This window comes from Ideonella oryzae (genome assembly GCF_024055665.1).
Taxonomy (GTDB): domain Bacteria; phylum Pseudomonadota; class Gammaproteobacteria; order Burkholderiales; family Burkholderiaceae_C; genus Ideonella; species Ideonella oryzae.
Map to the genome: position 1 here is coordinate 501,327 of NZ_JAMXMC010000001.1, position 45,010 is coordinate 546,336.

Genomic DNA, 45,010 nt, shown 5'->3' on the forward strand with positions numbered 1-45,010 from the left:
CGAACACGATCAGCACCCCGCCGTAGTTGCGGTCGATGTAGCGCGGATTGCAGGCGTGGTGCACCCGGTGATGCGATGGCGTGTTGAGCACCCACTCCAGCGGGCCCAGGCGGGGCAGCCACTCGGCGTGCAGCCAGAACTGGTAGAGCAGGTTCAAGGACAGCACGCCCAGCACGGCCGCCGGCGCAAAGCCCAGCCACACCAGCGGCACGAAGAACACCGTGCTGCCGGTGAGCTTGCCCAGCCAGCCCAGCCGCAGGGCGGCGGCCAGCGTCAGCTGGGGCGAGGAGTGGTGCACCGCGTGGCTGGCCCAGAACCAGCGCACGCGGTGGGCGGCGCGGTGAAAGCCGTAGTACGCCAGCTCGCTGAGCAGAAACAGGCCCGCCCACTGCCCGCCGGTGGACAGGTCCAGGGTGTGCACACGGTGGGCCCAGGCCCAGGAGAACAAGGGCCCGGCCAGCGACAGGCCGGTGAGGCCCACCGCGCGGCGCAGCGCCATGTCCCCCAGCGTGGTGACCAGAGCCCGCCAGTCATAGCGGCCCCGGTACGACAGCACCAGAGCCTCGACCAGGACCGCCGCCAGCACCACCCCCAGCAGCCCGCCCAGCACGCGGGGCAGAGGCAGACCACTCGGTGGGGCCAGGAGGGTCACGGCCGTCTCCAGGGTTGCCTGTCCGCTGGATCAGGGCTGGTGGGTGGTGGTGACCGTGCCGCTCTGGCCGTTCGGGCCGGTCACGGTGGTGCTGCCGCTGCCATCGGCGCGGGTGGTGGTGCGGCTGACGGTCTGGCCGTTCGCCCCGGTCACGGTGGCGGTGGCGCCGCTGGCGTCGCGCGTCACGTCGCGGCTGGCACTCCCGCCGTTGGGACCGGTCACCGTGCTGTTGACCTGACCGTCCCCGCGGCTGACGCTGCGGCTGGCCGTCTTGCCGTTGGCACCGGTCACGGTCGCGCTGCTGCCGTTGGCACTGCGGTCCACCTGGCGGCTGAAGCTGCGGCCACCAAAACCGGTGGTGGTGGTGCTGACATCACCGCCGCCGCGCTGCACCGAGCGGGAGGCCGTGTTGCCCTGCGGTCCGGTGACGGTGGTGCCATGGTGTCGCGGCGCGGCCTGCGCCACGGTGACCACCGGCAGGGCGGCCAGCGCCACCAGGGCGGTGCCCAGCAGACGCATCAGGGGACGGGGGGCGGTGGTACGAAAGGCGTTCATCTCGGTCGCTCCTGGCAGCCAGCGCTGCATTCGGTTGAGTGAAGGACCGACAGACCGTCGATCCATGCCTTCATTGAACGCCGTGGCCGGCACCGGCATGACCACGCCAAACGACGAAATATTTCAAAACTGTCACAGGCTCGCCGACCCGGGGCGCACTGCCTACACTGCCCACCATCCCCCACCCGACGCCCGGGAGCGCCCGCGCATGAACACCCAAGCCCTGATCCTGATCGTGGACGACGACGCCGAGCTGGGCGGCATGCTGGTGGAGCTGCTGAGCCGCGAGGGCTGGCGCACCCACCAGGTGCTCACCGGGGCCGATGGCGCCCGGGCCCTGACGGAACAGCAACCCGAGGTCGTGCTGCTGGACGTGATGCTGCCCGATGCCAGCGGCATGGACCTGTGCCGCCGCTGGCGCGCCGACCACCCCACCCTGGGCCTCGTGATGCTGACCGCCCGCGGCGACCCGATGGACCGCGTGCTGGGGCTGGAGATCGGTGCCGACGACTACCTGGCCAAGCCCTTTGAACCCCGCGAGCTGGTGGCCCGGGTGCGGGCCCTGCTGCGCCGTGGCGGCATGCCGGTGCGCAGCACGCCGGTGCTGCGCTTTCAGGGGCTGGACATCGACCTGCTGCGTCGCGAGGTGGTGGCCGACACCCGGCTGGTGACCCTCACCGGCGTCGAGTTCAAGCTGTTGGTGGCGTTGGCCGAGCGGGCCGGCCAGGCACTGAGCCGCGAGCAGTTGAGCGCCGCGGTGCAGGCCGGTCCCTACCGGCCGCAGGACCGCACGGTGGACGTGCAAGTGGCCCGGCTGCGGCGCAAGCTGCGCGAGGCCAGCCCCGGCACCGAATGGGTGGACACGGTGCGCGGCGAGGGCTACGTCTTCGTGCCCCGCGGCTGACATCGGGCGCACACCATGCCTCTGCTGTCTGGCAGCCGCCTGTTCACCCGCTTCTTCCTGGCCCTGCTGGTCATGGCCCTGAGCCTGACCACCGCGCTGGGCGTGGTCTTCTACATGGAACGCAGCCGGGCCATGGCCGAGCTGGTGGTGGACCGCTGGGCCCCGGCCCTGCGAGCCGCAGCCGGGCTGTGGACCCTGGACGACCCGCCGCCCGCACGCGAGACCGTGGTGCTGCAGAGCGAACAACGCCCGCCTGGCGCCAGCCACGTGCCGGTCTATGCCGCGCGCTTGACCTCGCTGAAGGACGTGTTGGCCGCACGGGGCCTGTCGCCCCTGGCCCTGGCCATCGACACCCGCCAGCGTCCGGCCACACTGTGGATCGAACTGGCCACCGGCCCCGCCGGCCGGCCACGCTGGTACGGCATCCGCGAACCGCTGGTGGAGCCGTCGCCGCCCCAGCGTATCCTGGGCGTCACCGGCCTCGTCGTTCTGCTGGCCGCGCTGCTGGCCTGGTGGCTGGCGCGCTGGCTGACCCGGCCTCTGGACGTGTTGCGCCAGCGCATGGCCCGCTTTCGGCCGGGCCAGACCCTGGACGATTCGGCCGCCCCGCTGCCCGGGGCCAGCGAAGAGGTGCTGGCCATCGACGAAGCCTGGCAGGCCCTGGCCAGGCGCCTGACCCGCTTCGAACAGGAGCGGGCCCTGATGCTGGCCGGCGTGTCGCACGACCTGCGCAGCCCGCTGGGCCGCATCCAGCTGGCCGCCAGCCTGCTGCCCGACACGCCGGAGGTGGCGCAGCGACGCGCCAGCATCGAACGCAATGTGCAGGTGGCCGACCAGCTGATCCAGAGCTTTCTGGACCATGCCCGCATCGGCGCCCTGGTGCTGGACCAGGTGGTGGACGTGACCCAGATCGCCCGCCAGGTGGTGCTGCAGCGGCACGACGCCGCCGAGGCTGCCGGCTTTGCGCTGCGGGCCGAGCTGCCGCCGGCCCTGGTGCTGCCGCGCAGCCACCCGCAGCTGGTGGAACGGCTGCTGGCCAACCTGGTGGACAACGCCCTGCAGTACGGGGGCAGCCCGGTGGTGGTGCGCGCGGGCGTGTCGGGTGAGCGCTTCTGGCTGGAGGTGCACGATGGTGGCCCCGGCATCCCGGCCGATCAGCACGAGCAGGTGCTGCAGGCCTTCTACCGTGGGGATCCTGGCCGGGCGCGCCCCGGCACCGGCCTGGGGCTGGCCATCGTGCGCGAGGCCGCGCTGCGCCTGGGCGCGCAGCTGACGCTGCACAACGACACGCCCGGCTTCACCGTGCGCCTGGAGGGGCCGCTGGACCCCTGAGGCACTGCGGCCGCTTCAGCGCGATTCAACCAGCTGCAGCCCGGCAATGCCCAGCACGATCAGGCCAATGCACGCCAGACGCAGCGGCGAGGCGGTTTCGCCAAAGGCCAGCAGCCCCACCAGCACCGTGCCGACGGCACCGATGCCGCCCCACACCGCGTAGGCGGTGCCGATGGGAATGACCGACAGGCTCAGGCTCATCAGGTAGACACTCAGGCCCCCGAACAGCAGGGCCGAGACGGCGGGCAGCAGGCGGGTGAAGCCCTGCGAGAGCTGGACCGAGGTGGAGAAGGCGACCTCGAGGGCGCCAGACACCAGGATCAGGGTCCAGGCGATCTTGGGTTGGGTGACGTCAAACATGGCAGACACTCGGCTGGGAGCCGGCCAGTCTGCCAGAAGCTCGAAAGAATCAGCCGTGCGCCGCTGCGCCCCGCTTCCAGTAGGCGGCCGAGCGGATCAGCTTGGGGTTGTGGCCCTTCTCATCCACCATCACATCGCGCAGCGCGGCGGCCACCGCGCCTTCGGCGCCACACCAGACATAGCCCTCGCCCGGCGGCAGGGTGATGGCGCGGGCCGCGTCCACCAGGGCCTCGGCCGTGTCGACCCAGCCCAGGTCCAGCGTGGCGGCGGTGGGCGGCAGCAGCGCGCGGTCCACGGCATCGGCCAGGGCCAGGCGCACGATGGCACGGCAGCCCGCGGGCAGCTCTTCCAGGCGCCGGGCGATGGCCGGCAGCGCGGTCTCGTCGCCGATCAGTACATACCAGTCGAAATCGTTGGCCACCACGAAGGAGCCCCGCGGGCCGGCCACCGTCAGCGTCTGGCCCACGGCCGCCTGGGCCGCCCAGCTGGCCGCCGGCCCCTCGCCATGCAGGGCAAAGTCCAGCACCAGGGTGCGGGCGATGGTGTCGAACTCGCGCGGGGTGTACTCGCGCATCACGGTCTCGCCCGCGGCGTCGGGCAGGATGATCTTCACATGGTCGTCGTGCGCCGCGGAGACGAAATCGGCCAGCGACTCGCCCGTCAGCGTGACGCGCTGGAACAACGGGCTCAGCCGCTCCACCCGCTGCACCTGCAGCTCGCGCTTCTTCAGTTCATGCCGCACCCGCTGCACCCGCGGCGTGTCGGTCTCGTTCGTGCTCATGACGTGCTGCTTCGTTGATAATGTCAACCATGATCCCCAAAAAGGTTGACACTGTCAACAGAAAGGGCAAGACGGAGCCCACCCCCGAGGCCTCGGTGCTGGACCTGATCCACACCGTGATGCATGGCGTGCGCAGCCTGCAATACCACGGGGTGGAGGACCCTGCGCTGGCCGGGCTGACCCCCATGGAAGGCAAGGTGCTGGGCTTCTTCGCCCGCCACCCCGGGGCCACCCAGCGCGACCTGGCCCAGCACAGCGGCCGCGACAAGGCCCAGCTGGCGCGGCTGATCAAGTCCCTGCGTGAACGCGGCCTGCTGCTGGCCGAGGAAGACGGCAGCGACCGACGTCAGGTCTGCCTGCGGCTGAGCGATGCGGGGCAGGCGGTGCGGGACACGCTGCAGCAGCGTGAACGCCTGCTGGAGCAGCAGGCCCTGGCGGGGCTGAACTCTGCACAGCGGCGTGCCCTGATCGAGGCGCTGCAGCGCGTCCAGACCAACCTGGGCGAGCCGGTGTTCCCGACGCCCCCACGGCAGGCCAAGGGCTGAGCCGTCAACCCCCGGGGTTTCAGAGCCCCAGCGCCAGGCCTTCGCTGCGGGGGTCGTGGGCCCCTTCCAGCCAGCCGTCCGGCGCCAGGTGGATCACGCCCGGCTGGCCGGCCAGGGCGCTCTGGGCCTCGATCGGCTGCACCTCGTGGCCCAGGCGTCGCAGCGTGTCCATCACGGCCGCCCCCACGTCACTTTCGAGCTTCAGGCTGTCGCGGCTGTCGGAAAAGGTCCGGCCCAGCAGGAAGCGCGGGCGACGCAGCGCTTCCAGCGGGTCCAGGCCATGGTCGATCAGGCGGGTCAGCAGCATCGCCAGGGTCTGCGGCTGGCCATCGGCCCCCTGGGTGCCATAGAGCAGACGGGGCCGGCCGCCTTCCAGGTAGATGCCGGGGTTGAGCGTGTGGAAGGGCCGCTTGCCTGGCTGCAGGCCGTTGCGGTGCGCCGGGTCGGGATGGAAGGCGGCGCCGCGGTTGTGCCATAGCACCCCGGTGTCGCCCGCCACCACGCCGCTGCCCCAGTCGTAGTAGATGGTCTGCAACAGGCTCACGCAGCGGCCCTGGCCATCGGCCACCGCGATGTAGACGGTGTCGCCGGTCTGGAAGCGGTGCGGCCACGGCAGGGCCATGTCCGGCGAGATGCCCTGGGCCAGGCGCTGCAGGTGGTCCGGCGCCAGCAGCTCGGCCACCGGCACGTCGGCGAATTCCGGGTCGGCCAGCCAGCGGTCCCGGTCGATGAAGGCGCGCTTGATCGCCTCGACCACCCGGTGGTAGTGCTGGGCACTCCCCTCCCCCAGCGAGGCCAGGTCCCCATGGGACAGGATCCCCATGGCCTGCAGGGTGGTGATGCCCTGGGTGGGCGGGGCGATCGTCAGCAGCTCGCCCTGGCGGTAGGGCAGGCGCAGGGGCGCCTCGCAGCGCGCCCGTGTCGCCTGCAGGTCGGCCAGGCGCAGCGGGCTGCCCGCGGCCTCCAGGCCCGCCGCCAGACGCTCGGCCAGTTCGCCTTCGTAGAACTCGCGCGGCCCCTGCTGCGCCAGGCGCGCCAGGGTCCGGGCCAGAGCCGGCAGGCGGACCGGCTGACCTGGAGCCGGGTGACGGCCCTGCGCACAGAACTGGGCCACGAAACCCGGCCAGGTGCCCAGCTCCGTCCCCCGCCGCTGCGCCCAGAGCGCCTGCGAGGCCGAGACGGGAAAGCCCTCCGAGGCCAGGACCACGGCCGGATCGAGCAGGCGGGACCAGCCCAGCCGGCCCTGCCAGTGGGCGGCGCTGAAGGCATGGGCCTGGGCCCAGCTGTCCACCGCGGCCGCGCTGGTCAGGGCCGAACGGGGCCCGCGCACCGGGATGCCCGCGCCGTAGCCGCCCACGTCCTGCGCGGCCTGGCCGATGCCCGAGATGGCCTGCACCGCCCCCTGGCCATCCGCCAACAGCCAGAAGGCATCGCCTCCCAGGCCCGTGAAGTGGGGGTAGACCACGCACAGCGCCGCGGCGATGGCGATCGCGGCCTCGACCGCATTGCCCCCCTCGGCCAGCACGGCCAGGCCGGCCTGGCTGGCCAGGGGATGCGGGCTGGTGACCAGGCCCCGGCGCGAACGCGCGGCCTGCGCGGGCGTCTGGCGAAGAATGGGATCGGCGCTCATCGGTGGTACGGGACGGAGAGTGCGGCCGGCGCGCGCTGGCGCCCGGCCAGGCCGGCCACGGCCAGCATGGCCAGCAGGTAGGGCAGCATGATCAGCAGCGCGCTGGGCACATCCACCCCCAGGGCCGGCAGCTGGAACTGCAGGGCGGTGGCCGCGCCGAACAGCAGGCAGGCGGCCAGCGTGCGCCCCAGCTTCCAGTTGCCGAAGATCACCGCGGCAATGGCGAGGTAGCCCACGCCCTTGGTCATGCCCTCGGTGAAGGTGTGGATGTCGCCGATGGAAAGAAAGCAGCCGGCCAGGGCCGACATCACGCCGGTGACCATCACCGCCCCATAGCGCAGGCGCCGAACCGGCAGGCCGGACTGGTCCGCCGCCCGCGGCGCGGTGCCCGCGGCATGCAGGGCCAGGCCCCAGGCGGTGTGGCGCAAGGCCCAGGCAATCAGGCCGACCAGCACCAGGCCCAGGTACAACAGCCAGGTCTGGCGGAACACCTGTTCGCCCAGCAGCGGCAGCTGCGCCAGGCCGGGCGGTGCCCAGGGACCCAGCCCGGGGATCTCGACGCGGGAGCGGCCGCCGAACAGCAGGCGGTAGGCCAGCGTGGTGGCCCCCAGCACCAGGATGTTCAGGCCGATGCCGGTGACGATCTGGTTGGCCCGCAGCGTGATGCTGAGGTAGGCCTGCAAGGCCGCCAGCGGCAGCACCGCCAGCACGCCGATGGCCAGCCCCAGCAGGGGCGAGCCGGTGGCCCAGGCGCCGGCCGCGCCGGCAAAGGCGCCGAGCAGCATCATGCCCTCCACGCTCATGTTCAACACCCCGGCCCGTTCGCTCACCAGCTCGCCGCTGGCGGCCAGCAGCAGCGGGGCCGCCAGGCGAATGGAGGAACCGGCGAACACCGCCACCATCTCTTCGGTCATCGCGCCACCTCCTGGCGGTCCATGGCCTGGGCTGCCCCGGCCAGGGTGATGATGATCAGGCCCTGGATGACCACGACCAGCGCAGTGGGCACCGAGGCCACCATCTCCAGATTGATGCCCCCGGAGCGCAGGAAGCCGAACAGCAGCGCCCCGAACAGCACCCCCCACACCGAGTTGCGCGCCAGCAGCCCCACCACCAGGCCGTCGAAGCCGTAGCCGGACGAGAAGCCCGCCTTGAGCGAGTACTGTTCGCCCTGCAGCATGCAGGCACCGGCCAGGCCACCCAGGGCACCTGCGGCCACCAGGGCGCCGACGACCAGGCGCCGCACAGGCAGGCCCGCGCGCCGCGCCGCCCGGGGGTTGAGCCCGACGGCATGCAACTGCACCCCCAGCACCGTGTGGCGCAGCACCACGCCCACCACCGCCATCAGCAGCAGCCCCAGCAGCAGGCCCGCATGCAGGGGCATGCCGTAGTCGCCGGTCAGCAGGGGAATCTGCGTGCTCTCGGGGATCGGCAGGGACTCCGGCAGCGTCGCAGCCGAGGTCATGGGCTGGCGCAGCAGGGCTTCGGACTGCACCGCGCCGTACACCATCCAGGTGGCGATGAACGACAGCAGCAGCGTGGCGATCACCTCGTTGGTGCCCCGCCAGGCTTTCAGGTAGCCCGCCAGCCCGCCCCACAGTGCCCCGGCCAGCGCGGCTGCCAGCAGAGGCAAGCCAAAGCTGAGCCCCCAGGGCAGCGTGGCCACATGGCCGTACAGCGCCACCGCGGTGGCCGCCATGCCGCCGACGGCGATCTGGCCTTCACCGCCCACATTGGTCAGCTGGGCCCGCTGCGCGGTGATGAAGCCCAGCCCCACCAACGCCAGCACCAGGCTGCGGTTGAGCGACGAGGCCACGGCATAGGGCGAGCCCCAGGCCCCATCGGCGAAGGCGGCCAGGGCATCTGACACCGGGACCCCCATCGCGGCCACCAGCACCAGCCCCACCGCGCCGGCGCCCAGCACCGCGGCCAGCGAGATCCAGATGGCCGGGCGCCGCATCCCGGCCCGCCAGATGTTCAGCGCATGCCTCATGCGTGTGCTCCTTCGGTGATTCGGCCGGCCATCCACTGACCGACCCGTTGGCGCAAAGCCGCCAGGCCCTCTTCGTCGGCCACGGGAATGCGCGCCGTGCCCATCACCCGGCCGCGGTACAGCACCAGCACCCGGTCGGCCACGGCCAGCAGTTCGTCAAGCTCGGACGAGATCAGCAGCACCCCCACCCGCTGCGGCCCGTGCGCCGCGGCGCGGATGTGGCCATAGACCGCCTGCACCGCGCCCACGTCCAGGCCCCGGGTCGGGTTGGCGGCCAGCAGAAAGCGCAGGCCCGGTCGCGTCATCTCGCGGGCCATCACCGCCTTCTGCTGGTTGCCACCGGACAGGCCGCCAAACGCCACCTGTGCACCGGCGGCCCGGACATCGAAGCGCTGCATCAGCAGCTCGGCGGCGCGCGCCAGCGCCCGCCGGTCCAGCAAGCCGAAGCGCCGGAATTCCGGCAGCCGGTCGATGAAAAGGTTCTCCGCCACGCTCAGCGCGGGCACGCAGGCCTCGGCATGGCGGTCCTCCGGCACCACGCCCACGCCGGCGCCCGTCAGCGCACGGGGGCCGGCGTGGGTCATTTCCTGGTCCGCCAGGAAGAAGCGGCCCGAGGTGGCGGGCCGCATGCCCGACAGCACGGCGGCCAGTTCGCTCTGGCCATTGCCCTCGACCCCCGCGACCGCGACGATCTCGCCCGGTTCGACCAGCAGGGTGAAGTTGTCCAGCCGGACCACGCCTTCCGCGTCCTTCACCCCCAGGCCGTCCACCGTCAACACCGGCGGGCGCCGCGTGGCCACCGCGACGCGCGGCTGGCGCTCGGGCTGTGCCGGCCCGGCCGCGCTGTCCAGGTCGCGGGCGATCATGGCCCGCACCAGCTGATCCAGCTCGGCCGCCGGCTGCTCGGAACGCGCCGCCAGGCGGCCGCCGCGCAGCACGGTGGCCCGCTGGGCCACGCGCTGGATCTCGGCCAGCTTGTGCGTCACCAGCAGCACGCCGCAGCCGGCTGCGGCCACCCGCTCGCAGACGTCCAGCAGCGAGGCGATCTCGGCGGGCAGCAGCACCGCGGTGGGCTCATCGAGCACCAGCAGGCGCGGCTCGCGCATCAGGCACTTGACGATCTCGACCCGCTGCCTCTCCCCCACCGACAGATCCTCGATGCGGGCCCAGGGGTCGAGCGCCAGGCCATAGCGCGCCGACAGCTCGCTGATGCGCTGCGCACAGCCCTGCCGGTCCAGGATGCCCCGGGCCTGGCCCAGCAGCAGGTTGTCCACAACGCTGAGGTCAGGCACCAGGCTGAAATGCTGGTGCACCATCGCCACCCCCAGCGCCAGGGCCTGCGCCGGCCCTTGCGGCCGGTAGGGCTGGCCGTCCAGCGCCATGTCACCCTGGTCCGGCCTGTAGACGCCGAAGATCAGGTTGCACAGGGTGGACTTGCCCGCGCCGTTCTCGCCCAGCAGGCAATGGATCTCGCCGGCCGCCAGGGTCAGCGAGACATCGTCCAGGGCCTGCAGCGCGCCGAAGCGCTTGCCCATGCCCTGCAGGCTCAGCAGCGGCGGGTGCGCCAGGGGCGGCGCGGCGGCGGAAGACGCGGACATGGCGGATCAGCCTTCCAGGACCTGGATCTTCCCGCTCTGGATGTCCTTCTTGATCTGCTCGATCCGGGTCTTCATGGCCGGGGTCGCGCCGCAGATCGTCATGTCGGACGCCTTGGGTCCCATGGCCAGGCCGAAGGCTTTGTAGCCCGGCTTCCAGCTGCCCTTGACGGCCTCGCCGATGGCGTACTCGACCTGGTAGCCCACCCCGGTGATGCTGTAGGCGATGTAGAGCGGATCCGTGCCGCAGCGGTCGGTGTAGCTGCCGATGATGTGGGTGCCCTTCTCCTTGGCCGCCTGCTCCATGCCGCGCAGGCCGAGGTTCAGGATGTGGTAGTGCACATCGGCCCCCTGGGCGATGGCGGCCAGCGTGGCCTCCTTGGCCTTGGCCACGTCGTCGAAATCGCCGGTGTAGTTCTCGAAGTACTTGATCTTCGGGTTGATGTAGGCCGCGCCCTTGCCGAACTCCTTGCCGGCATTGACGATCGAGGGAATCTCCATCCCGCCCACATAGCTCACCGCGCCGTTCTTGCTCAGCATGGCGGCGGCGGCGCCGGCCACGAAGGCGATCTCGGCCTGCTTCACGTCATAGCCGGCCACGTTGGGCAGGTCCTCGCCCTTGTTGCCGCCGACGATGGAGAAGCGGGTCTTGGGAAAGCGCTTGGCGATCTTCAGCACCGCGGCCTGCGTCTGCCCGCCCACGCCGATCACCAGTTGGTTCTTGCTGGCCAGGTTGGTCAGGGCCTGTTCCATGTCGGCGTAGTTGATGTTCTCGATCATCTGCACCTTCACCTTGTCCCCCTGGGCCTTCTGCGCGGCCACCAGGCCGTCATAGCCCGACTCCATCCAGCCCTTGTCCGACTTGGAACCGGGGATCAGGATGCCCACGCGCAGCGGATCGGCCGCGTACGACGACAGCGGCGACAGGGCACCGGCGAACGCGACGGCCCCCAGGGCCCAGGTGAGGCGGCGACGAGACAAAGCAGAAAACGACATGACAGTCCTTTTGCACCTGCACGGTGACGATGGTTGGGGAAGGCAACTGGTAAGTGTTCATTTACCAAGCCGACGATTCGAAGCAACATCGGTGCCAGAGAAAGCCCGCCGACATGGCACCAATCTCGCTAAGACTTCCTGCCCTCCAAGTAATTGTTCATTTACCTATTGGATGACGGAAGGCCGCAGCGCTGACGCGCGCCGGAGGGCGCCCTCCATGAGGGCATCGCGGCACGCTTTCTGTGCATCCACGCCCCAGGAGCACCCCCATGACATCCTTCAAGCAAGCCGGTCCGCTGGGCGTGGCCGCGAACTACCACTGGCTGGCCACCGAGCAGACGGTGGACATGGCGCTGCCCGCCCGCCCCCCCGCGCGCCTGGCCCTGCCGGCCACGCCGCAGAACCTGGTGATCGACCTGCACCGCACGGCCATCGTGGTGATCGACCTGCAGAACGACTTCTGCACCGAAGGCGGCTGGGTCGACCACATCGGCGGCAACTACCAGGCCGACCGTGCACCCATCGGCCCCCTGCAGGCCCTGTTGCCCGCGCTGCGCCAGGCGGGCGTGCCGGTGGTGTGGGTGAACTGGGGCAACCGGCCGGACCTGGCCAACATGCCCCCCAACCAGATCCACCTCTACAAGCCCCACGGGCACGGCACCGGCCTGGGCGACCCGCTGCCCCACGGGCGCGGCAACGTGCTGGAAAAGGGCTCCTGGGCCGCTGCGATCGTCGACGAGCTGCCCGTGGAGCCGCAGGACATCCAGGTCGACAAGTACCGCATCAGCGGCTTCTGGGACACGCCGCTGGACAGCATCCTGCGCAACCTGGGGGTGAAGACGGTGCTCTTTGCCGGCTGCAACACCGACCAGTGCGTGCTGCATTCGCTGACCGACGCCAACTTCCTGGGCTATGGCTGCGTGTTGCTGGAGGACTGCTGCGCCACCAGCTCGCCGGCCTTCTGCACCGAGGCCACGCTGTGGAATGTGCGCAAGTGCTTCGGCTTCGTCAGCGACTCGACGGCCCTGCTCGGCGCCCTGGCCGCGCAGACGAACAACCACCATGGCTGATCCCCGCCCGGGCCGCGGCCCCGACCCGTGTGGCGCCTTCGTGCCCGGCGGCCTGCTGGCCCGGCCATCGACGGGCCAGGGGCCGCTGCACGGGCTGGACTTCGCGGTCAAGGACCTGATCGACGTGGCCGGCACGGTCACCGGCGGCGGCAACCCGGACTGGGCGGCCGCGCACGCCCCGGCCGCGCAGGACGCCCCCGCCGTGGCCGCCCTGTGCCGGGCCGGCGCGCGGCTGGTGGGCAAGACCATCACCGACGAGCTGGCCTTCAGCCTGGAGGGTGAGAACGCCCACCACGGCACTCCCCTCAACCCCAGGGCGCCCGATTGCCTGCCCGGCGGCTCCTCCAGCGGCTCGGCCGTGGCCGTCGCCTGCGGGCAAGTGGACTTCGCGCTGGGCACCGACACCGGGGGCTCCGTGCGGGTGCCGGCCGCCTTCTGCGGGCTCTACGGCATGCGGCCCAGCCATGGCCTGGTGTCACTGCAGGGCGTCATCCCCTTCGCCCCCAGCCTGGACACCGTGGGCTGGATGGCCCGCAGTGGCGACGTGCTGCAGCGGGTCGGCGACGTGCTGCTGCCCGCCGGCCCGGCGGCCGCCCTGCCCCCACCGCGTCTGGAGGCCCCCATGGACCTCTGGCAGGCGGTGGCCCCGGCCTGCGCCCAGGCCCTGTGGCCGCTGGCCGAGCGCCTGGGCGTGCGGCCCTGCGCCAGCACGGCCCTGAACGCCCCGCTGGAGGACTGGCTGCAGGCCTACACCTGCCTGCAGGGCGACGAGATCCGCCAAAGCCTGGGGCCGTGGATCACCGAACACCGGCCGCGTTTCGGCCCGGCCATGGCGCCGCGCTTTGCCAGCGTGTTCGACATCCCGGCTGAACAGGTCCGGCACTGGGGCGCCTGGCGAGCCCGGCAGACCCGGCGCCTGTCGGCCCTGCTGGCGGACGACACCGTCTGGGTGCTGCCCACCACCCCCACGCCGCCCCTGAGCCGCCAGGCCACGGACGACGAGCGCGGGCGCTTCTACAGCGTGGCCCTGCCCCTGAACGCGGTGGCCGGCCTGGCCGGCCTGCCGCAGGTGACGCTGCCGCTGGGGCAATGGCAGGGGCGCCCCCTGGGGCTGTCGCTGATCGCCGGCCACGGCCGGGACCGCGAGCTGCTGCGTCTGGCTGCCACAATCACCCCGGCCTGAGGCCGATCTCCTGTCCGGCCTCCTCCTGCCCATGTCGACCCCTTCGTCCACCGCCACCGCCCGCCCGACCGCGAAACGGGCCGCCGCCACAGCCATCAAGCGTGATCCGGCCAAGACCCGCGCCAACATCCTAAAGGCCGCCACCGCCGAGTTCGCCGCCAAGGGCTACAGCGGCGCCCGCACGGAAAAGATCGCCCAGCGCGCCAAGTCCAACGTGCGCATGATCTACCACTACTTCGGGGGCAAGGAGGCGCTGTACCTGTGCGTGCTGGAAGAGGTGCTGTCCCAGCTGCGCGCGCAGGAGCTGCAACTGAACCTGGGCGACGTGGCCCCGCTGCAGGGCGTGCTGCTGATGTTCGACTTCATCAACAGACACTTCGAGCGCCACCCCGAGCTGCGCAACCTGCTGGCCTACGAGAACCTGAACAAGGCGGCCTGCCTGAAGCGGTCCCGGCAGATTCCGCAGATGGCCTCGCCGGTGCTGCAGCAGCTGGAGCAGCTGCTGCGCCGCGGCGAAGCCGAGGGCTGCTTCCGCGCCGGCATCGACGCCATGCAGCTCTATGTGGCGATGGTGGGCGCCATCTATTACGGCAAGTCACACGCCTACACCCTGTCGCGCATCTTCCAGCGCGACATGCTGACCGCCGACTGGCAGGCCAGCTATCGCCAACAGACCCACCAGATGCTGGTCGGCTTTCTGACGTCCACCACGCCGGTCCCGTCCGTCGCCTGAGCCGCAGCGGCGGGTCACGGGGGCAGCGGCTCCCAGCGTCCCTGAAGATAGCGCTGACAGGTTGACGGGCCAAAGCGCCACAGGTGCAGCCAGCCGTTGTCCACCAGCTGGCGCACCACCTCCTGCGTGGCCAGCACCCGCTCGATGGCGGCGGCCGGGGCGTCGACGACCACCGTCAGGCGCAGCGGCTCGTGCACCCAGCGCTGGCCGTCATGCACCGACTGGCGCGACAGGCCGGTGCGCAGGTCGCCGCCATTGCCCTCGAACACGCCGATGCGCCCGCCCACCACGTTGTGCAGCAGCTTGTTGCCGCTGCCCAGGCGCTCGGGCTCGCACACCGCCGCGTGGTACTGCCAGTTGATCCAGTGGGCCACCAGCATCGGGGCGGTCATCAGCTGGGCGAGCAGCTGGCCCTCGGGGTCGGCCGCAGGCGTGTAGTCGTGCAGGAAGACCCGGCCGTCCAGCATCAGCCCGCGGGTGCGGGCGCGGGGGGCGATGACCAGGGCCGCGTTGCCGCTCAGACCCCACTCCGGCCGGGTCTGGGCACCGTCGTTGGCACGCCGGCGCAAGGCCATGAACAGGCGATCGGGCGGCAGGGCCGGGTCCAGCCCCAGCGAAGGGGCCCGCTCGCGGCGCACCTGCACCCTGGCCTGGTCGAAGGCCCGGCGGGCACGCGCCACCTGCGCCTGGCTGGCCGGCGGCAACAGGTCTTCGTCGAACCACTCCAGCGCGTCGGTGGTGGTGTTGTGCAGGGCCGCGGCGAAGGTGGTCTGCGCGGGCAGCACCAGGCCCGCACCGGCCAGGCCAGCCCGCACGGCGGGGTCGTTCAGCAGGCGCACCAGGGCGCGCACATTGGCCTCGCCGGTCTGGCCACCGCAGGCCCCGCAGTCCAGGCCGGCGGCATGGGCGTTGTTGGCCGACTGGCTGCCATGGCCCACCAGCAGCACCAGCGGCGCCAGGCCGTCGGTCAGGCCCATGCCACGCAGCACGCGGGCGGCCAGCGCCACCTGGTCGCCCAGCGGCAGGCCCTGCAGCGCGGGCCGGCACAGCGGCCGGTAGCGGGCCGACAGCCCCCTCAGATCGGCCCGGGGCCGCGGGGCCGCCGAAGGCTTCAGCCAGCCCAGCAGCCCACCCAGATAGCCCCAGCCGGCAGCCTCGACATAGGAGAAAGCGGTGCCGGGCCAGCGGCCGGTCGCAGCCAGTTGCTGGCTGCGCTGGGCCTGGCGCTGGCGGGCCTGGCGGGCCCGCTCGGTCAACTGCGCCGACAGTAGCTCACCCTCTGAGCCCACCAGCACATCGCCCATCGCCACGGTGGGCGCCAACAGGCCCGGCAGCTGGGGGCGCTGCAAGGCGGTGCCCAGCGGGGTGTAGGTGGCCGGCACGCCGAAGAAGCCGGCAAAGCCCAGGGTCTGGACCGCCGGATCGGCCGCCTCCACGGCCCGGCGCAGGCGCTCGCTGCGCACGTCGATGCAGAACACGGCCTGCACGTCTGGCGCGGTCTGTAGTGGCTGGGGCACCTGGTGCAGGGTCCGCGCCAGCGCACGCTGGTAGCCCTGTTCCAGCGCGCTTTGCCAGATCTCGTCGGCCCACAGCGTGGCTTCGGCCTGGGCCAGGCGCGCGGGCGCCTGCTGCCAGGCCTGCTGCAGTGCGGCCACGGCCTGGCGGGCGGCATGGTCCGTCTTGCATTCCACCAGCAGGGCGCCCCAGGCCAGGCGGACGGCCAGCAGGTCGCGCAGGGTGTCGTCCTGGCAGCCCCGCTGCCGAGCCTGCCAGCCCTGATGGGCACACCAGGCGGCCCAGCCCTGCACCGTCCACAGCACAGCCTCCAGGTAGTCGGCCCAGATGGCCGGATGCAGGCCCAGGCGTTCCAGCGCCCAGCGCTCGGCCTGCCCACGGGTTTCGGGCAGGGCATGCAGGCCGTCACGCAGCCCGGGCAGGCCCATCAGCCAGCCCATGCCGTGGTCGTGCACCAAGCTGTCGCGCCAGAAGGCGAACAACCCGCCGGAACGTTGCGGCTGCCAGTCGGCCTGGTCGCGGTCGAAGTAGGCCGCGCAGGTCTGGCTGACCTGGTGGGTGATGGCCTGGCGCCAGCTCAGTCGCTCCTGGCGCCGCGGGTCGTCGTCAAGGGTGTCGATCAGCAGGGGCAACGGCGTGATGCCCAGAGGGGCCCGCAGGGCCTGCAGGCACTCGGCCTCGCGGCTGACCGGCTGGCCGGCCAGGGTCAGCGCGGCGCGCAAGTCCTCGGGCTGGATGCGACCCTCCCGCCGGGCCTGGGCCAGCAGCGCGCGTGGCGGCAGCACCTGCACGCCGGCCAGCACCGCCAGACGGGCGGCCACCCGGCGCAGCGGCAGGCCGATGCGCTGCCAGTGCGGGTTGACCGCGATGGACTGGTCCAGCGGCCAGACTGGGGCGAATTGTTGGCAGGCCTGGTCGCAGGCGGCCTCGACACGGGGATCGACCTCCGGGCGTTCACCAGAGGCCGAAGCTCCGCGAACGGGGCGCACGGGCAGGGAAAGATCCATCACGGAAGACACCTCGCAGACGGTTCACGCAGAGATCACGCAGCGGACCGGGCCGGAAGACCCGTGGCACCGGACGGCCCATGGCCGCGCCAGGCACCCGCGGCCCAGGTGCTGGGCCACAGCCGGCAGGCCAGACGGGTGACCAGGTCGTCCACGTAGTAGCCGGCATAGGTCCAGCGGTGGGCAGCGGGCCACACCCCGCCGCGCCACTGCAGGGCCAGCAGCCCACCGTGCAGCGCCGCCATGCCGCACAGGGCCAGGACACCCAACGCCAGATGCGGTTGGGCCGCCACGCCCAGCGGCAGTTGGTGCCCCAGCCACGCCAGGGCGGTGAGCCCGCACACGGTGCCCAGGCCGGTGAGCCCCCCCGACCAGACGGTCCCACGGCCACCAGCGGGCAGCCACAGCAGCGGCGACCAGGCCAGGGCCAGGATGGCCGTCCACCACAGCGGCCAGCTCGGCGCCCCACCCACCAGCCCATGCAGCCCCTGCAGCAGTGCCACGACCACCGCGGTGGACACCCAAGGTGCGGCCAGCAGGCTGGCGCGTGCCACGGGGCCCGGCGTGGCCAGCATGCGCTCGCGCGTCTCGCTCACCACGCTGGACGCGGCCAGGAAGTGGTGGGCCTTGTAGAGCGAATGGCCGATCAGGTGCAGCGCCGCCATGGGGTACAGGCCCAGCCCGCACTCCAGCACCAGAAAGCCCATTTGCGCCACGGTGGACCAGGCCAGCCGCACCTTGATGCTGATGCGGGTGAGCATGGCAAAGGCGGCCAGCAGCGCGCTGCCCAGGCCGGCCACCACCAGCAGGCCGCGGGCGGCGGGCGAGGCGTCCAGCCAGGGCGCAAAGCGGATCAGCACCACCCCGCCCAGGTTCACCACCCCGGCATGCAGCAGCGCCGACACCGGGGTGGGCGCCTCCATCACCTGCAGCAGCCAGCCGTGCAGCGGCACCAGGGCCATGCGCAGCACCACCGCCAGCGCCAGCGCCACCGCGGCCCAGGACATCCCTGGTGCGGCCGGCAGGGCCAGGGCTGCCGAGATGCGGCCACTGCCCACCGCATGCCAGGCCAGCAGCGCGGCCAGCAGCAGCAGCACATCGGCCAGGCGGTCGCTCACCCGCTTCTTGTGAGCCGCCAACTGGGCAAAGGGCCGGTCCGGGTAGAAGCACAGCAAGCCGTGCAGGGCCTGGCCCAGTGCCATCCAGGCGGTGATCAGCAGCAGCCAATGGTCGGCCAGCAGCAGCAGGTGCACGGCAGCCAGCACGCCGGCCAGCCCCCGCACCGCCCGCCCCTGGCCCGGCTCACCCTGCAGGTAGCGTTGGGCAAAAGCACCGATCACGCCCGCCAGCGCCTGCACCAGCAGCGCCGCCCAGGCGGCCGGCAGGCTGGAGGCCAGCAACGGCAATGCTGGCGGCGCCATGCCCGCAGCGAGCAGCCCCACCGCGCCCACGGCCCCCACACAGGACAGCGCGGCCGCCCCGCTCCAGAGGCGCCAGGCCCACCGGGCCGTGCCGCGGCCCAGGGGCGAGGCGGCCACCCCGGCCGCCGGCGCCATCAGCAGCAGGGGCGAGAGCACGCACAGGCTCAGGGCCCAGCCCCCCCAGGAGGACGACAAATGGACTTCGGTCACGGGCATCACACAGCGGCTCGGTTGGAACAGGCGCTATGGTGTTCACCCTAGTTCATTCTGTAAAATTCAATGATCAGAACAATTCGTTCTGTTTAACGGAATCAATGAACGTCGAGCAGCTGAATTTCCACCACCTGTTCTACTTCTGGCGGGTGGCCCGGCTGGGGCACCTGACCCGGGCGGCCGAGGCCCTGCACACCTCGCAGTCGGCGCTGTCAGCCCAGATCCGCCAGCTGGAGGAGCGGCTGGGCGAGACGCTGTTCGACCGCCGGGGACGGCGGCTCGCGCTGACCGCCTCCGGTCAGCTGGTGCTGGCCTATGCCGACCAGATCTTCGGCCTGGGCCAGGCCATGCTGGGTCGTCTGCAGGGCAGCGGCGACGGGGTGCAGCGCCTGCGCATCGGCAGCGTGGCCACGCTGTCGCGCAACTTCCAGGAAAACTGGCTGCGCCCCGCGCTGGAGGACCCCGCCGTCATGCTTTCGCTGGAATCGGGCACGCTGGAAGGCCTGGTGGCCCGGCTCAAGGCCCACCAGCTCGACGTGGTGCTGGCCAACGAGCCGGTGCCCACCACCGATCCCGATCACCCCCTGCACTGCCGGCTGGTGGGCAGCCAGTCCGTGTCACTGGTGGGCCCCACGGCCCGCTGGCAAGGCCGGCAGCTGCGCATCCCCGACGACCTGGGCGGGCTGGACATGGCCCTGCCCGGTCCGCGCCACGCACTGCGCGCTCAGTTCGACGCCCTGTGCCAGGCCGCCGGCGTGCGCCCGCGCATCCGCGCCGAGGTGGACGACATGGCCATGCTGCGTCTGCTCGCACGCGACAGTGGCTGGCTTGCCCTGCTGCCCGAGGTGGTGGTGCAGGACGAGCTCAAGAGCGGCCTGCTGAGCGTGACCGGCCGCAGCGAGCCCTTGCGGGAGAGCTTCTACGCCATCACCGCGCCGCACCGCCTGCGGCCCCAGGCGCTCGATGGGCTGCTGAACCCGCTGCGTTGAAGGGGGCGGCCCTGGCCAGACAGCTGAGGTAGGCTAGGCGCATCGCCATCTTGATGAAGGCCCATGATGAAAACTTCGACCGCTCTCGTCGTGTCTTCCTGGCTGTGCTGGTCCTGCCTGACGCCTTGTCTGGCGGCCGAGCCTGAAACGCAGTCGCCCGGGGTTGTCCAGAAGGTGGAACATGCCATCGAGCGCGGTGCCGAAGCCGCTGCGAGTGGCGTTCAGCGTGGGGTCAAGGCGGCTGCGCATGGCATCGAACGGGCCGCCAGTGCCACGGCCCACGGCGTCCGTGCCGCGGCCGGAGGCGTCGCCCACGGGGCCAGTGCCGCCGCACACGGCGTGGACGCGGCCGCCAGCAAGGTCCAGGGCGTGGTCGCCCCCGCCTCCCACCCATGACCACGCCCACCCGCCTGGCCAGTTGCAGCTGCGGTCAGCTGACCGCCACCGTTCAAGGCGACCCGATCCGCGTGGCCGTCTGCCACTGCCTGACCTGCCAGCGGCGCACGGGCAGCGTGTTCGGCGCGCAGGCCCGCTTTCCGCGGGAGGCGGTCCGCACCGCCGGGACCGGCCGCACCTACACACGGACCGGTGACGAAGGTGGCCAGTGCCGCTTCACCTTCTGCCCCGAATGCGGCGCCACCGTTTTCTACAGCATGGCCGACCAGGACGACTTTGTCGGCATCCCGGTGGGTGCGTTCGCAGACCCGGCCTTCCCCGGGCCCGCCTTGTCGGTGTACGAGGAGCGCATGCACAGCTGGGTGACGATGCCGCAGGGCGTGGCGCACATCGTCTAGCCTGGCGCGCGCCGCTCAGTCGCCCGCCAGCAAGCCCCAGGCCGCCAGCGCCATCACCTGCGCCGACAACACCATGTCGCGGATGCCCACGTACTCGTCAGGCTGGTGGGCCAGGGCCAGCAGGCCGGGGCCGTAGGCGATGCAGTCGCGCAGGCGGCCGATGCGGTCGATGTGCTTCTGGTCGTAGGTGCCGGGCGAGCAGACGAAGCGGGCCTCCCGGCCCAGCACCTCCTGCACCGCACGGGCGGTGTCGCGCGCCACGGGGCGCTCACGCTCGGTCAGCACCGGGGCCACCGAGAACAGCTCGCGCAGCCCGTAGTCGAAGTTCGGCCGTTCGGCCTTCAGGCCATCGAGCAGGCCCACCACCTCGCCGCGCACGCTCTCCAGGCTCTCCTCGGCCAGGAAGCGGCGGTCGATCACCAGGCGGCAGCTGTCGGGCACGCAGGGCGCAGGCAGCTGGTCGCCCTCGGGCTCGGCCTGGCCACCGTGCAGGGAATTGAAGTTGACGGTGGACTGACGCGCCATCTCGGGCACCACCGGCATGGTGGTGTGGCGCGCCGCCAGCGCAGGGATGAGGTCGCGCTCGAAGCGCTCCAGCACCGCGCCCATGTGGCGCACCGCGCAATCACCCAGGAAGGGCATGGAGCCGTGGGCGATACGACCGCGGGTCTCGATCTCGGCCCACCAGACGCCGCGGTGGCCGATGCAGACCTGGTCCACCTCCAGCGGCTCGGGGATGATGACGTGGTCCACCCGCGGCTGGCTGAACCAGCCGCGCTCGGCCAGGTAGGCCACGCCGCCATAGCCGCCGGATTCCTCGTCCACGGTGCCGCTGATCTCGATCGCCCCGGGCAGGCCCAGGCCGCTGTCGATCAGGGCTTCCGCGGCGATGATGGCCGCGGCAATGCCGCCCTTCATGTCGCTGCTGCCGCGGCCGTAGAGCCGGCCGTCCTTCACCACGCCGGCGAAGGGGTCGACCGTCCAGCCCTCACCCGGCAGCACCACGTCGATGTGGCCGTTGAAATGCACGCAGGGGCCGGGGCCGAAGGTCTTGCGGGCGATGACGTTCCAGCGCGGGTATCGGTCGCTGTCGCCGGGCGCGCCCTCGCCGCGCACATAGCTCACCTCGAAACCACGCCGCGCCAGACGCTGGCCGATCAGCTCGGCGCAGGGGCGGTAGGCCTCCCCCGGCGGGTTGATGGTGGGGATGCGCACCAGGGCGCGGGCCAGGTCCACCAGCTCGTCCTCGCGGGCCTCGATGGCCTCCAGCAGGGCGAGGCGGCGCGGGTCATCGGCAGTGGGGAAACTCATGGCATGCATTGCGGAACAGGCGGCGGTGCGCCAGTATCCCGCCACGGTGTGCGATTGATCCAGCACACGCCGCGCGGACGCTGCCGACGTATCTTGTCTGCGTGAACCGGGGGATCTTCAACGCACGGAGGACAGAAGATGAAATCGCACACCTTGGTGGTTGCCGCGCTGGCCCTGATGGGGCTGGGGGTTTCTCTCACCGCAGGAGCCCAGCCCGCGCCGATGGCTTCCGCACCGGGCGCGTCTGCCCCCGGGATGGGAACGGGCATGGGCATGGGGCCCGGGAAAGGGGCTCGCATGGGCCCAGGCGCCCAGCGCGGTGGCATGTATGGCCCGAAGTACACCCCGGGCTGGTCGGTGATGACGGACGCCGAGCGGGCCGAACACCGGACCCGGATGCAGTCCTTCACGAACCGGGCCGATTGCCAGGCCTACGTGACGGAACACCACGCCCAGATGGCCGAGCGAATGAAGCAGCAGGGCGGACAACCGATGCCGCAGCCCCGGCGGGATCCCTGCGCCACACTGAAGCCTTGACAGGGCCTTCCCATCAGGGGCCCGGCCCGGCTCAGGCCGGGCTGATCAGCAGGTGCAGTTTGTCGGACACGCCAGCCCACTGTCCATGCTCGGGCAGGGGCGGCTGGCGCCGGGTGATCGACGGCCACTGCTGCGCCGCCTGGGCATTGATCGCGATGTAAGGCCGCTGGGCCTGCGTCGCTTCGCTGGCGTTGACGATGGCGTCCACCGGGCACTGCGGCACGCACACCGAGCAGTCGATGCAGCCGGCTGGGTCGATGGCCAGGAAGTTGGGGCCCTCGACGAAACAATCCATGGGACAGACTTCGACGCAGTCGGTGTATTTGCACTGGACACAGGGCTCGGTGACGATGAAAGGCATGGGGCGATTGTCGGGCGACTCGAATGCCCTTCAGATCGGCTGGCCCAAAGCCGGTGGCGCGGCCGACCACAGCACCGAGGTCATGCCCATCGAGCCCTGCACCACGTCCGTCAGAAACTGCAGCGTGTCACCCTCGCGGCGCAAGGCCGAGGTGTAGAGCAGCGGCAGGTAATGCTCCGCCGTGGGCACGGCGAGCTGTGCGTCAGTGTCCTGTGAACCCCAGTCCGTCAGCGCCGGCAGGTCTTGTGCAGTCAGCTGCTGCTTGACCCGCTCGGTGAAGCGGATCGCCCAGTCGAATGGCGTGGCGTCGTGGAAGTCATAGAGCGGCAGGTTGTGGACGATGTTGCCGCTGCCGACGATGAGCACGCCCTCGTCGCGCAGTGGCAGCAGCTGCCGGGCCAGCGCCCGGTGCCAGGCGGCGCTCTGCGTGGTGTCCAGGCTCAGTTGCACAACCGGAATGTCGGCCTGGGGGTACATGGGCATCAGCACGCTCCAGGCGCCGTGGTCCAGCCCCCGGCCAGCGTCCAGGCGCACCCGCTGCGGTGCCAGCAGCTCGGCCACCCGCCGCGCCAGCGCCGCGCTGCCCGGCGCGGCGTAGTGCACGTCGAACAAGGCCTTCGGGAAGCCGTAGAAGTCGTGGATGGTCTCAGGCGTGGATGTGGCGGTCACATAGACGCCCCGGGTCTCCCAGTGGGCCGACACGCACAGGATGGCCCGCGGTCGCGGCAGCGCCGCCCCCAGCGCCGCCCAGGCCCGGCGGAAGGGGTTGTCCGTGATGGCATTCAGGGGCGAGCCGTGGCCGATGAACAGGACGGGCATCGACGGGCTTGACGAGGGCTGGGTCATCTTGTGCAAGGCCTCCGGCGGCGGTGTGAAGCAGCTCAGTGGGACAGGCCGATCTGCCGCATGAACTCGGCGTTGTCCCAGAACAGGTATTCCTCGAACATGATGCCGTCCTTGTTCCAGTGGCCGATCGTGGCCATCGGGATGCGGTAGGCCTTGCCGGTGGGCGGGATCACCTTGCCGTCGGCCAGCACCATCGGTTGGGTGAAGGTGCCTTCCAGCCAACCGACCACGGCCGTCCACTGGGCATCGGCCGTGCCAAAGCGCACCGAGTGCTCCCTGATGCGGTTGTCCGGCGCAAAGGTCCACATGTACTTCAGGTCGTCGATGTGCTTCTGGATGCCCTGGGTGGTGTGCCCATCCGGCCAGTGCACGATCACGTCCGGGCTGTGGGTCTTGTGCAGATCCTGCCACTGCTGATTCGTGTAGACACGAAAATCCAGGTCGTCAAAGTTGGCCAGGTTGCGGACCAGTTCTGGCGGCACGCTGGGGGTGGCGGGCACCGCTTGCCCGACCTGGGTGCCCGGCCAGGCGTCGGCCGGAGCCGCAGGCTCCGCGGCGTTGACGGAAGCGGCCAGCGTGGCCATGGACAGGGACAGCAGAGCGGCCAGGGTGTGAAGACGTGTCATGTGAATCCTCGACAGCAGAAGTGGGGGAGTGAGCTCACTGTATTGACACACCATCAATGGATAAACACTGTTTCCGTGGATGGATTGAACACAATATCGTGACAATCAGGTCTTCCCTCGGCCGGCCCCCCACCGCTGCCGGCCTGCTGAGCGACACTGCCGCCCTGAACACCAACACCAGGGAGACCGACATGCCCCCCACCGACTGGACCGCTGAGATCCGGACCGCCGCCCAACGCGCGCAGGCCCAGGGCGCCATGGTGCGGCTGGTGAGCGAGACACATGCCGTGCAGCAGGAGGGGCTGGATTTCCTCGTCTCCCACCTGTCCTCGCTCAGCCTGAAGGACCTGGCCAAGATCCTGCAGCAGAACACCGGCGCCAACCCCTTCCTGCCCTACGAGCCGGCGATGTTCGTGGCCGATCTGTCGGACACCCATGTGCTGCTGCTCAACAAGTTCCCGATCTTCCCGGATCACGCGATGGCCGTGACCCGGCGCTTCATGCTCCAGACGGGCGAACTGGAGCCCAGCGACTTCGACGCGGTGGCCTGCTCGGTGCTGGGCACCGGGGATGCGGTCTTCATGTTCAACGGTGGCAAGCGTGCCGGTGCCAGCCAGCCCCATCGGCATGTGCACATCCTGCCCAGCCACCAGCTGCCGCTGATGCGGCACTTTCCGGTCGACGCGGCACCGGGCACCCTGCAGCAGTTGCCCTTCTTCGGCTTTGTGCATGCCTACCTGCCGCTGGACGCGCGGCTGCCGGTGGCCGAATGGGCCCAGCAGTTGCAGCACGCCGTGCAGACGGGCTTTGCCCACTGCGGTCTGGCGCCCCATCTGGGTGAACTGCCGCCCTACAACCTGCTGGGTTCGCGCCAGGGCGTGCTGCTGGTGCCCCGGCGGTGCGAGCACTGGAGCGACGGCACCCACAGCCTGTCCATCCATGCCTTGAACTTCGGCGGCTGGGTGGGGGTGAAGGGACCGGAGCAAATCGAGCCGGCTTGCCAGGCAGGCTTGATGAACCTGCTAAACGCCGTGACCCAGCCACGGGACTGAGCCGACCCCTTTCAGCCGCAGGCCGCCGCCAGTGCGGGGGCCGAAGGCGACACCAGCTCGGTCAGCCGCCAGCTGCCATCGGTCTGCAGATGCCAGGTCGCATCGAAGCTGCCCACCGCCGTGACCTTGTCGCCCAGGGTCTTGAGCCTGCCACTCTGATGGGCCACGCCATCTTGCGCGCGGGTGCGTTCGGGTGCGAACTCGCATTCGAACACCCAGCGGCCGGCCAGCAGACGCAGTTGATCCTGGATGGCGTCCCGCCCCACCAATGCCGGCTGCTCGCCGGGGCGCCAGGTGGCCTGGGCCTCGAACATCTGCGCCGTGACGGCCGGGTCGCGCGCCTTCATGCGCCGGCCCAGTTCGGACGCCGCATCCTCCACGGCCCGCTGGTCGGCGGTCAACGCGTCATAGGCCCAGCGGGCCGATCGCACCACCACGAAGCCACAGCCCGCCTGGCTCAGACACAGACCCGCCATCCCGGCCCACCACCACGCATGTTTCATGGGCTCATTGTCGGAGCGATGCGTCACGCGCCAGTGCCAGAAAGTTTCCGACCTGTGGCAGCGCCAGCTTGCGCCGGTGCGCCAACGCCAGGCGGGCAATGGGCTGCACGCCAGCCAGGGGCCGGTACTCCACCCCGGCCAAGGCGAACTGGCCCATCGAGGCCGGCACGACCGTAACGCCGGTTTCTGCCGCCACCAGCGCCAGGGCGGACGAGAGCTGGGGCGCATGCGGCCCGAGTCGTGGCTCGAAGCCCGCCTGGCGGCAGGCCCCGACCACCGCATCATGCAGCGTCGCGCCAATGGGCCGCGGTGTCAGGATGAACCATTCGTCGCGCAGATCCGTCAGGCGCAGCGTCTTGCGGCGCACCTGCAACAGCGCATGGCCGGCCGGCAGGGCAGCGATCATCGGCTCGTCGGGCAGGGCATGCAGGGTCAGGTCACGGGCCTCGGCGCCATCGGGCCGCAGAAAGGCCAGGTCCAGCCGCCCCTCGCGCAGGCGCTGGGCCAGCAGGGCGCTGTTGTTCTCCTCGAGCTGCAGCTCCACCTGCGCGAACGCCCGCCGAAAAGCCCGGATGGCCTGCGTCACCCGCGGCAGCAGGATGGCCGAGGCCGTGAAGCCCAGGCGCAGGATGCCGGTCTCGCCACGGGCCGCCTGACGGGCGTGGTGCACCGCCGTGGCGGCCTGGGCGGGCATGTCGGCCACCTTGTCCAGGAAGGCCTGACCGGCCTCGGTCAGCACGGCCCCCTGGGGCACACGGTGGAACAGCCGCGCGCCCACCTCGTTCTCCAGATCGCGGATCTGCTGGCTCAGTGGCGGCTGGCCAATGCCCAGGCGCTCGGCCGCCCGGGTGAAGTTTCCCTCGGCGGCCACGGCCAGAAAGTAGCGGATGTGGCGCAGTTCCATGCGCAAGCCCCTCGGGGTTCAGGTGGACGGGGTCGATTGTCGCGTCGCCGGACTCAGAGCCCCAGCTCGCTCAGGCCGGGGTGATCGTCGGGGCGGCGGCCCAGGGGCCAGTGGAACTCGCGGTCCGCCGCGGCGATGGGCTGGTCGTTGATGCTGGCATGGCGGCGCATCATCAGGCCCTGGTCGTCGAAGGCCCAGTTCTCGTTGCCGTGGCTGCGATACCACTGGCCCGCGTCGTCATGCCACTCGTAGACGAAGCGCACCGCGATGCGGTGGCTGTCGAAGGCCCACAGCTCCTTGATGAGGCGGTAGTCCAGCTCGCGCGACCACTTGCGCTCCAGCAGCGCCTGCGCCTGCTCGCGACCGACGGGGAACTCCACCCGGTTGCGCCAACGGGTGTCCGGGCTGTAGGCCAGCACCACCCGGGCCGGATCCCGGGTGTTCCAGGCGTCTTCGGCCAGGCGGATCTTCTGGATGGCCGTCTCGCGGGTGAAGGGCGGCAGAGGAGGACGTGCGCTCATGGGGGGCTCCAGTGATTGAATCAATGTAGACAGATCTGTCTACTTTTCAAGTCTAGGCACAATAGACAGACCTGTCTACACTGCCCCCACCATGCAGATGCTTGAACACGAGGACGTGGCCGCCCTGCCCGCGCGCGAGCGGATCCTGGAGACCGCGCACCGGCTGTTCTACCGCGAAGGCATCCGAGCCACCGGCGTGGATGCGGTGATCGCCGCGGCCGGGGTCACCAAGGTCACCTTCTACCGGCACTTCCCCAGCAAGAGCGAGCTGATCGACGCCGTGCTGACGCTGCGCCACGGGCGATGGATGGAGTGGTTCAGTTCAGCCCTGCAGCGCCATGCACGGCGCCTGCCCCTGCCCCGCGCGCTGGCGGCCACGCTGCGCGAGTGGCTGAGCCGCCCCGACTTCCGGGGCTGCGCCTTCATCAACGCCGCGGTCGAGTGGGGAGGCAGCGAGCCCGCGGTGCGGCAACAGGCCGCCCAGCACAAGCAGGCGATGACCGCGGCCATCGCCCAGCACCTGCCCGACACGCCGCGCCGCGCAGCCCTGGCGCAGGCGCTGAGCCTGGCGGTGGACGGCTGCATCGTGCAGGCGCAGATCCACGCCGGCGTGCCGCGGGACATCCAGGCCAGCCTGAATGCGCTGACCCTGCTGGCGCAGGCCCTGCTGCCCGAGGACACCACCGCCGCGGCCGACGCCTGAGCGGCGCGGCGCCCTCAGCCCAGGGCGCGCAGAACGGCGGGCGCGATGCGCCGGTGCATGGGCGCCACCGGCAGCATGTACAGCCGCCCCAGCCAGTTGTGGACATGGACCACGGTAGTGATGGTGACCACCGCCGGGCCGGTCTGCGTGGCCGCCCCGACCCCGGTGGTGTGCACCGACAACACCACCTCCAGGTGGCGGTCCCGGTCGCCCAGCAGCACCTCGTCGGGGTGGTTCTCCAGCAGCGTGAAGATGCCCACGCGGTCGCCGGGCCGGTAGTCCTGCAAGGGCCGTTGCGGGTCCAGGTCGGACAGGCCGCCCAGGTCCTTCAGGCCGAACCAGCGCACCACCCGGTTGCGCAGACGCATGCAGGCTTCCACCCAGGCGGGCGTGGCGCGCACAGCCTTGAGGAACTGGCCCAGTGCGCTCAGGCCCGGCTCGGCGGCGGAAACAGCCCAGGCATCGGCGAAATCGGCCCCGGCAAGCCGGGATCCAATCCGGCTGCCCGGCGGTGGTGCGACAAGACGGGGCATGGCCGCAGGTGATGTCATGGGGAGGGACAATACCAGCCCTTTGTCCGCCAAGCCGTTCCCGGATGTCACCTGCCGACGCTGCCCCACCCCCTGAACGCTCCCTGTCCCTGCTGAGCCTGACCACGCCGGTGGCCATGGGCTACATCCCGCTGGGCATGGTGTTCGGCTTTCTGTTCGTGCAGGCCGGAGGCGCCGCCTGGCTGGCGGTGCTCTCCAGCATCGTGGTCTACGCCGGCGCGGCCCAGTACATGATGGTGCCGATGCTCGCCGCGGGCCTGCCTGTGGGCGCCATTGCACTGGCCACCGCGGTCGTCAACCTGCGCCATGTGTTCTACGGTCTGTCCCTGCTGGACCGCCTGCCCGACCAGCGTGGCCTGCGCTGGATCCTGGCCTTCTGCCTGACGGACGAAACCTATTCCGTGCTGACCGCCCTGCCGCGCAGCACCCCGGGCAACCGCCTGATGGGGGTGGCCTTGCTCAACCAGGGCTGGTGGACACTGGGCACGGCCCTGGGCGCCCTGCTGGGCTCGCAGGTGCCGCTGAACCTGCAGGGGCTGGATTTCGTGCTGGCCGCCCTGTTCGGCGTGCTGACGGTGGAGCAGTGGCGGCAGCGCGACAGCGCCGCCCCGCTGTGGACCGCGCTGGCGGCCTATGCGGTGGCCCAGGCCGTGGCTCCCGCCCATGCCCTGGTCATCGCCATCGCCCTGAGCCTGGTGGTGGGCCTGGTGTGGCCCGGCCGCCCCCGCGCCGCCAGTCTGCCGGAGCACCAGGCATGAACGACACCCGCTACGTGATCTCGGTGATCGTGGCCATGGGCCTGGTCACCTTCGGCCTGCGGGCCCTGCCCTTCCTGGCGGCCCAGTGGCTGCAGCGGCACCGCTTCGTCCAGCGCCTGGGCCAGTTCCTGCCGCTGGCCATCATGACGCTGCTGCTGCTGCATTCGGTGGTGGGCTCGGCCCGCTCGCACGCCGGCCCGCCCTGGGCCGAGGCGCTGTCCATCACCCTGGTGCTCGGCCTGCAATGGTGGCGCGGCCATGCGCTGCTCAGCATCCTGCTGGGCACCGGGCTGTACGTGCTGCTGCGCCAGGTGGCCCTGGGCTGACGCACGCCACGGCTTCAGATGAAGAGGCCGCTGTCGGTCTGCCCTTCTTCGTCCAGGGCCTTGCGGGCCCGCTTGGCCTTGAACATCCGTTCATCGGCCAGCGCCAGCAACTCGTCAGCACCGCAGGCGTCGCGCGGGAACTGGGCCACGCCCCAGCTGGCCGACAGGCGCAGCTGCAGCCCCGCCACCTCGAAAGGCCGAGCCAGGGCGGCCCGCAGGCGCTGCTCCAGGGCATAGATGTCATCGACCTCGCCCGCATGAGAGAGCAGCACCGCAAACTCGTCGCCCCCCAGGCGCGCCACCAGCTCCCGATCACCCACGGTCTGGTTCAGGCGGGAGGCGAACTCCATCAAGGTGGCGTCGCCCGCGGCATGGCCATGGCCATCGTTGATCTGCTTGAGACCGTCCATGTCCAGCAGCATCACCGCCAGCCGGGCCTCTTGTCGCCGGGCCGCCGCGATGGCCGCATGCAGGCGGTCCATGAACAGGGCGCGGTTGGCCAGGCCGGTCAGGTCGTCATGGGTGGCGCGGTGGAACAGATCGCTCTCGCCGTAGCGGGTGGCCCAGTACATGGTGGTGCCCACCACGCGTGAGAGCAGACCGAGCACCGCCGCGTCGCCGTCCGAAAAGTGGCCAGGCTCGCTGGAAAAGGCCTTGAGCACGCCCACGCATTGGCCCCGGTGGGACAGCGGCACGACGACCATCGAGCGCACACCCACGGCCTCACAGGCGGCCAGGTCCACCCGGTCGTCGACGAGTGTGTCATCGCACTTCAGCCAGCTGCCGGTGGCAATGCACAGGCCCGACAGGCTGTTTGCGCGGTCCACACGCCGGCCGAGTTGGCCAGAGGCACTGCCAGCCACCGCCCGGTAGACCATGCTGTCCCCATCGGCCAGCTCGATGGCAGCCCCCTGCGCCCGGACCAGGTCCAGCACCTTGCGGACCACCAGATCCATGACGCCCGGCAAATCGAGCCCCAGCTCGGTCACCTCCCCATGCAGGTCGATGACATCAAGCAACACCCCAGCGGTCGTCATGACCACTCCCTCGTCGACAGCCAACTCCCTGTTCGCGGCACTCTGAGTTGCCCTCGCCAGGAGGCAGGTTACTCCATTTACAGGAATACCCTGACACCTAATCTGGGGTCAGCTGTACGACGTGGGGGGCGGCAGGCGTCCTTGCAGGTGGAAGTGCCCGATGTCACGCAGCTTGAGGTCGATGGGGTCGTGCAGGGTGTGCACCCGCGCATTGCGCCAGAAGCGGTCCAGGCCCAGCTTGGCGCTGGTCGCGCCCGGCCCGGTCAGCTCGAACACCTCGCTGGTCAGCGCCACGCCGGCGCGGTGGGCCAGCACCTTGGCCTCGGCCACCTCGATGGCCAGCACGCCGCGGGCGTCGGCGCTCAGCGCCTCTCCCTGGGCCAGGGCCGTCTCCAGGGCGACCTGGGCCGCATCGGTGGCCAGTTCCGCCGCGCGGATCTTCAGCCGCAGATCGGCCCAGCGGTGAGCCACCAGCGGCTCCTCCAGCACCTGGCCCGCGTTGCCGTTCAGCCAGGGCCGAGCACGCTCCTGCAGAAAGGTCAGTGCCTGAGCGTAGGCCCCCTGGGCCAGGCCCAGGTAGAGGTTGGTCAGCACCAGCTGGGCCAGCAGGGTGCGCAGCGTGCCGCGGGGCGTCGGCAACTGACCGGGCGCCTGCAGCACATCCGCGTCGGCCAGCCAGACCTCCTGGAAGGTCACGGTGCCGCTGTCGGTCTGGCGCTGGCCGAAGCTGTCCCAGTCCTCCTGCACCTGCACACCCGGCGCGCGGGTGGCCACATGTCCCACCAGCTGCAGCTCGCGGCCATCGGCCTGCGGGGCCACGGCCGACAGCAGCAGCCGGTCCGAGCCAACGGAACCGGAGGCATAGCTCTTGACCCCGTCCAGCCACCAACCGCCCTTGGCGCGGCGGGCCTTCAGGCGGGTGTCGCGCGGGTTCAGCGCATTGCCCCAGAACCAGTCTTCCTGCAGCGTGCGTGGGAGCAGATCGGCCTGCTGGGCCGGGCTGCCCCAGAGCTGGATGCTGGCGATCTGCAGGTTGTGGAAGGCATAGACATGGGTCAGCGCGCTGTCGGCCTGGGCCAGCCGGCGCAGCACCCGGTACTGCTCGGCACAGCCCACGCCCCAGCCACCGGCCTCGCGCGGAATGACCAACGCCAGCAGACCGCTGCGGCGGATGGCCTCGCGCTCGGCCGCGGCATGGCCGCCGGCCCGGTCGCGCTGCGCGGCGGTGGCTGCCAGCTGCCGGGCCAGTTGTTCGGTGGCCGCAGCCACGTCAAAGGTGTCGCTCATGGGCTCAGTCCAGAATCTTCAGCAGGCGGGCCGCGTTGTCGTACAGCAGGCGCTCCAGCGCCGCGTCGGAAAAGCCCAGGGCCTGGGCGTCCTCCACCGACTGGCGGATGGGCCGGAAGGGGTAGGACGAGCCGAAGAGCAGCTGCTCGCCCAGGAAGCTGTTGGCCGCCTGCACCCAGGCGGCATGGCCGGGCTGGAACAGGTACATGTCGGGCACCAGGTGCACGTTCTCGTAGCGGAAGGCCACCCCAAGCGCCTGCTGCACATTGGGCCACCAGCCGTGGTAGCAGACGATGGGCAGCTGCGGGAAGGCCTGCGCCACCCGGGCCAGCGGCGCGGGGTCGCTGTAGCGCAGGTCCGGCGTGGTGGGGCCGGTCATCAGGAACACCGGCACCTGCAGCGACTGGCAGAGCTCGTAGACCGGGAAGTAGGCCGGATCGTCGGCATGCCGCGGCGGGCTGCCGAAACCGGGCTCCAGGTCGATGCCCGCCAGCCCCAGTTGGCGCACGGCACGCTCGGCTTCGGCCAGGGCGGCATCCTGGCCCTGCAGCACCGGGTCCACCGCGCCCACGCCGATCAGCTCCCGGTGGCCCCGGACGATCTCGTGGATCGTGTCGTTGGGCAGGTGCTGGCTGGGCGTGTGCCGGCCCACCACCACCGCACGCGACAGGCCGCCCTCGCGCACCTCGGCCAGAAAGCCGGCCGGCGTGCGCGAGCGGATGAAGTGGCCATCGTCCCCTCGCGTTCCCACCCGCCGGTTGAGCCAGCGGGCCACGGCCTCACCCTCGGAGCCCGGTGTCTTGCCGAAGAAGTCGTGCAGGTAGGCCGGTCGGCAGCGCATGTCGATGACGCGCGGCCAGGCGTTCTCGGAACTCATGCCTTGGCCGCCTCCGCTGTGGCCTGTCCGGCGCGAACATCGAAGGCGCCCCCGGTGATGGCGGCCTCGCGCAGCGTCACCGGCTGCTTGCCCGGCAGCAGCGGGAAGACCAACTCGGCAAAGCGGATGGCCTCTTCCAGGTGCGGGTAACCGGACAGCACGAAGCTGTCCACGCCCAGATCGACATATTCTTTCAGGCGCTGGGCCACCGTCTGCGGATCGCCCACCAGCGCCGTGCCGGCACCGCCACGCACCAGGCCCACGCCGGCCCACAGATTGGGGGCCACCTCCAGCTGGTCGCGCCGACCACCGTGCAGGGCGGCCATGCGGGCCTGGCCCACGCTGTCCATCTTGGCGTAGTTGCGCTGGGCCGCGGCAATGTCCTCGTCGCTGAGCTTGCTGATCAGCTTGTCGGCGGCGGCCCAGGCTTCGTCGTTCGTCTCGCGCACGATGACGTGCAGGCGCACGCCGAAGCGCACCGTGCGGCCGTGGCGGGCCGCGCGGGCCCGCACGTCGGCGATCTTCTCGGCCACCGCGGCCGGCGGCTCGCCCCAGGTGAGGTAGGCGTCCACATGCTTGGCCGCCAGCTCGTGGGCCGCGGGCGAGGAACCACCGAAATACAGCGGCGGGTAGGGTTGGGACACCGGTGGGAAGAAGTTCTGCGCGCCCTTGACCTGCACATGCTCGCCGTCAAAGTCCACCTTCTCGCCTTGCAGCACGCGCCGCCAGACGGTCAGGAACTCGTCGGCCGCGGTGTAGCGGGCGTCGTGGTCCAGGAAGACGCCATCGGCCGCCAGCTCGGTGGCGTCACCACCGGGCACCACGTTGAGCAACAGGCGGCCGTTGAGCGCCTGGTCCAGCGTGGCGGCCTGGCGGGCTGAGGCGGTGGGGCCCGACAGCGAGGTGCGCAGCGCCACCAGCAGCTTGATGCGCTGGGTCACCGGCACCAGGCTGGCAGCGGTCACCCAGGGGTCCAGGCAGCTCGCGCCGGTGGGAATGAGCAGACCGTCGTAGCCCAGCTGCTCGGCCGTTACGGCGATCTGCCGCATGTAGGCGTTGGTGGCCGGGCGGCCGGAATCGGAGGTGCCGAGGTAGCGGGTGTCGCCCGAGGTGGGCAGGAACCAGAAAATGTCGAGGCTCATGGGGTGATCCAGTCTGCGCCAATGGCGCCCAGAAAACCCATTGCACCCCAGGGGGCCTCGACAAGCCACGAAGCGATGCGCGCTTGCTTATCCGCTTCCCGCAGAAGCCGCGCGCGTCAGCGGCGCCCCTGCTTCAGGACGATCTGGTCATAGACGCCACCGTCGTCGAAGTGGGTCTTCTGCGCCTTCTTCCAGCCACCGAACACCTCGGCCACGGTGAAGGTGTTGACCGGCGGAAAGTCCTTGGCGAAGGCCTTGAGCACCTTGGCGCTACGCGGGCGAAGGTGGTGGCGCGCGGCGATCGTCTGCCCCTCCTCGGACCACAGCCACTTCAGGTAGGCCTCGGCCACCGCACGGGTGCCACGGCGGTCCACCACCTTGTCGACCACCGACACCGGGTTCTCGGCCAGCACCGTCCAGCCGGGATAGACCACATCGAAGTCGTCGCCGAACTCGCTGCGGATCAGCGGCACCTCGCTCTCGAAGGTGGCCAGGGCATCGCCCATCTTGCGCTGGGCAAAAGTGGTGGTGGCGCCGCGCCCGCCGCCGTCCAGCACCGGCACGTTGGCGAAGATGCGCTCCACCAGCGCACGCGCCGCGGGCTCGCCCGCGCCGCCCTTGAGGGCCGCCCCCCAGGCCGCCAGGTAGCTGTAGCGCCCGTTGCCCGAGGTCTTGGGGTTGGGGATGATGACCGAGATGCCCGGCCGGCCCAGGTCCGTCCAGCTGCGGATGGCCTTCGGGTTGCCCTTGCGCACCAGGATCACGCTGACCGAGGCGGTGGGCGCGCTGTGGTCGGGCAGGCGGCTGGCCCAGTCGGCCGGCACCAGGCCGCCACGCTCGGCCAGGATGTCGATGTCGCTGTCCTGGTTCATGGTGATGACGTCGGCCTCCAGGCCATCGATCACGCTGCGGGCCTGCTTGCTGGAGCCGCCATGGGACTGCCGCAGGTCCAGCGCCTGGCCGGCGGTCTTGAGCCAATGGGCCGCGAAGGCCGCGTTGTAGGCCTTGTAGAACTCGCGTGAGACGTCGTAGCTGACGTTGAGCAGGCTCACGGGAGCGGTGGACGCCGCGCGCGCCCAAGGGGCGAGGCTGGCGACAGCGGCAAGGCCCGCTCCCTGCAGGAGGCGGCGCCGACGGACAGAAAACGACATGCGCAATTTCCGGATGACGGCCCGCGATGGCGGACCTTGGCCGGGCGATTCTGGTGGCCGCCGGCCCGGACCGGAACGATGGATTCGTCATGAGCTTGTGACCCGCAGGCACATGGGGCCGAGCGGCCATCACGCGGTCATGTACGCGCCATCGCCATGCGCTTTCCGCGCATCCAAACGCGTTAATCGACGTGGTGCGGCGCAACGTGATGCGCTGCAATGAATGCGTCTTTGATCCGCATCACACCATGACACACACCCCGCTTCGCCTGCTGACCCTCGCCACCCTGCTCGCCGGACTCTGGGCCTCCGCCTGCGCGGGCGCCCTGAAGATCGGTGTCGTGCCCGGCGCCTACAGCGACTCGGTGACCGCCGCCGCCAAGGAGGCCAAGAAGCAGGGCATCGACGTCCAGGTCGTCGAATTCACCGACTGGACCACGCCCAATGTGGCGCTGGACCACGGCGACATCGACGCCAACTACTTCCAGCACCAGCCCTTTCTGAGCAACGCCATCGCCAAGCAGGGCTTCAAGCTCAAGAAGGTGGCCACCGGCATCCTGTCCAACATCGGCCTGTACTCGCTCAAGCACAAGTCCATCGCCGAGATCCCGGTGGGCGGCAAGGTGGCCATCGCCAACGACCCGGTCAACCAGGGCCGCGGCCTGCTGCTGCTGCAGAAGGCCGGGCTGCTCAAGCTCAAGCCCGGCGTGGGCTACCTGGGCACGCTCAAGGACATCACCGACAACCCGAAGAAGCTGCAGTTCGTCGAGGTGGAAGGGCCGCAGCTCAGCCGCATCACCGGCGATGTGGACCTGGCCCAGGGCTACCCGCACTTCATCGTCGCCTCCAAGGCCTTCGACGCCTCCAGCGGCCTGGTCTATTCCGGCGTGGAGGACGCGCAGTTCGCGGTCAGCTTCGTGGCCCGCAGCGACAAGCCCGAGAGCCCCGACCTGAAGAAATTCATCGAGATCTACCGCCAGTCGACTGAAGTGCGCAACGTGATCCGCAAGGCCTTCAACAACGACGACCGGCTCTATGTGCTGGCCTGGCTGAACGAGAAGTGAGGGAGCGCCGCGCCATGAAGAACACTTTGCATCGCATTGGCCATGGGATCAGCCTGACCCTGGGGCTGGCCTTCGGCCTCATCGGCGCCAGCCTCGGCGCCCAGGCTGGCACGCTGAAGATCGGCGTGGTGCCCGGCGTGTTCGCCGACACCGTGAAGATCGCCGCCAAGGAGGCCCAGAAGGAAGGCCTGGAGGTGAAGATCGTCGAGTTCACCGACTGGACCACGCCCAACATCGCGCTCAACGCCGGCGACATCGACCTCAACTACTTTCAGAACCAGGAGTTCCTGGCCAACGCCAACGCGGCTCAGAAGTTCGACCTGAAGCCGGTGGAGCCGGGCATCCTGTCCTACATCGGCCTGTACTCGAAGAAGTACAAGCGCGCCGCCGACCTGCCCCAGGGCGCGCTGGTGGCCATCGCCAGCGATCCGGTCAACCAGGGCCGTGGCCTGCGCCTGCTGGAAAAGCTCGGCCTGGTGCAGCTCAAGCCCCAGGCCGGCCTGCTGGCCAGGCTCAGCGACATCGCGGCCAACCCCAAGCAGCTGAAGTTCAAGGAAGTGGATGGCCCGCACCTGGCCCAGGCGACGCAAGACGTGGACTTGGCCCAGGGCTACCCCTACTTCATCATCGCGGCCAAGGCCTTCGACCCCTCCAGCGCCCTGGTGCTCTCGCACGGCGAGAGCGACCGCTTCGCCATCCACTTCGTCGCCCGCGCCGACAAGGTGGGCCAGCCGGACGTGAAGCGCTTCATCGCGATCTACCAGCAGTCGCCCGCGGTGCGCGCCTACATCGACCAGTTCTACGGCGGCGACAAGCGCCTGTACCGCCTGGCCTGGCTGCCCACCACACCGGCCACCGCCAGCGCCGAAGCCGCGCCCGAGCCGAAGAAGGGAGGTGCGCTGTGAGCCTGTCACTGCTGCAACGCGCCACCTTGGTGGCGCCCGAGGCGGCCCTGGCCAGCCCGGCACAGGCCCCGGCGGAAGCGGAGGCTGCGCTGCCCCACCGCGGCGGCGGCGCCGTCCGCTTCGAGGCGCTGGGCAAGACCTACCTCAGCGGCTCCGGCCCGGTGCAGGCCCTGCAGGGCATCACGCTGGACATCGCGCCCGGCCGCATCTTCGGCATCATCGGCCGCAGCGGGGCCGGCAAGTCCAGCCTGCTGCGCACCATCAACCGGCTGGAGCAGCCCAGCGAGGGGCGCGTGCGGGTCGACGGTGTGGACATCGCCACGCTGGACGCCCGGGGCCTGGTGGCCCTGCGCCGACGGGTCGGCATGATCTTCCAGCACTTCAACCTGCTGTCGGCCAAGACGGTGTGGGACAACGTGGCCCTGCCGCTGCGCGTGGCCGGCGTGCCGCGGGCCGAGACCGAGGCGCGGGTGAACGAGGCCCTGTCCCTGGTGGGCCTGGAGGCCAAGCACCACGTCCATCCCCAGCGCCTGTCGGGCGGGCAGAAACAGCGCGTGGGCATTGCCCGCGCCCTGGTCACCCGGCCCGAGATCCTGCTGTGCGACGAGGCCACCTCGGCGCTGGACCCGGAAACCACGCAGTCCATCCTCGCCCTGCTCAAGGACATCAACCGGCGGCTGGGCATCACGATCATCCTCATCACCCATGAGATGAGCGTGATCCGCGAAATCGCCGACGAGGTGCTGGTGCTGGAACAAGGCCGCATCGCCGAGCACGGTCCCGTGTGGCAGGTCTTCGGCGAGCCGCGCCACGACGCCACCCGCGCCCTGCTGGCCCCGCTGCAGCACGAGCTGCCGGACGACCTGAAGGCCCGCCTGCAGGCCACTCCGCCGCCGCTGGGCACGCCTTCGCAGCGCATCCTGCAGCTCAGCTACACCGGGGCCGACGGCCTGGAGCCGGACTTCGCCGCCATCGGTCAGGCCTTGCAGCAGCCGGTGCGCCTGGTGCACGGCGGGGTGGACCGCATCCAGGGCCATGCCCAGGGCCGTCTGCTGATCGCGCTGGACAGCGCCCTGCCCCTGCCGCCGCTGGCCACGCTGACCAGCGGCCCGCACCCCATCGCCCACCACATCCAGGAGCTGGGTCATGTCGTTTGAACTCTCGCTGGAGCCCGGCACCTACCTGGATGCCCTGCTCGACACGCTGCAGATGGTGGTCGTCTCGGGTGGCTTCGCCCTGTTGGCCGGCATTCCGCTGGCGGTGCTGCTGATCGCCACTGCACCCGGTGGCTTCCGGCCCGCGCCCCGCATCCACCGCGCGGTGGGCAGCGTGGTCAACGGCTTTCGGGCCACGCCCTTCATCGTGCTGCTGGTCGCGCTGATCCCCTTCACCCGGCTGGTGGCGGGCACCACCATCGGCGTGTGGGCGGCCATCGTGCCGCTGGCCATCAGCGCCACGCCCTTCTTCGCCCGCATCGCCGAGGTCAGCCTGCGCGAGGTGGACCCCGGCCTGATCGAGGCCGCCCAGGCCATGGGCTGCCAGCGCTGGCACATCGTGCGCCATGTGCTGCTGCCCGAGGCCCTGCCCGGCATCGTCGGCGGCTTCACCATCACCCTGGTCGCGCTCATCAGCTCCTCGGCCATGGCCGGTGCGGTGGGTGCCGGCGGCCTGGGCGACCTGGCCATCCGTTACGGCTACCAGCGCTTCGACACCCAGGTGATGGTCCTGGTGATCGCCATCCTCATCGCCCTGGTCACGCTGGTGCAGTTCAGCGGCGACCGCCTGGTGCACTGGCTGCGCAGCCGCTGACCCCACCCCGAGCGCGCACACACCACAAAACACCCCATGAGTACCCCATGAGCACCGACACCCTGCTGCCGCCCCGGGCGGGCGACCCCGCCGACCACGCCACCGCTGACGCCACCCGCCTGCCCCGCCCCCCGTCGCCCCCGCGCCGCCTGAACACGACGGAGGAAGCCCTGGACGCCGCCCAGGCCCTGGCCGCCGTCTTCCGCACCGGCGCGTCCGAGCGCGATCGCACACGCCGCCTGCCCTGGGACGAGATCGAGGCCTACACCGCCAGCGGCCTGGGCAGCATCACCGTGCCACGGGCCTATGGCGGCCCGGAGCTGCCCTTCACCACCCTGGCCCAGGTCTTCGTCACCCTCTGCGCGGCCGACCCGGCCCTGGGTCAGATCCCGCAGAACCACTTCGGCGTGCTGGGCATCCTGAAGGAAGCCGGCAGCGAAGCCCAGAAGCAGCGCCTGTTCGGCGAGGTGCTGGCCGGCTGGCGCCTGGGCAATGCCGGCCCCGAGCGCAAGTCCAAAGCCAGCCCCACCATCACCCAGGGCGCCACCACGCTGCGCGACACACCGGCCGGCCAGCGCCTGACCGGCCACCGCTACTACTCGACCGGCGCCATCTTCGCCCACCGCATCCCCACCCGCGCGGTGGACCAACAGGGGCGTGCCGTGCATGTGTGGGTGCCCCGCACGGCCCGCGGCGTGCGCATCGTCGACGACTGGTCGGCCTTCGGCCAGCGCACCACGGCCAGCGGCAGCGTGGTGTTCGAGGATGTGCCCATCCTGCCCGAGGATGTGCTGCCCCTGTGGCCGCTGGCCGATCGCCCGGGGCTCTACGGCCCCAGCTCGCAGCTGATCCAGGCCGCCATCGACCAGGGCATCGCCCAGGCCGCGCTGGACGATGCGCTCACCTTCGTGCGCGAGAAGGCCCGGCCCTGGGTCGATTCCGGCCTGGAGCGCGCGGTGGACGACCCCTATCTGATCGGCGAGGTGGGCCGGCTTCAGATCGAGCTGCACGCCGCACACGAGATCCTGCTGGAAGCCGCCCAAACCCTGGACGAGGCGGCTGCCGCACCGGTGACGGCCGAATCCAGCGGCCGCGCCTCGGTGGCCGTGGCCGAAGCCAAGGTGCTGACCACCCGCATCGCGCTGGCCGCCAGCGAGAAGCTGTTCGAGCTGGCCGGCTCGGCCGCCACCCGCGCGGCCCACAACCTGGACCGCCACTGGCGCAACGCCCGCGTGCACACCCTGCACGACCCGGTGCGCTGGAAGCTGCACCTCATCGGCAACCACCGCCTCAACGGCGTGCTGCCGGCCCGCCATTCCTGGAACTGAACCGCCGCGGCGCCCCCACACCATGCCCCTGTTGTACGAACCCGTGCCGGTGGACAGCCACCCGGCCCCCGCCGCGGCACCCCGCCAGGTGCCCCACCGCATCCAGACCGATGCCGAGGCGCTGGCCGTGGCCCGCCGCGTGGCCGCCGAGCTGGCCCCCGGTGCTGCCCAGCGCGACCGCGAGCGCCTGCTGCCCTGGACCGAGCTGGACACCTTCGTGGCCAGCGGCCTGTGGGCCATCACTGTGCCCAAGGCCCTGGGCGGTGCCGGCGTGTCGGCCGGCACCCTGGCCGAGGTGACCGCGCTGATCGCCGAGGCCGACAGCTCGCTGGGCCAGATCCCGCAGAACCACTTCTACGCGCTGGAGGTGCTGCGCGTGGGCGGCAGCCCGGCCCAGCAGCGCTTCTTCTACGGCGAGGTGCTGGCCGGCCGACGCCTGGGCAATGCCCTGGCCGAGATCGGCCACAAGGACTTCCAGCGCCGCACCCGGCTGATCCCCGACGGCGACGGCTGGCGCGTCCAGGGCCGCAAGTTCTACTGCACCGGCGCGGTCTACGCGCACTGGATCCCGACCCTGGTGGTCGCCGAAGAAGCGGGCCGGCCCCTGCAGTACCTGGCCTTCGTGCCGCGCGACGCCCAGGGCGTGGACATCACCGACGACTGGGACGGCTTCGGCCAGCGGGTGACGGGCAGCGGCTCGGTGGCCTTCGACCACGTGCGGGTCGAAGCCGACTGGGTGGTGCCCTTCCAGACCTCCTTCGAGCGCCCCACCACCATCGGCCCGGTGGCCCAGCTGCTGCATGCGGCCATCGACCTGGGCGTGGCCCGCGCCGCGCTGGCCGCCACCCTGCCCTTTGTGCGCGAGGAAGCCCGGCCCTGGATCGACGCCAAGGTGGCCCGCGCCGCCGAGGACCCGCTGCTGATCCAGCAGGTGGGCGAAACCACGGTGCAGCTGCGCGCCGCCGAGGCCCTGCTGCGCAGGGCCTCCCGCTTCGTCGACGCGGCCCAGGCCGCGCCGGGCGAGCGCAGCGTGGCCGAGGCCTCCATCGCCGTGGCCGAGGCCCGGGTGCAGACCACCACCGCCGCGCTGGACGCGTCCACCCGCCTGTTCGAGCTGGGCGGCACCGCCGCCACGCTGGACCACCGCGGCCTGGACCGCTTCTGGCGCAACGCCCGCACCCACACCCTGCATGACCCGGTGCGCTGGAAGTACCACGCCGTGGGCAACTTCTTCCTCAACGACCGCCTTCCGCCGCGCCACGGCGCGCTCTGAGCCATGTCTGCACCCAAACGCCTGCTGGTCAACGCCTTCAACATGAACTGCGTGGGCCACATCCACCACGGCCTGTGGACGCACCCGCGCGACCGCTCCACCGAATACAACACCCTCGGCTACTGGACCGACATCGCCCGGCTGCTGGAGCGCGGCCTGTTCGATGGCCTGTTCATCGCCGACATCGTCGGCAGCTACGACGTCTACCAAGGCGGGCTGGACCTGACCCTGCAGGAGGCCATCCAGCTGCCGGCCAACGACCCGTGGATGCTGGTGTCCGCGATGGCTGCGGTGACCCAACACCTGGGCTTCGGCCTGACGGCCAGCACCGGCGCGGAGACGCCCTTCACCTTCGCCCGCAAGGCCAGCACGCTGGACCAGCTGACCGGCGGGCGCCTGGGCTGGAACATCGTCACCGGCTACATCGACAGCGGCGCGCGCGCCCTGGGCCACGAGCGCCTGGTGGCACACGACCTGCGCTACGACCAGGCTGACGACTTCCTGGCCCTGTGCTACCGGCTGTGGGAAGGCAGCTGGGAGGACGATGCCGTGCGCAAGGACCGCGCGCGCCGCATCTACGCCGACCCGGCCCAGGTGCATGCCATCGCCCACGACGGCCCCTTCTACCGCTCGCAGGGCGTGCACATGTGCGAGCCCTCGCCGCAGCGCACGCCGGTGCTCTACCAGGCCGGCACCTCGGGCCGCGGCCAGCGCTTTGCGGGCGAACATGCCGAGTGCGTGTTCATTGCCGCCAACGACCCCGCCGCCGCCCGTGCCACCGCGGGCCGGCTGCGCCAGAGCCTGGTGGCCGCCGGCCGACGGCCCGAGGACGTGAAGATCTTCGTGGCCCTGTCCGTGGTGGCCGGTGCCACCGAGGCCGAGGCGCGGGACCGCCATGCCGAGTACCAGCGCTACGCCAGCCCCGAGGCCGGCCTGGCCCACTTCGCGGCCAGCACCGGCGTGGACTTCGCCCGCTACGGCCTGGACGACCCGATCGACTACAGCGGCTCCAACGCGATCCAGTCGGCCGGCCAGACCGCCCAGCAGCGCGGCTGGACCACCCGCCGCCAGCTGCTGCAGCAGTTCACCCTGGGCAGCCGCTACCCCACCCTGGTGGGCAGCGGCAGCCAGATTGCCGACGAGCTGGTGCGCTGGCTGGACGAAGGCGACATCGACGGCATCAACCTCAGCCGCATCGTCGTGCCCGAAACCTGGGCCGACTTCATCGACCACGTGGTGCCCGAGCTGCAGGCCCGCGGCCGCTACCGCACCGCTTATGACGAAGGCACGCTGCGCCACAAGCTGTTCGGCCAGGGCGACCGGCTGCCCGCGGCCCACCCCGCCGCCGCCGTGCGCGGTCTGGCCACCCAGGCCAGCCCCAGCGCAGACACGGCACGCCCGGTGAGCTTCACCGGCGCCTGACCGGTGCTCAGGGGCGGGTCTGTCGCTTGCGCTCCCGCAGCATGAACAGGTAGAGCCCCTCGACCTTCTCGCGCGCCCACGGCGTCTTGCGCAGGAACTTCAGGCTCGACTTGACGCTGGGCTCGAAGGCGAAGCAGCGCAAGGGGATGCGCGCGTCCAGGCCCTCCCAGCCGTACTCCTCACTCAGGGCCGTCACGATGGCTTCCAGCGTCAGGCCATGCAAGGGATTGCGCGGCTGTGCCGGCGGCGGAGCGGGCGGTGATGCGTCGTTCATGAGGCGATTGTCGTCGGCTGGGGGTCGGGCGACTTGAGACCGGAATCGGCCAGGAGCGGCCGTCACTCACCCCCCCCGCTTGGGGGGGCACGTCCCGACGTTGGCTGCCTAGTGGCATCCACAAGTTGATGGACTCGCTCACACTCCGTTTCGATGAGCCATTTGTCGCTCTGTTACGCAGTGATACCGTGTGAGGAAGTGATCAAAAATTCAACAGAGACAGTCACTTGGCGCAGGTGCAATCGGGGATGTTCGGGAGCATCCCGGTTGTTGGTGGCGCAAAGTGGGGTCGATAACTAGTTGGGCATCACATGAAAGCCACTGAGCGCCCCGGCGGGGCGATGTGGCAGCCGGGCCAAATGCATGCCGTCGTCTTGCACGCCTTCTGCCTGGTGGCAATGCTCTCGGTATCGAGCGTCGTGCCAGCTCGAAGCCGAGCCGAGCGCTCCGTCAAGCGTCTCTGCCAATCGGACTCGACGGATTGAATGCAAAGACCGGCATGCATCTCTGCCGCTTGAGGCCCATGGGTGCCCAATCGCACGCAGGTCTGCCAGGTGTTCGGTGAGTGAATTCAAGGCAAACTCCTTGCCGTTTGCCGTCAGGTCGAAGGGAGTCTCATCGTGAGCGTCAGTCGTTTCCCGAAACTGCCGCCGCCAAGCGGGCCAGTCGCCAAGATTGGCCTGCCAAGAGTGGTGCTACTGGCCCGCCTGATGCCCAACCCCTCCGTCAAGGGGACGTCTTGCGGCAGGCCGCAAGCCGCCCCTTACGTCGAACGTTAGAGGTCTCGACACGTGAAGAACTACTGGGGCGCCGTCGTCACACAAGAAGACATGTCACTTCATGACGTTGCTGCTGAACTGAATCGCTTCCTCTTTCCAGTCAAGCTCGAGGAGACTGACAGATTTGATGAGGTGCCTGGGTTCGTAGCAGACCGTTCCGGTCGCGAACGCTTCGTCCTTCAAGGTGTTCCGCTTGATCTGCCTGCCGATGCTCCCGCATCAGAGCGATACAACTACTTCTACTTCCGTTGCTCCGAGCCCGAAATTGAAACTCTGCCCCCTAGTCTGCGCAACCTTCCGCGCGATGCAGAAGTTGGGAGGAACGGCTATTCAATCATCAGTGAATACCTGTGCCAGAGGCTCTGCGAGAACACAAGGCTGCGCTGTGAGCCAGACCTCTAACCCCTCAGTCGAGGCGACAAATTGCAGCAAGCTGCAATTTGCGCCTCACCTCGAACGTTAGGCCGCTACATATGACACGCACCAACTCATGGGACGGCGCAGCAGACAGTGCGTTCGATCAAGACTTTGCCGATGGATTTATCGGTAAATACGTTCTCATTGGCATCACGCATGTCACTCACGATGGCGAGTTCATCCACCAAGAGCAACTGCACGGAACCATTAAGCACGCGTCAGCCAACGGCATCGATATAGCGCTAGCCGGCGTCAATGAAGGAAAGGACTGGCGCATGCCGCCCATGCTTGAAGAGTTCGATCCAGCCGAACCAGGCGTTTACGAGCTCAAGTCAACTAGCGAAGTTGTTGACAACCCCGACTTCACGCTAATGGTCACCATTCGCGCGGCGAACAGGAGCTGACGTGCTTGTTTACGGCCCCGCTCATCTCACACAACCGCACCGGCCTAACTGGGCGTTGCAGGGGACGCCTCCACCACCGCTCGCTTCGGCCGCGCCAAGCTCGCGCCCCTGAACTTTGGCGTTAGGCCACTCATATGTCGCAGCTAGAAAACATGAGCTTTGATCCAGGCAATGGCGTCATGTTCACTATCGAACATGACGGGGCGCCTGTTCGCTGTTTTGTTGAACAAGCCAACGAGTGGCTAAAGCAAAAAGAAGGCTCCGTCAAAAATTTTCCTGAATTGGTCCTGCGTTACTCCAAGGTCATCCGTGCGGCTGCCGCAAAGAAGGCTGCACAGGCCGCAATGCCAATGGATGCATGGGGGCACCTCATCACTGCCGAAGACCTGCGCTCTGCACAGCAGGGGATGCGAAGTGAATGATCGGTCGCAAACAGTCCGTGGCCTAACTGGGCTACAGGGACTTCCCCCTCGGTCAAGCAGAACCCGGCTGTTTTCTCCTTCCCAAGCGGTATTTGAGATTCCCGGTGAATCGTCGGCCTGACAGGTGCTGCTGAGGACACCACGAGAGACAGACT

The 45,010-nt window shown here is 70.3% G+C and carries 49 protein-coding genes (1 of these 49 running past the window's edge); 24 read left to right on the plus strand and 25 right to left on the minus strand.

Translation table 11 applies throughout. The annotated features are described in order from the left end of the window. Both M0L44_RS02390 and M0L44_RS02395 read right to left on the minus strand, forming a co-directional pair. On the minus strand, positions 1–652 hold the 5' portion of the coding sequence (locus M0L44_RS02390) for a sterol desaturase family protein (RefSeq protein ID WP_252768000.1). It extends 191 nt beyond the left edge of the window; 652 of the gene's 843 nt are visible here — the first part of the coding sequence; it begins with the start codon at positions 650–652; its stop codon lies off the left edge, out of view. A gap of 30 nt (positions 653–682) precedes the next feature. Continuing rightward, complete coding sequence (locus M0L44_RS02395) at positions 683–1,207, minus strand: hypothetical protein (protein WP_252768001.1); 525 nt, start codon at positions 1,205–1,207, stop codon at positions 683–685. Positions 1,208–1,415: 208 nt separating this feature from the next. Here M0L44_RS02395 and M0L44_RS02400 point away from each other — a divergent pair, with 208 nt between their 5' ends. After that, entirely contained in the window at positions 1,416–2,111 is a 696-nt protein-coding gene (locus M0L44_RS02400) for a response regulator transcription factor (protein WP_252768002.1), read from the plus strand. A 15-nt stretch (positions 2,112–2,126) separates the two neighbouring features. Then, positions 2,127–3,443 carry a sensor histidine kinase gene (locus M0L44_RS02405; RefSeq protein WP_252768003.1) on the plus strand — a complete coding sequence of 439 codons (1,317 nt, stop codon included), beginning with the start codon at positions 2,127–2,129 and terminating at the stop codon, positions 3,441–3,443. A gap of 15 nt (positions 3,444–3,458) precedes the next feature. Here the strand turns inward: M0L44_RS02405 and M0L44_RS02410 are convergent, their stop codons facing one another. Further along, positions 3,459–3,803 (minus strand): DMT family transporter, encoded by a 345-nt coding sequence (locus M0L44_RS02410; protein ID WP_252768004.1) that lies wholly within the window; start codon positions 3,801–3,803, stop codon positions 3,459–3,461. Positions 3,804–3,852: 49 nt separating this feature from the next. Then, positions 3,853–4,584, minus strand: coding sequence for a siderophore-interacting protein (locus M0L44_RS02415; protein WP_252768005.1), 732 nt, complete (start codon positions 4,582–4,584; stop codon positions 3,853–3,855). A gap of 29 nt (positions 4,585–4,613) precedes the next feature. On the opposite strand from M0L44_RS02415, the gene M0L44_RS02420 reads away from it, so the two are divergent. Next, positions 4,614–5,129: a MarR family winged helix-turn-helix transcriptional regulator gene (locus tag M0L44_RS02420; RefSeq protein ID WP_252768006.1), complete on the plus strand. Its 516-nt coding sequence runs from the start codon at positions 4,614–4,616 to the stop codon at positions 5,127–5,129. Between the two features lie 19 nt (positions 5,130–5,148). Here M0L44_RS02420 and M0L44_RS02425 read toward each other — a convergent pair whose 3' ends face one another. From M0L44_RS02425 to M0L44_RS02445, 5 genes are read right to left on the minus strand one after another with little or no spacing between them, the layout of a single operon-like run. Further along, positions 5,149–6,759: a gamma-glutamyltransferase family protein gene (locus tag M0L44_RS02425; RefSeq protein WP_252768007.1), complete on the minus strand. Its 1,611-nt coding sequence runs from the start codon at positions 6,757–6,759 to the stop codon at positions 5,149–5,151. Continuing rightward, complete coding sequence (locus tag M0L44_RS02430; RefSeq protein ID WP_252768008.1) at positions 6,756–7,673, minus strand: ABC transporter permease; 918 nt, start codon at positions 7,671–7,673, stop codon at positions 6,756–6,758. The genes M0L44_RS02425 and M0L44_RS02430 overlap by 4 nt, the downstream gene beginning before the upstream one ends. Next, the gene (locus M0L44_RS02435; protein WP_252768009.1) at positions 7,670–8,749 is read right to left on the minus strand and encodes an ABC transporter permease; all 1,080 of its coding nucleotides are present in this window, start codon (positions 8,747–8,749) and stop codon (positions 7,670–7,672) included. Before M0L44_RS02435 ends, M0L44_RS02430 begins: the two co-directional genes overlap by 4 nt. Beyond that, positions 8,746–10,347, minus strand: coding sequence for an ABC transporter ATP-binding protein (locus M0L44_RS02440; protein WP_252768010.1), 1,602 nt, complete (start codon positions 10,345–10,347; stop codon positions 8,746–8,748). Before M0L44_RS02440 ends, M0L44_RS02435 begins: the two co-directional genes overlap by 4 nt. Before the next feature lie 6 nt (positions 10,348–10,353). Beyond that, positions 10,354–11,340, minus strand: a complete 987-nt coding sequence (locus M0L44_RS02445; protein ID WP_252768011.1) for a BMP family protein — start codon at positions 11,338–11,340, stop codon at positions 10,354–10,356. A gap of 269 nt (positions 11,341–11,609) precedes the next feature. Between M0L44_RS02445 and M0L44_RS02450 the strand changes: the two genes are divergently transcribed. From M0L44_RS02450 to M0L44_RS02460, 3 genes are read left to right on the plus strand one after another with little or no spacing between them, the layout of a single operon-like run. After that, a complete protein-coding gene (locus M0L44_RS02450) occupies positions 11,610–12,410 on the plus strand; it encodes a cysteine hydrolase family protein (protein ID WP_252768012.1) in 801 nt (266 codons plus the stop codon). Beyond that, positions 12,403–13,593 carry an amidase gene (locus tag M0L44_RS02455; RefSeq protein WP_252768013.1) on the plus strand — a complete coding sequence of 397 codons (1,191 nt, stop codon included), beginning with the start codon at positions 12,403–12,405 and terminating at the stop codon, positions 13,591–13,593. Before M0L44_RS02450 ends, M0L44_RS02455 begins: the two co-directional genes overlap by 8 nt. 31 nt (positions 13,594–13,624) lie before the next feature. Further along, positions 13,625–14,326, plus strand: a complete 702-nt coding sequence (locus M0L44_RS02460) for a TetR/AcrR family transcriptional regulator (RefSeq protein ID WP_252768014.1) — start codon at positions 13,625–13,627, stop codon at positions 14,324–14,326. Between the two features lie 14 nt (positions 14,327–14,340). On the opposite strand, the gene M0L44_RS02465 is transcribed toward M0L44_RS02460, so the two are convergent. Both M0L44_RS02465 and M0L44_RS02470 read right to left on the minus strand, forming a co-directional pair. Beyond that, entirely contained in the window at positions 14,341–16,848 is a 2,508-nt protein-coding gene (locus M0L44_RS02465; RefSeq protein ID WP_252768067.1) for a YbcC family protein, read from the minus strand. Between the two features lie 35 nt (positions 16,849–16,883). Further along, entirely contained in the window at positions 16,884–18,485 is a 1,602-nt protein-coding gene (locus M0L44_RS02470; protein ID WP_252768015.1) for an NADH-quinone oxidoreductase subunit L, read from the minus strand. Between the two features lie 98 nt (positions 18,486–18,583). On the opposite strand from M0L44_RS02470, the gene M0L44_RS02475 reads away from it, so the two are divergent. From M0L44_RS02475 to M0L44_RS02485, 3 genes are all read left to right on the plus strand, one after another. Next, positions 18,584–19,471, plus strand: a complete 888-nt coding sequence (locus tag M0L44_RS02475) for a LysR family transcriptional regulator (protein WP_252768016.1) — start codon at positions 18,584–18,586, stop codon at positions 19,469–19,471. Positions 19,472–19,537: 66 nt separating this feature from the next. After that, a complete protein-coding gene (locus M0L44_RS02480; RefSeq protein WP_252768017.1) occupies positions 19,538–19,867 on the plus strand; it encodes a hypothetical protein in 330 nt (109 codons plus the stop codon). Further along, entirely contained in the window at positions 19,864–20,265 is a 402-nt protein-coding gene (locus M0L44_RS02485; protein ID WP_252768018.1) for a GFA family protein, read from the plus strand. The genes M0L44_RS02480 and M0L44_RS02485 overlap by 4 nt, the downstream gene beginning before the upstream one ends. A 15-nt stretch (positions 20,266–20,280) precedes the next feature. Here the strand turns inward: M0L44_RS02485 and M0L44_RS02490 are convergent, their stop codons facing one another. Beyond that, entirely contained in the window at positions 20,281–21,576 is a 1,296-nt protein-coding gene (locus M0L44_RS02490) for an acetylornithine deacetylase/succinyl-diaminopimelate desuccinylase family protein (protein ID WP_252768019.1), read from the minus strand. 138 nt (positions 21,577–21,714) lie between these two features. Between M0L44_RS02490 and M0L44_RS02495 the strand changes: the two genes are divergently transcribed. After that, on the plus strand, positions 21,715–22,113 hold the full coding sequence (locus M0L44_RS02495; RefSeq protein ID WP_252768020.1) for a hypothetical protein: 399 nt from the start codon (positions 21,715–21,717) through the stop codon (positions 22,111–22,113). Positions 22,114–22,144: 31 nt separating this feature from the next. Here the strand turns inward: M0L44_RS02495 and fdxA are convergent, their stop codons facing one another. From fdxA to M0L44_RS02510, 3 genes are all read right to left on the minus strand, one after another. Next, on the minus strand, positions 22,145–22,474 hold the full coding sequence (fdxA, locus tag M0L44_RS02500; protein ID WP_252768021.1) for a ferredoxin FdxA: 330 nt from the start codon (positions 22,472–22,474) through the stop codon (positions 22,145–22,147). Between the two features lie 30 nt (positions 22,475–22,504). Then, the gene (gene ygiD / locus M0L44_RS02505; RefSeq protein ID WP_252768022.1) at positions 22,505–23,293 is read right to left on the minus strand and encodes a 4,5-DOPA-extradiol-dioxygenase; all 789 of its coding nucleotides are present in this window, start codon (positions 23,291–23,293) and stop codon (positions 22,505–22,507) included. Positions 23,294–23,355: 62 nt separating this feature from the next. Beyond that, positions 23,356–23,946 carry an ester cyclase gene (locus tag M0L44_RS02510; protein ID WP_252768023.1) on the minus strand — a complete coding sequence of 197 codons (591 nt, stop codon included), beginning with the start codon at positions 23,944–23,946 and terminating at the stop codon, positions 23,356–23,358. A gap of 191 nt (positions 23,947–24,137) precedes the next feature. Between M0L44_RS02510 and M0L44_RS02515 the strand changes: the two genes are divergently transcribed. Next, positions 24,138–24,998 (plus strand): ATP adenylyltransferase family protein, encoded by an 861-nt coding sequence (locus tag M0L44_RS02515; protein WP_252768024.1) that lies wholly within the window; start codon positions 24,138–24,140, stop codon positions 24,996–24,998. A gap of 11 nt (positions 24,999–25,009) precedes the next feature. Here the strand turns inward: M0L44_RS02515 and M0L44_RS02520 are convergent, their stop codons facing one another. Genes M0L44_RS02520 through M0L44_RS02530 form a run of 3 tightly spaced genes read right to left on the minus strand, consistent with a single transcriptional unit; the run spans position 25,010 to position 26,926 of the window. Further along, a complete protein-coding gene (locus tag M0L44_RS02520) occupies positions 25,010–25,501 on the minus strand; it encodes a Cif family virulence factor (RefSeq protein ID WP_252768025.1) in 492 nt (163 codons plus the stop codon). A gap of 4 nt (positions 25,502–25,505) precedes the next feature. Then, complete coding sequence (locus M0L44_RS02525) at positions 25,506–26,405, minus strand: LysR family transcriptional regulator (protein WP_252768026.1); 900 nt, start codon at positions 26,403–26,405, stop codon at positions 25,506–25,508. Positions 26,406–26,458: 53 nt separating this feature from the next. Further along, the gene (locus M0L44_RS02530) at positions 26,459–26,926 is read right to left on the minus strand and encodes a nuclear transport factor 2 family protein (protein ID WP_252768027.1); all 468 of its coding nucleotides are present in this window, start codon (positions 26,924–26,926) and stop codon (positions 26,459–26,461) included. Between the two features lie 91 nt (positions 26,927–27,017). Here M0L44_RS02530 and M0L44_RS02535 point away from each other — a divergent pair, with 91 nt between their 5' ends. Then, positions 27,018–27,629: a TetR/AcrR family transcriptional regulator gene (locus M0L44_RS02535; protein WP_252768028.1), complete on the plus strand. Its 612-nt coding sequence runs from the start codon at positions 27,018–27,020 to the stop codon at positions 27,627–27,629. A 14-nt stretch (positions 27,630–27,643) separates the two neighbouring features. Here M0L44_RS02535 and M0L44_RS02540 read toward each other — a convergent pair whose 3' ends face one another. Beyond that, the gene (locus M0L44_RS02540) at positions 27,644–28,162 is read right to left on the minus strand and encodes a DUF2867 domain-containing protein (protein WP_252768029.1); all 519 of its coding nucleotides are present in this window, start codon (positions 28,160–28,162) and stop codon (positions 27,644–27,646) included. A gap of 62 nt (positions 28,163–28,224) precedes the next feature. On the opposite strand from M0L44_RS02540, the gene M0L44_RS02545 reads away from it, so the two are divergent. Together M0L44_RS02545 and M0L44_RS02550 are read left to right on the plus strand one after the other, a co-directional pair. Further along, on the plus strand, positions 28,225–28,938 hold the full coding sequence (locus M0L44_RS02545; protein ID WP_252768030.1) for an AzlC family ABC transporter permease: 714 nt from the start codon (positions 28,225–28,227) through the stop codon (positions 28,936–28,938). Continuing rightward, the gene (locus M0L44_RS02550) at positions 28,935–29,264 is read left to right on the plus strand and encodes a branched-chain amino acid transporter permease (RefSeq protein WP_252768031.1); all 330 of its coding nucleotides are present in this window, start codon (positions 28,935–28,937) and stop codon (positions 29,262–29,264) included. Before M0L44_RS02545 ends, M0L44_RS02550 begins: the two co-directional genes overlap by 4 nt. A gap of 14 nt (positions 29,265–29,278) precedes the next feature. On the opposite strand, the gene M0L44_RS02555 is transcribed toward M0L44_RS02550, so the two are convergent. The 5 genes from M0L44_RS02555 to M0L44_RS02575 form a co-directional block, all read right to left on the minus strand. Further along, on the minus strand, positions 29,279–30,301 hold the full coding sequence (locus M0L44_RS02555) for a sensor domain-containing diguanylate cyclase (protein ID WP_252768032.1): 1,023 nt from the start codon (positions 30,299–30,301) through the stop codon (positions 29,279–29,281). Between the two features lie 108 nt (positions 30,302–30,409). Continuing rightward, positions 30,410–31,588: an acyl-CoA dehydrogenase family protein gene (locus M0L44_RS02560; RefSeq protein WP_252768033.1), complete on the minus strand. Its 1,179-nt coding sequence runs from the start codon at positions 31,586–31,588 to the stop codon at positions 30,410–30,412. Between the two features lie 4 nt (positions 31,589–31,592). Next, the gene (locus tag M0L44_RS02565) at positions 31,593–32,465 is read right to left on the minus strand and encodes an amidohydrolase family protein (protein WP_252768034.1); all 873 of its coding nucleotides are present in this window, start codon (positions 32,463–32,465) and stop codon (positions 31,593–31,595) included. Continuing rightward, a complete protein-coding gene (gene ssuD / locus M0L44_RS02570; protein ID WP_252768035.1) occupies positions 32,462–33,607 on the minus strand; it encodes an FMNH2-dependent alkanesulfonate monooxygenase in 1,146 nt (381 codons plus the stop codon). The genes M0L44_RS02565 and ssuD overlap by 4 nt, the downstream gene beginning before the upstream one ends. A gap of 116 nt (positions 33,608–33,723) precedes the next feature. Continuing rightward, entirely contained in the window at positions 33,724–34,758 is a 1,035-nt protein-coding gene (locus tag M0L44_RS02575; protein ID WP_252768036.1) for a sulfate ABC transporter substrate-binding protein, read from the minus strand. A gap of 248 nt (positions 34,759–35,006) precedes the next feature. On the opposite strand from M0L44_RS02575, the gene M0L44_RS02580 reads away from it, so the two are divergent. The 7 genes from M0L44_RS02580 to M0L44_RS02610 are packed head-to-tail and all read left to right on the plus strand — an operon-like array spanning position 35,007 to position 42,559. Beyond that, positions 35,007–35,822 carry a MetQ/NlpA family ABC transporter substrate-binding protein gene (locus tag M0L44_RS02580; RefSeq protein WP_252768037.1) on the plus strand — a complete coding sequence of 272 codons (816 nt, stop codon included), beginning with the start codon at positions 35,007–35,009 and terminating at the stop codon, positions 35,820–35,822. A gap of 14 nt (positions 35,823–35,836) precedes the next feature. Next, positions 35,837–36,727 carry a MetQ/NlpA family ABC transporter substrate-binding protein gene (locus M0L44_RS02585; protein ID WP_252768038.1) on the plus strand — a complete coding sequence of 297 codons (891 nt, stop codon included), beginning with the start codon at positions 35,837–35,839 and terminating at the stop codon, positions 36,725–36,727. Continuing rightward, positions 36,724–37,884 (plus strand): methionine ABC transporter ATP-binding protein, encoded by a 1,161-nt coding sequence (locus M0L44_RS02590; RefSeq protein WP_435526376.1) that lies wholly within the window; start codon positions 36,724–36,726, stop codon positions 37,882–37,884. Before M0L44_RS02585 ends, M0L44_RS02590 begins: the two co-directional genes overlap by 4 nt. After that, complete coding sequence (locus M0L44_RS02595; RefSeq protein ID WP_252768039.1) at positions 37,874–38,536, plus strand: methionine ABC transporter permease; 663 nt, start codon at positions 37,874–37,876, stop codon at positions 38,534–38,536. The genes M0L44_RS02590 and M0L44_RS02595 overlap by 11 nt, the downstream gene beginning before the upstream one ends. Before the next feature lie 47 nt (positions 38,537–38,583). Beyond that, a complete protein-coding gene (locus M0L44_RS02600) occupies positions 38,584–39,864 on the plus strand; it encodes an SfnB family sulfur acquisition oxidoreductase (RefSeq protein ID WP_252768040.1) in 1,281 nt (426 codons plus the stop codon). A 22-nt stretch (positions 39,865–39,886) separates the two neighbouring features. Then, positions 39,887–41,137 carry an SfnB family sulfur acquisition oxidoreductase gene (locus tag M0L44_RS02605; RefSeq protein WP_252768041.1) on the plus strand — a complete coding sequence of 417 codons (1,251 nt, stop codon included), beginning with the start codon at positions 39,887–39,889 and terminating at the stop codon, positions 41,135–41,137. A gap of 3 nt (positions 41,138–41,140) precedes the next feature. Next, positions 41,141–42,559, plus strand: a complete 1,419-nt coding sequence (locus tag M0L44_RS02610) for an LLM class flavin-dependent oxidoreductase (protein WP_252768042.1) — start codon at positions 41,141–41,143, stop codon at positions 42,557–42,559. 7 nt (positions 42,560–42,566) lie between these two features. On the opposite strand, the gene M0L44_RS02615 is transcribed toward M0L44_RS02610, so the two are convergent. Further along, positions 42,567–42,833, minus strand: a complete 267-nt coding sequence (locus M0L44_RS02615) for a VF530 family protein (RefSeq protein ID WP_252768043.1) — start codon at positions 42,831–42,833, stop codon at positions 42,567–42,569. Positions 42,834–43,624: 791 nt separating this feature from the next. Between M0L44_RS02615 and M0L44_RS02620 the strand changes: the two genes are divergently transcribed. From M0L44_RS02620 to M0L44_RS02630, 3 genes are all read left to right on the plus strand, one after another. Beyond that, positions 43,625–44,014, plus strand: coding sequence for a hypothetical protein (locus tag M0L44_RS02620; protein WP_252768044.1), 390 nt, complete (start codon positions 43,625–43,627; stop codon positions 44,012–44,014). A gap of 71 nt (positions 44,015–44,085) precedes the next feature. Then, on the plus strand, positions 44,086–44,433 hold the full coding sequence (locus M0L44_RS02625) for a hypothetical protein (RefSeq protein ID WP_252768045.1): 348 nt from the start codon (positions 44,086–44,088) through the stop codon (positions 44,431–44,433). A 152-nt stretch (positions 44,434–44,585) separates the two neighbouring features. After that, the gene (locus M0L44_RS02630) at positions 44,586–44,855 is read left to right on the plus strand and encodes a hypothetical protein (protein WP_252768046.1); all 270 of its coding nucleotides are present in this window, start codon (positions 44,586–44,588) and stop codon (positions 44,853–44,855) included. Positions 44,856–45,010: the final 155 nt, after the last annotated feature.

Excerpts from the sequence above, each read along its gene's own strand:
- M0L44_RS02605 (WP_252768041.1), top strand. The coding sequence starts at position 39,887 with ATGCCCCTGTTGTACGAACCCGTGCCGGTGGACAGCCACCCGGCCCCC.
- ygiD (WP_252768022.1), bottom strand. The coding sequence starts at position 23,293 with ATGCCCGTCCTGTTCATCGGCCACGGCTCGCCCCTGAATGCCATCACG.
- M0L44_RS02560 (WP_252768033.1), bottom strand. The coding sequence starts at position 31,588 with ATGAGCGACACCTTTGACGTGGCTGCGGCCACCGAACAACTGGCCCGG.
- M0L44_RS02530 (WP_252768027.1), bottom strand. The coding sequence starts at position 26,926 with ATGAGCGCACGTCCTCCTCTGCCGCCCTTCACCCGCGAGACGGCCATC.
- M0L44_RS02465 (WP_252768067.1), bottom strand. The coding sequence starts at position 16,848 with ATGGATCTTTCCCTGCCCGTGCGCCCCGTTCGCGGAGCTTCGGCCTCT.
- M0L44_RS02460 (WP_252768014.1), top strand. The coding sequence starts at position 13,625 with ATGTCGACCCCTTCGTCCACCGCCACCGCCCGCCCGACCGCGAAACGG.
- M0L44_RS02545 (WP_252768030.1), top strand. The coding sequence starts at position 28,225 with ATGTCACCTGCCGACGCTGCCCCACCCCCTGAACGCTCCCTGTCCCTG.
- M0L44_RS02550 (WP_252768031.1), top strand. The coding sequence starts at position 28,935 with ATGAACGACACCCGCTACGTGATCTCGGTGATCGTGGCCATGGGCCTG.
- M0L44_RS02405 (WP_252768003.1), top strand. The coding sequence starts at position 2,127 with ATGCCTCTGCTGTCTGGCAGCCGCCTGTTCACCCGCTTCTTCCTGGCC.
- M0L44_RS02495 (WP_252768020.1), top strand. The coding sequence starts at position 21,715 with ATGAAATCGCACACCTTGGTGGTTGCCGCGCTGGCCCTGATGGGGCTG.
- ssuD (WP_252768035.1), bottom strand. The coding sequence starts at position 33,607 with ATGAGCCTCGACATTTTCTGGTTCCTGCCCACCTCGGGCGACACCCGC.
- M0L44_RS02515 (WP_252768024.1), top strand. The coding sequence starts at position 24,138 with ATGCCCCCCACCGACTGGACCGCTGAGATCCGGACCGCCGCCCAACGC.
- M0L44_RS02540 (WP_252768029.1), bottom strand. The coding sequence starts at position 28,162 with ATGCCCCGTCTTGTCGCACCACCGCCGGGCAGCCGGATTGGATCCCGG.
- M0L44_RS02445 (WP_252768011.1), bottom strand. The coding sequence starts at position 11,340 with ATGTCGTTTTCTGCTTTGTCTCGTCGCCGCCTCACCTGGGCCCTGGGG.
- M0L44_RS02425 (WP_252768007.1), bottom strand. The coding sequence starts at position 6,759 with ATGAGCGCCGATCCCATTCTTCGCCAGACGCCCGCGCAGGCCGCGCGT.
- M0L44_RS02490 (WP_252768019.1), bottom strand. The coding sequence starts at position 21,576 with ATGAGTTTCCCCACTGCCGATGACCCGCGCCGCCTCGCCCTGCTGGAG.
- M0L44_RS02525 (WP_252768026.1), bottom strand. The coding sequence starts at position 26,405 with ATGGAACTGCGCCACATCCGCTACTTTCTGGCCGTGGCCGCCGAGGGA.
- M0L44_RS02480 (WP_252768017.1), top strand. The coding sequence starts at position 19,538 with ATGAAAACTTCGACCGCTCTCGTCGTGTCTTCCTGGCTGTGCTGGTCC.
- M0L44_RS02585 (WP_252768038.1), top strand. The coding sequence starts at position 35,837 with ATGAAGAACACTTTGCATCGCATTGGCCATGGGATCAGCCTGACCCTG.
- M0L44_RS02575 (WP_252768036.1), bottom strand. The coding sequence starts at position 34,758 with ATGTCGTTTTCTGTCCGTCGGCGCCGCCTCCTGCAGGGAGCGGGCCTT.
- M0L44_RS02510 (WP_252768023.1), bottom strand. The coding sequence starts at position 23,946 with ATGACACGTCTTCACACCCTGGCCGCTCTGCTGTCCCTGTCCATGGCC.
- M0L44_RS02440 (WP_252768010.1), bottom strand. The coding sequence starts at position 10,347 with ATGTCCGCGTCTTCCGCCGCCGCGCCGCCCCTGGCGCACCCGCCGCTG.
- M0L44_RS02435 (WP_252768009.1), bottom strand. The coding sequence starts at position 8,749 with ATGAGGCATGCGCTGAACATCTGGCGGGCCGGGATGCGGCGCCCGGCC.
- M0L44_RS02580 (WP_252768037.1), top strand. The coding sequence starts at position 35,007 with ATGACACACACCCCGCTTCGCCTGCTGACCCTCGCCACCCTGCTCGCC.
- M0L44_RS02610 (WP_252768042.1), top strand. The coding sequence starts at position 41,141 with ATGTCTGCACCCAAACGCCTGCTGGTCAACGCCTTCAACATGAACTGC.
- fdxA (WP_252768021.1), bottom strand. The coding sequence starts at position 22,474 with ATGCCTTTCATCGTCACCGAGCCCTGTGTCCAGTGCAAATACACCGAC.
- M0L44_RS02450 (WP_252768012.1), top strand. The coding sequence starts at position 11,610 with ATGACATCCTTCAAGCAAGCCGGTCCGCTGGGCGTGGCCGCGAACTAC.
- M0L44_RS02595 (WP_252768039.1), top strand. The coding sequence starts at position 37,874 with ATGTCGTTTGAACTCTCGCTGGAGCCCGGCACCTACCTGGATGCCCTG.
- M0L44_RS02485 (WP_252768018.1), top strand. The coding sequence starts at position 19,864 with ATGACCACGCCCACCCGCCTGGCCAGTTGCAGCTGCGGTCAGCTGACC.
- M0L44_RS02615 (WP_252768043.1), bottom strand. The coding sequence starts at position 42,833 with ATGAACGACGCATCACCGCCCGCTCCGCCGCCGGCACAGCCGCGCAAT.
- M0L44_RS02625 (WP_252768045.1), top strand. The coding sequence starts at position 44,086 with ATGACACGCACCAACTCATGGGACGGCGCAGCAGACAGTGCGTTCGAT.
- M0L44_RS02455 (WP_252768013.1), top strand. The coding sequence starts at position 12,403 with ATGGCTGATCCCCGCCCGGGCCGCGGCCCCGACCCGTGTGGCGCCTTC.
- M0L44_RS02420 (WP_252768006.1), top strand. The coding sequence starts at position 4,614 with ATGATCCCCAAAAAGGTTGACACTGTCAACAGAAAGGGCAAGACGGAG.
- M0L44_RS02415 (WP_252768005.1), bottom strand. The coding sequence starts at position 4,584 with ATGAGCACGAACGAGACCGACACGCCGCGGGTGCAGCGGGTGCGGCAT.
- M0L44_RS02520 (WP_252768025.1), bottom strand. The coding sequence starts at position 25,501 with ATGAAACATGCGTGGTGGTGGGCCGGGATGGCGGGTCTGTGTCTGAGC.
- M0L44_RS02475 (WP_252768016.1), top strand. The coding sequence starts at position 18,584 with ATGAACGTCGAGCAGCTGAATTTCCACCACCTGTTCTACTTCTGGCGG.
- M0L44_RS02535 (WP_252768028.1), top strand. The coding sequence starts at position 27,018 with ATGCAGATGCTTGAACACGAGGACGTGGCCGCCCTGCCCGCGCGCGAG.
- M0L44_RS02565 (WP_252768034.1), bottom strand. The coding sequence starts at position 32,465 with ATGAGTTCCGAGAACGCCTGGCCGCGCGTCATCGACATGCGCTGCCGA.
- M0L44_RS02410 (WP_252768004.1), bottom strand. The coding sequence starts at position 3,803 with ATGTTTGACGTCACCCAACCCAAGATCGCCTGGACCCTGATCCTGGTG.
- M0L44_RS02400 (WP_252768002.1), top strand. The coding sequence starts at position 1,416 with ATGAACACCCAAGCCCTGATCCTGATCGTGGACGACGACGCCGAGCTG.
- M0L44_RS02395 (WP_252768001.1), bottom strand. The coding sequence starts at position 1,207 with ATGAACGCCTTTCGTACCACCGCCCCCCGTCCCCTGATGCGTCTGCTG.
- M0L44_RS02430 (WP_252768008.1), bottom strand. The coding sequence starts at position 7,673 with ATGACCGAAGAGATGGTGGCGGTGTTCGCCGGTTCCTCCATTCGCCTG.
- M0L44_RS02470 (WP_252768015.1), bottom strand. The coding sequence starts at position 18,485 with ATGCCCGTGACCGAAGTCCATTTGTCGTCCTCCTGGGGGGGCTGGGCC.
- M0L44_RS02630 (WP_252768046.1), top strand. The coding sequence starts at position 44,586 with ATGAGCTTTGATCCAGGCAATGGCGTCATGTTCACTATCGAACATGAC.
- M0L44_RS02600 (WP_252768040.1), top strand. The coding sequence starts at position 38,584 with ATGAGCACCGACACCCTGCTGCCGCCCCGGGCGGGCGACCCCGCCGAC.
- M0L44_RS02555 (WP_252768032.1), bottom strand. The coding sequence starts at position 30,301 with ATGACGACCGCTGGGGTGTTGCTTGATGTCATCGACCTGCATGGGGAG.